Here is a 57,671-nt window from a genome sequence, read left to right as displayed (position 1 = left end):
TGGTCGACTACAGAGAAGCTATCCTCCTCTGTTATGTCGAACGATCCTTTCGCTGAAATTGTCCGACTGCCTGACGGCTTCATATGGGGCCTTATGCAAGGGGGGTTTTTGACTCCCTTGGAAGATTACCTGAAAGATACACGGATTGCGCCGGACGTCGTTGAATCGATGCGCTTTGGCGGCGACCATGTATTCGGATTAGAAAGCTGGTATAACCCGAATGACACGGGGATGTATTACAACAAAAGAATTTTCAAGGAGGCGGGCTTAAAGGATCCGCAGCAGCTAATGGATGAGGACAACTGGAATTGGACGACGATGCTGGATGCCGCGAAGAAGCTGACCGTAGACAATAATGGAGATGGAAAAGCTGACCAATACGGCCTTGCCGGTGCCCATTATGTTTTCTCGGAGCTGCTGATCGCCAGCAACGGCGGCATTATATACGACGAGGCGAACAAAAAAGTAGCTTTTGATTCACCCGAATCTATGGAAGCGCTTAACTTCCTTTATGGCCTGTATAACGAGCATAAAGTTGTGAAGAAAAATGAAGGTAACGACTGGGAGGACCCGGCAAAATATTTTGCCGAAGGCACGATTGCCATGTATCCGGGCGGCTTGTGGGAAATTGAAGGGCGCCTCCAGGACAAGATGAAGGATGAGTGGGGATACGTTTATCTTCCTAAGGGGCCACAGGCAGACACCTATCTTGATCCACTTGGTCAAACGGCAGCTTACGTTATCCCTAAAGGAGTTAAGGATGCAGATGTTATCGTGAAAATCTGGGAAGAGCTTCAGGATTTCGATAACTGGCAGGAAAATCGCAGGCTGTGGCAGGAAAATGTGCTGCCGGATGAAAGCTCTATCGCTAATGCCATGAATGACGCTGGAAAAGTACAGCGTGTGTTCGGCGGACGCTTTGGGGGTCTCGGCATTAAGGACCAGCTCGACTCCGTGACGGGCAAGTTCGTCAAGGGCGAAATTACGCCAGCAACGGGCGTCGCCCAGGTAATCGGGCCTGCGCAAGCAGCTGCTGAAAAAGTGCTGCGAGGCGAGCAAGACAAGAAAGACGACAAAAAGTAATTCCCAAAGGCTTTGCCCATAAAAAAGCGGCCTGCCCGGCTTTCCGATAAAGGAAACCGGGCGATTGCTGTAAAAAATTTCGCCAGTTTACAAAAGGGGGGAATGAGGTGGAAATCGTATTTTCCAGAAAAACGGCCGCTACCATCATGGTTATCGCTATGCTGATTTCGATATTGGCTTTCCCTATAGCTCAGTCCGGCGCAGCCAGCATTCAAGCCGATTCGGCTAAGGAAGCCGAGTCAAGCAGCGACCAGAGCCTATTAACAAACGAAGCAGAAAACAGCTATGCCCATTACTTGCAGCGCTATAAGGAAGAAGAACGGCCACGGGAGGAAATGGTCATACAAGGGGCGGACTACACAAGCGCAAGCGAAATGGAACCCGAAATCGTTCATGAGCTTGGGGGCGTATCAGGCGACTTCGTCAAGACGGGTGAAAGCGGCTCTATAGAGTGGGAGCTTGAGGTGCCGAAATCCGGCTTGTATCATATCGCCATTCGCTATTTTCCGATCGAAGGAAAAAGCTCGGCAATCGAAAGGGAGCTGCTGATCGACGGAGAGCTGCCGTTTGCCAGCGCCAGAAATTTGACCTTTCACCGCATATGGAAAAATGAGAGTGATCAGATTTTGCAGGATAACCGGGAAAATGAGCTGCGGCCGCGCCAGATAGAATCGCCGATGTGGCAGGAGTCGCTGCTTCGAGATACAGAAGGCTACTACGAGGAGCCGTACGTCTTTTATTTTTCGGCTGGCAAGCACTCATTGACGCTGTTATCTTCCAGAGAGCCGATGGCAATCGATTATTTAAAAGTGTATCAATATGATGAGCCTTCGCCTTACGAAGAGGTAGAGCGGGGCTACAAGTCCAAGGGCTATACGGAGACTAGCGGACATTTGATTAAAATGCAAGGCGAAAATGCCGCCTACAAATCGTCTCCGACCTTATATCCGATTTCCGACCGTTCCAGCCCGTCTACCGAGCCTTATGACGTATCGAAGATTAAGATGAATACGATTGGCGGCAACAACTGGCGGGTGCCGGGCCAATGGATCGCATGGGACATCGAAGCGCCAGAGGACGGACTATACCGGATTGCGATCAAGAACAGGCAAGAATTGCTGCGGGGCATTTATTCTACACGCTCGCTATGGATTGACGGGGTCATTCCGTTTCAAGAAATGACGCAAATTCCGTTTTATTATGACTCGGACTGGCAAATGAATGTGCTAGGCAGCGAGGAAAAGCCTTATTTATTTTATATGACTAAAGGGAAGCATGAGCTGAAGCTGGAGGTGAGCTTAGGCGCCATGGCTCCTTTGATTCGCCAAGTAGAAGCAAGCTTGCTTGACATCAATGCCATGTATCGCAAAATTTTGATGATTACCGGCAATGTACCGGATCCTTATAGGGATTATCAATTAGATAAACAAATTCCCGACATGGTCGGCGTGTTTCAGGAGCAAAGCGATATTCTGTATGCCGTATCGAAGGAGCTAGTTCGCCTGACAGGCGAGAAAAGCGACAAGACGGCTACATTGGATAAAACCGCCTATCAATTAGCAGATTTGGCTCAAAAACCGGAAACGGTCCAGAAGCGGCTATCTCAATTCAAAATTAATGTTGGCAGCGTCGGAGCCTGGATTCTGCAAGTGAGAGAGCAGCCGCTCGAAATCGATTACCTCGCTTTGGCTTCAGCTGATGTAGAGCTGCCCGAAGCAGATGCATCAGCTTCAAAAAAAATCGTTCATGAGGTATCTTCCTTCTTTCATTCCTTCTTTGAAGATTACGATACGATCGGAAACATGGCGCAGGATGAGCAATCGATAACGGTATGGATTGGAACCGGCCGCGATCAGGCTCAAGTGCTGAAGGCGATGATTGATGATTCATTTACGCCGCTTACTGGTGTTGGAGTCAACCTTAAGCTGGTCAATCAGGATGTGCTGCTGCGTGCGTCTTTGGCAGGTGAGGGACCTGATGTAGCCATGCAGGTCGGCAACGATGTGCCGGTAAATTTCGGCATGCGGAGTGCAGCGGAGGACTTGTCGCAATTCCCGGGCTATAGGGCGGTCGTGCAGCAATTCAGGGACAGCGCGCTTGTTCCTTACCGATTTGAGGAGCAGGTGTTTGCTCTGCCTGAGCAGCAAATTTTCAATATGCTTTTTTACCGGAAGGATATATTAGAGGAGCTGAAACTTGAGCCGCCGCAAACGTGGGATGATGTGTACGCGATGATTCCGGTTCTGCAAAAGCATCATATGGATTTCGCGCTGCCGATTGCCCAGACGACGGGTGTTCCTGTAATGGAGGCGAATCGTGCGTTTGCCATGCTTTTATACCAGCTGGACGGCTCCTTCTATTTGAACAACGGAGCCAAAAGCGGACTGGATACAGAGGTCGGACTAGATGCATTCAAAAAATGGACCGACTTCTATACGAGCTATAAGCTGCCGCTCATCTTTGATTTTCCGATGCGCTTTCGAACGGGCGAAATGCCGGTCGGCATACAGGATTACACCTTTTACAACTATTTGAGCGTATCCGCCCCAGAAATTAAGGGCTTGTGGGAGTTCGTTCCTGTTCCAGGCACCGTGCAGCAGGATGGTTCCATTCGCCGGGATGTGGCTAGCGGCGGGACAGCCGCCATCATGCTAAAGCAGGCTAAAAACAAGGAAGCAGCTTGGGAGTTTATGAAATGGTGGGTGGGTAAGGATGCCCAGGTTCGCTTCGGCAGAGAGATGGAGGGACTGATGGGCGCTGCAGCACGTTATCCGACTGCCAATATTGAAGCGCTTAAGGAGCTGCCATGGCCGGCGCGCAATTATCGCAGCCTGGAAGAACAATGGCAATGGGTACAGGGCGTGCCGGAGGTGCCGGGAGGCTATTTCACAGGAAGGCATTTGGACAATGCTTTGCGTGAAGTGATTAACAACGGCACGAATACAGCCGACTCCTTATACGATTATGTCCAAGAGATCGACTATGAAATTACCCAAAAAAGAAGCGAGTTTCATTTGGAATGAGGGGACTTAAGGAGGGACTCTTTTGCAGAAAACGAAAATCGCGGCTGAGATTATACTCCAGCCGAAGGGCGGCCTTGCTGGACCGCAGCGGAAATGGGAGCTGTTCGTTAAGGATATGAAGCGAGACAAGCATTTGTTTGTCCTGCTGATTCCTTATATGGTGCTGTTTCTGTTATTTACGGTGCTGCCGGTCATCATTTCCATCTTTTTCAGCTTTACGTATTTTAATATGCTTGAATTTCCGCGCTGGGTCGGATGGGAGAATTATTCCAAGCTGCTTTGGAATGACGATGTATTTCTTATTGGACTTAAAAATACGCTTATATTTGCCGTCATAACCGGTCCGGTCAGCTATATCGCTTGTTTCGTATTCGCGTGGCTTATTAATGAGCTTAATCCGAAAATCAGGGCATTTATGACGCTCGTGTTTTTTGCTCCTTCAATTTCGGGCAACGTCTTTTTTATTTGGCAAATTATTTTTTCAAGCGATTCGTATGGCATTATGAACGGCTTTCTGATGAAGATCGGGTTTATTTACGAGCCGATTCAATGGCTGCAGAATCCTGACTATATGCTCACGATTATTATTATCGTCCAGTTATGGCTCAGCCTCGGGACCAGCTTTCTGGCGTTTATTGCCGGCTTGCAGACGGTTGACCGCACATTGTACGAGGCAGGGGCGGTGGATGGCGTGAAAAATCGCTGGCAGGAGCTTTGGTTTATTACCCTTCCATCCATGAGGCCGCAGCTGATGTTTGGCGCCGTCATCCAGATTACGTCTTCCCTTGCAGTAGCAGACGTAGCGATGGCTTTGGCTGGCTTTCCGAGCGTGCAGTATGGCGCACATACCGTCGTTACCCATTTGGTGGATTACGGCACGATTCGTTTCGAAATGGGCTATGCGTCTGCTATCGCGACTGTACTATTTATGCTGATGCTGGGCACCAATCTAGCCGTTCAAAAGTTGCTGAAGAGGGTGGGGGAATAGGCGAGATGAAGCTGGCCATGCGTCTGAAAAAAAGAGTGAACCGGTCCTGGCAGGTGGATATGATGCTGCTTCTTGTACTGGGCTTGTTTGGCTCCTTTATGGCAGTTCCGTTGATCTATGTCATTAATAATGCCTTTAAGCCGCTTGATGAATTGTTTATATTCCCGCCTACGCTGTTTGTCAGAAATGCAACGCTTGAAAATTTCGCGGATTTGTTTCAAGTCATGAAAAATTCGTGGGTTCCATTTTCCAGATATATTTTCAATACCTTTTTTATTACGGCGGCAGGAACGGCAGGACATATTTTGCTAGCATCGGCGGCGGCTTACCCGCTGGCCAAGCATAAGTTTCGCGGACACAAAGTGCTGTTTACGGTTATTGTCCTTTCGCTGATGTTTTCCCCGCATGTGACGGCGATTCCAAATTATATGATCATGTCCGTGCTGGGGTGGATGGATTCGTACCAAGCTGTAATCGTTCCGGCGTTTGCCTATCCGCTTGGCCTATATTTAATGAAACAATTCATGGAGCAAATACCGGATGCTTTGCTGGAAGCCGCCAAGATCGACGGCGCCAGCGAATACCGGATATTTTGGCAAGTCGTTATGCCGCTCGTCAAGCCTGCCTGGCTGACGCTGTTAATCCTGATGATGCAAATGCTTTGGGGAACGGATGGAGGCAGCTTCATTTATAGCGAACAGCTCAAGACGATGCATTACGCGATGGGGCAAATCATTCAAGGCGGTATTGCCCGCGCAGGGGTTGGCGCCGCAGTTGCCGTGATTATGATGACCGTGCCAATCGTGACGTTTGTTTTTTCACAGAGCAATGTCATTCAGACGATGGCTTCGTCTGGGATGAAGGACTAAAGCGATGGGGGCGTATGGATTGAAAATAAAGCGAGCGATTTTGTTATTGGCTGCTGTGCTGCTCTTCGCCGGCTTAAGTCCGAAGCTGGCCCACGCGTCGCCGTATGAGGGATATACCTATTCCTATTGGGGGGAGACCGTTCATTCGCCAATCGCGTATCTTCCTTCCAAGACGATAACGGGTCAACAATTAGGGATAGGGCCATGGAGTTCTCCAGCTGATATGTTTGCTGCACTTGACGGTCATTTGTACGTTCTGGATTCAGGAAACGGGCGAATTGTCGTGCTTGACAGCGAGTGGAAGGTTGTCCGTCAAATTAAGGGGTTTCAGAATAATGGAAAGCAGGATGGTTTCAATAATCCAGAAGGCCTTTTCGTGACGGAAAGTGGTCATATTTTTGTGGCGGATACCGAAAATAGGCGCGTGGTTGAGCTCGACAGCAGCGGAGCGTTCGTCAGAGAAATTTCCGCTCCGAAGTCGGAGGTCATCAGCAGCAATTTCGAATATTTCCCCCGAAAGGTCATCGTTGATAAAGCCGGCCGCATTTACGTTGTCGCCAGAGGCGTCTTCGAGGGGATTATAGAATTTGGCAGCGAGGGTGGCTTTACTGGATTTATGGGGACGAACCGAGTGCAGTTTGATCCTGTGGATTTGTTCTGGAAGACGGTATCGACAAAAGAGCAGCTGGAAAAGCTGATCCGGTTTGTTCCCATTGAATTTAACAATGTAGATGTGGATCGGGATGGATTCATCTTTACGACTACAGCCGACAAGCAGAGTTTTGCCCCTGTCAAAAGGCTGAACCCATCGGGCATTGACGTCATTCGCATAAACGGGAATATAGGTCCAGTAGGCGATTTGAGCAGAAATCGCTCCGCCTTCATTGACATCGATGTTAGCGGCAATGGCGTTTACCGCACGCTAGATTCGACCCGGGGACGGATTTTTACTTATAACGAAGACGGCAATTTATTGTACGTATTTGGCCAACTGGGCAATCAGCAGGGCACGTTTAAAAATCCGGTTGCGATTGAAAGCTCCGGCAATCGAGTGTTTGTTCTGGACCGCGATCAGGGGAGAATTACCGAGTTTGCAGCGACCAAATTCGGAAGCCTCGTTAACGAGGCCAATGGATTATACAGCATAGGCAAGCACGATGATGCAGCAAAGCTGTGGAAGGAAGTGCTCCGGCTCGATGCAAATTACGAAATGGCCTATATCGGCATTGGCAAGTCGATGCTGCGCCAAGGCGAATATAAGCAAGCGATGACTTTTCTCAAACTGGGCAACGACAGGGAATATTATTCCAAAGCATTAACGAAATATCGCAGGGAATATATGCGTGAGCACTTTGGGATTTATATGACGGTACTGATCCCGCTGATTTTGGTCGTTATCGCCGTTCGCCGAAGCATGAGGCTCAGAAAGGGGGAACTGAAACAGGATGCGGTTTCTCAAGGAGGCTAGGTACTCGCTGCACGTTGCATTCCATCCCTTTGACGGGTTTTGGGACCTGAAATACGAGAACAAAGGAAAGCTCCGGATCGCGCTTGTCATTTTGCTCGCCGTTACGGTTACGATGATTCTGAACCGCCAGTATGCTGGCTATGTTGTCAACTATAATCACCCGCTGGAACTAAACAGCTTTGATGAATTAAAGTACATTGTGCTTCCATTTCTCCTGTGGTGTGTGGCGAACTGGTCGCTCACTACGCTGATGGATGGAGAAGGGAAATTTGAAGAGATTGTCATCGCTACGGGCTATGCGATGCTTCCTTTGATTTTGATCTATTTGCCCAATATGCTGCTCAGCAATGTGATTACACTGCGCGAGGCCTCCTTCTATTATTTGCTGGAATCTGCGGCAGCGTTATGGTTTGTGTGGCTGCTGTTTATTGGAACGATGACGGTTCATCAATATACGGTTACGAAGACGATTATGACGATGCTGTTAACAGTTGTAGTGATGGGCGTCATTATTTTTCTAGGGCTGCTCTTCTTCAGCCTGATCCAGCAAATCGTCAGTTTTGTGTACACGATTTACCAGGAACTTTCATTGCGAGCATAAGAAAGGGGGCCAAGCGGTGAAGCGGAAGCTTGTGATCATCATGACGGCAGCCATTACCGGCTGCTTGCTTATAGCTCAAGGCACCAATTTCGCGGAATATGCGTCCGAGGTCGTAGCTGAGCCTGTGCCAAGCAGCGGACTAAATAGCGGGCTTGCAGCCTCAAGCAGCTATTCCGGCAAGGTACCTGCATGGCCTGAAGGGATGGAAACGGCGGCTGAAAATGAATTTTTAGCCTTGTATGTCAACCCTGAAACGACGGAAATTGCGGTTAGGGACAAGCGAAGCCAAGCGATTTGGTATTCCAATCCGCAAAATCGCGAAGCTGATCCGGTCGCAACCGGCTATAACAAGACGAAGCTGAACGTGCAGGTCGAGATCAGTTATTTTGACAGCGCAGGAAATGCATTGAAATATGATAATTACACCCATAGCGTTCAGAACGGCCAATATGCCATAGAGAAGGCAAATGACGGACTGGACATCGTCTATACGCTAGGGGAGGTTAAAAGCGACATCGATGCCATTCCTAAATATATTAGCGCGGACCGATTTCAAACCGTCATACTGGATAAAATCGAACAGTCGGCGGACAAAAGAGAAGTTGAGAAACGCTTTAAATATGATGAGGAAAACCAGCGTTATGAAAGAAGGGACTCCTCCTTTAAAGGAATCGGATTATCCAAGGTTACCGAAATCTTCAATCAGATCGGCTATGACGAGGAGCAGAAGGCAATCGATAAGGCGGCTTATGGCGAAGCGTCCACTGGCAGCGCCAACGTTCGGATTCCTTTGCATTATCGGCTGGATGGCGAGCATCTGTTGGTGACAGTTGCGGCGGGCGAGATCGAATATCCGGCTAATATGAAAATTCAGACGTTGTCCCTACTTCCGTTTTTTGGCGCAAGCGGGCGCGAGGATGAAGGCTATACGTTCGTTCCAGATGGGTCGGGTTCGCTTATCCGTTTCAACAATGGCAAAACCTACGATGCGCCGTTTCGGACGGCCCTTTACGGTTCCGATGCGTCTATTAGCCAGCTCATCAAAATTCAGAAAGAGGAAGCTGCACGCTTGCCTGTATTCGGCATGAAATATGAGGACCGGGCATTTGTCGCGATAATTGAGAAGGGTGACGCGGTCGCCGCGGTCGAAGCGGACGTAAGCGGCAGGCTGAATGATTACAACACCGTGCTCCCCAGTTTTACGCTGACTAATTTGGAGGAGGTTACCTTGACGAACGGGTGGCGCTCCAGTACGGTCAAAAAGTTTCAAGCGGAGCCCTTTGATGGGGAAATGACGGTTCGTTACGGCTTTCTCGGCACGGGGGAGGCCAGCTATTCGGGCATGGCGGCGCATTACCGTCAATATTTGATCAAGCAAACGGGCCTAACGAGGCTGCCGGATGAAGGGGATATTCCGTTCTATGTCGAGCTGATTGGCGGCATTCCGAAGAAGAAATTTTTCTTGGGCATTCCTTATAACGCCTATGAGCCGCTTACGACCTTCAATCAGGCGGAATCTATTTTGGGCCAAATGCTGGATAGGGGGATCGGCGGCATTAAGCTGCGTTATATGGGGTGGTTTAACGAGGGGTTAAACCATAACCTTCCCAATGCGATTGCCGTTGACAAGAAGCTCGGCGGAAGCAAAGGCTTAAACGAGCTAAAGGCATATGCCGATGCGAACGGTATAGGGTTGTTTCCTGATGCGGCCTTTCTTGAGGCAGCTCCGCAAGCGGATGGATTCAATAAGTCGAGCGAAGCTTCCCGATTTATTACGGGCCGGCTGGCGGAAATTTATTCTTACAGCGCGTCCACCTTCAGTCAAGAGGATGAACGCGAGCCTGGTTATGTAGTGAGTCCGAAATCGCTGCCGAAAATAACAGCTGGATTTATGGATGATTTTGGGAAGCTCCAGCTCTCGGGATTGTCTCTGCGCGATCTTGGCAGCGAGCTGAATTCGGATTTCAATCGTTCCGAGGTCATCAATCGCGAGGAAGCGAAAGAGATTGTAAAGCAACAGCTGAAGCAAATGAGCGGCTCCGTCAAGGAACTGCTGGTGGAGGGTGGAAACGCCTATTCGCTTCCTTACGCGCGGCATATTGTGGATGCGCCGATATCGAGCAGCGGCTTTAATATGACCGATGAAAGCGTGCCGTTTTTTCAAATGGTTTATCACGGCTACGTTCATACCGCTGGAAGCGCTTGGAACATGTCCGATGATCAAGACTCCTCCTACAACTTTCTGAAAGCGCTGGAAACGGGCTCTTCTTTGCATTACACATGGTTTTTTGCTGATTCATCCGCGATCAAAATGACGGAGTTCGACCATTTGTATTCCGCCGATTATCGGGGCTGGATTGACGAAGCGGCCCAGAGGTATGGCGAACTGAATAACGTTCTGCACGATGTGCAAGCCCAAGCGATTATTGATCATCGGGCACTGGCAGATGGGGTGTATCAGACCACTTTCGAAAAAGGGAAAACCATTATCGTCAATTATAACGATGCTCTGGCTGAAGTGGGCGAAATTACAGTTAGGGCAAAGGATTATTGGGTGGGAGGTGAAGCTCCGCGATGAGGTTCAGGAAGCTTTCGCTTGAGCAAAAAAACAGATATTACGGACTGTATTTCATACTTCCCTGGTTTGCAGGCTTTTTATTCCTGTTTATCGTGCCGCTGCTGTCATCGCTTCGCTACAGCTTTAGCAATCTGCAAGTCACGAATGACGGCTTTAGCCTGGACTTTATCGGACTGTCCAATTATCGGGAAGCCTTGTTGTCACATGAATCGTACGTCAGAATATTGACGGAATCAGTTGTGGATATTGCGGTCAACACACCGCTTATTATCATATTCAGCTTATTTTTTGCGGTGCTGCTCAACCAGAGATTTAGAGGACGGGTGCTGGCCCGGGCCATTTTCTTCCTGCCCGTTATTTTGGCATCGGGCATTATCGCCAGCATCGAGAACGGAGATTTGATGCAATCTGTCGTGCGAAGCGCAAATGATACAGCCGGCGGCGGCCTGTCCATCATGAAAAATCTAGAACTTGCCGTCCTGCTCATCGAATCAGGTGTGAGTATGACCTTAGTGGAGTATTTGACCGGTGCCGTCAGCCGAATTTATGAGATTATTAGCCAATCGGGTGTCCAAATCCTTATTTTTCTGGCGGGCCTGCAGTCGATTTCTCCTTCTTTGTATGAGGCAGCTAAGATCGAAGGCTCGACTGGCTACGAAGCATTCTGGAAAATTACATTTCCGATGATCAGCCCGTTAATTTTGACGAATCTGGTTTATACCATAATCGATAGCTTCATCAGTGATGAAACAAGCCGGCTTGTGGTGGATACGGCATTCAAAAGCTATAATTTTGGCCTTAGCGCAGCAATGGCGTGGATGTATTTTGTTGTTATTGCGCTTGTGCTGTGGATTACGACGTCAATTGTTTCACGAAAGGTTTTTTATCAAGATTAGCGGCCTGAAGGAGGAAGGACATGAAGAGGGAAATCGCTGAGGTGGGGCAGCCAACGAAAGATGAGTTACAGCATCGCATGGCGTCTGCTGCCTATTGGCTGGAATTTGCAAAAAAATGGCTGTGGATAACCATCCGATTCGTACTCATTTTCGGCATAGCGTTTGTCATCGTCTACCCGATTTTATTGAAGCTGTCGATTGCCTTCAAAAGCATGGATGATTTGTATGACTCTACAGTCATTTGGGTGCCGCATGCGCTGACGCTCGACAATTTCAAGCTCGTATTCCAAGCCATGAACTATCCGCAAGTGCTGCTCAATACGCTGCTGCTGTCTTCTGGGGTCATGCTGCTGCAAACGGCAACCTGCGTGCTTGCCGGCTATGGCTTTGCTCGAGTGAAGTTCAGAGGAAGCGGCTTTTTGTTCGCAGGCGTTATTTTTACGATTTTGGTGCCGGCCCAAACGATGATGGTTCCGCTTTATTTGCAATTTAAAAATTTCGATCTATTCGGGCTGGTTAAGCTGATTCAGGGCGAGCCCGCCAATCTGATAAACACCTACTGGCCATTTATTATTTCGGCAGCGCTGGGCATGGGTGTGAAGACGGGTTTATATGTATATATTTTTCGCCAGTTTTTCAAAGGAATTCCGCGAGAGATTGAAGAAGCTGCCTATGTGGATGGAGCCGGCTACTTTACAACCTTTAGAAGGGTCATTCTGCCTAATGCGGTCCCTTCCATGGTGACCGTCATGCTGTTCTCCTTCGTCTGGCAGTGGAACGATTCTTTTTTTACGAACATGTATTTGAATGAGCCAAAGGTCATGTCGTCGATGATGGCTTCTTCCGGCTATGCGATTGCTACGTTCCTTAGCGGAGGTGGACAGGCGGAAACCGCTTCCTATGTTCAGGACCCATTCTTTATGTCCATGATGATGAACACGAGTGTCCTGATGGCTATACTACCGCTCATTATTTTGTATTTGTTTGTGCAAAGGCATTTTGTAGAGAGTGTCGAACGATCAGGCTTGGTCGGATAGGAGAGGCGGATGAAAAAGAAATTGACAGTTGCTATCGTTGTGGTGTTCACATCAGCTCTAGGCTTGTATTTCGCTTTTACATCGAATCGTTCCGATAGCGCAAGCAGCCCGAAAAAGGAGGAAGCGCAGGTCCAGCAGCTGACGCCGCCGGATGCTTATGTATCGCTCGATGGAGCGGTCCGCTATCAAACGATTGATAATTTCGGCGCGTCCGACGCATGGTCGATGGACCCTCTGGGCAAGTATTGGACGGAAGAAAATAAAAATCGCGTGGCGGATTTGCTTTTTTCACGAGAGAAAGGAATTGGCCTGTCGGCCTGGCGCTTTAATATCGGTGCAGGCTCGATTGAAACAGACCAGTCGCGTATTCCAGATCCCTGGAGGAGGGCGGAATCGTTCAAGCTTTCAGAGGAAGGGAATTATGATTGGAGCAGGCAGGCGGGTCAGCAATGGTTTCTTCAAGCGGCAAAGGATCGAGGCGTGGATAGCTTCATTGCATTCGTGAACAGCCCGCCAGTCTGGATGACCAAAAATGGTTTTGCCCAACCGGATGAGGAAGTTGGCTCCACCAATCTGAAAGAGGGATATGAGGATGAATTTGCAGCATTTTTAATCGATGTTTTGGAGCATTTTAGCGAGGCAGGCTTGGATTTCGAATATATAAGCCCAATTAATGAGCCGACCTGGGATTGGAATCTGGCCCAGCAAGAAAGCAACCGTTATAACAACGACGATCTTAAGCGTGTCATTCTTGAATTGCATCGGCAGTTGAAAGAGAGCGGCCTTGAGGCGCAAATCAGCGCCCCAGACGGCGTGGAAATTACAGCGCTGCTGGATGATGAATATTACGGGCAGTTTGCAGGGGGCGGGACCTATTCGGGCGGGGCCAACAGTCTAGGAACAGGAAAATACCGGGAATATATTAAGGAGCTGCTCGGCGATCCTAGGCTCAAGGAGGCAATCGGCAATAAAATCGCTTCGCATTCCTATTGGTCCGATTACAGCAAGCCGGGCGACGACCGGCTGGGCAAGCTTAGACAATTGCTGGATGCCAATCTGAAAAAATACGACGAAGAGACTAAATACTGGGTAACCGAATATTGTATTCTTGGCGATTACGGTCCGGGGCGTGACCTTGGGATGGAGCCTGCCTTGCATGTGGCCCGCACGATTCATTTTGATTTGACGGAGGCAAATGCAGCGGCATGGCAGTGGTGGACAGCGGTGTCCAAGGTCGATTACAAGGATGGGCTGATCTATACTGATTTTAGCGAGGCGGGTGATGAGCAAAATATTTTGACCTCCAAAATCATGTGGGCGCTCGGCAATTACAGCAAATTTATACGTCCGGGTGCGCAGCGCATCTCGCTTGCAGGCTTGGATGAAGATGCGCGCAGCGGTTTGCTGGGCTCGGCTTATGTACATGAAGGAGAACAGACGGTTACGGCTGTATTCGTCAATGACAGCGAGGACGATAAGCGCGTTCGGGTTTCATTGGATGGCGTGGATCAGCACCATTCCATTGCATTTATGGAACCTTATGTTACGTCGGCGGGCCAAGATCTTGTCCGTGGGGAAAGCGTACCCGTGCTGGATGATTATTCGTTTGAAGCGGTTATTCCAGCGAGGTCTGTCGTCACCTTGACGGGAGGCGGGGCTGGCGGTACGGTCGAATGATAAGTCAAAACGATAGTTGAAAATAATAAACAGGAAGCAGTAGGCGTTGATGGTCATCCATCAACGCCTTTTTTGGCAATAGGCTTCGCGGAAAGAACGCTGTAGCTGAAAATGAATCGAAAAAGAGTGAGGTAGGCTGCCTCTCCTATTCGATTGTGGACGCACGTCCCTAAAATAGTTCGGTCAGGAGATGTATAAATTCAGCCTCCAGCTTTCATATTAACAACTATAAAATTGAGGAATGACAAAGAGGAGAATTGATGATGCAGCAGCAAACTACATCTAATAACAATGCACTGAAGGCAACGAACAAAAATCACGGGGGACATGAGCTTTTTGATTTGCAGGAGCTATTGAATTGCAGCATTAGCGCAATGGATCAATTTATGATTTTCAGACAATATGCACAGGATCAGGAGCTGCTTAGTCTTATCGACAAGCAATATCAATTTATGCAATCGCAATACAATTTGACGGCTGAATGCTTTAAGACCGGGCAGGAGCCAAGTCAAAAAACATCAACGTATTTGATTAAAGAGGTAACGCCGACCGTATTCGGCATGAAGCAAAGCTCGCCGAAAAAACCGATTCAATCACTAGCCGATGTCAACGATGCCGGAGTATGTGGTTTTATGCAAGGCATCGTTAAAAAGCATGCTTCGCTGTTAACGACGGCGGCTCTTGAAGCAACGAACCCGGTTGTCCGTCGTGTACTCGCTTCCCAAGTGCAAAACTTTATTGAAATGTCCTATGAGCTCTTTCTGTATCAAAATAAAAATGCCTATTATCAGGTACCGCAATTAAACGATGCTGATATGCAGCAAATTTTGAATACATTTTTGCCAATCGCTGAAACACCGCAAATGCCAGAGTCAAATAAAGGAACAGCCCTTCATTGACAGCAGCTTTTAGTTCAAAATAAAAGTTTAATGTTGAATAAAATACCCATATGCAGCTTAAAAGACGTCCGGTTCCCATTTCGGGCGTCTTTCTACTAAGAGGAATTGGAGGGGTAACTGAATATCCCGATTTATGCCTCAAGATTAACTGTAGGTCTGATTGAATTAAAGCTGAAGGAGCATGGTCTTCTTCGTACAACGCAGTTAAATTTAATTGATGCAAATTCTCGTATCGCCTTTGGTTCAATTCAGGTGTCATTTTTCAGTACTAACCATAGTATTCCGGATTGCTTGGGAATCGCCATGCATACACCAGAAGGAACGGTTGTACATACAGGCGATTTCAAATTTGATATGTCACCTGTCAAGCATCAATACCCTGATCTTCATCGAATGGCGGACATTGGTAAAAACGGCGTGCTGCTGTTGTTGTCAGAGAAATTAATGCTTACCCTAATGAAGCCCAAATATTTTGTTCCGGTTCATGGCGAATTTCGCATGCTTTATCAACACCGGCTGCTTGCGAATTCGGTGGGAGTTGACGAGGAGAACATTTTTATCGTCAACAATGGGGAGACTGTGGAGATCGAAAATAAAATATTCTTGTCATTGTCATTACGCTTAGTAAAACGGAAGGGCATATTCTATCCGGGCCAGACATCATTTCCCAGGGATTTGTTTATGTTCGTGACTCCGAAGCGCTCATGCGAGAGATCAATCAGCTCGTGGAATCGACAGTTGAAAAACTGCTGGAGGAGCATGGGAGCCAGTGGAATATGGTGAAGAAAACGTTAAGGGATGCATTAGGGCGTTTCTTATTTGCACAAACCAAAAGAAGGCCAATGATTCTACCGATCCTTATAGAGGTGTGAATAATAATGCTTTTTCTGTCAATCATATAGGGATCTTTTTCGAAAGGAGGGATATGTTTTGGCTAAGCAGCAAGGACATGGAGCACAAAACACAACTACTCGCACCTCGGACAAGCAAGGCAGTAAAGCGGGCAAAGGCGGAAATAAGTCATAGTCTGTAACCTTTTTGGGCAAGAAAGCTTCAATCCCGCATGACCTTGATGAAAAACAGTTTAGTTGCTTCGATTATCCATCAACCATTGCAGCCTTTGGATCAGCGATGATCTAAGGGCTGTTTTGTATTTCATAACACAGATTCGCTAAGGGCAAGTGATTGCTGCCAATCGAAAGCTTTATCTCAGTGATACATCATATAGGAGTATTACCTAAATAATCCGTCATATATAGGAGGATTTAAGGTGATAAAAATTTATTTAGTGCGTCATAAAAATATTTATGTTGTATTATAAAACGGTAATGATGTATGCTATTAGCAAATAAGCGAAGGGGGAATGCGGAAATGCACCGGGGGGTTGGCATTAGCGGAATGGGGAGAATCGGACGGCTGCTCGTTAGGAAAATGTTGTCTGAGCCGAATCCAGCAGTAAGGTTGAGGGCCATTAACAGCGTATATCCCGTGGAGACGATTGCTCATCTATTGAAATACGATTCGGTTCATGGGAGCTGGAAAGCAGATATTCTGGTTCGAGATCAACAGCTCGTGATTAATGGTCATTCCATACAAGTCGTATATGAAAGAGCGCCGGAGAACATTAAGTGGCATCGTTATGGCGTCGAGCTTGCCATTGACGCAACCGGGAAATTCAATGATCGGCAGGGTGCGCTGAAGCATATGGCTTCTGGAGCGAAACGGGTACTGATTACAGCGCCCGGCAAGCAAATGGACTTGACGATTGTGATGGGTGTTAATGACCATCTTTATCGCCCGGAGGAGCATCAGCTGTTATCAGCTGCCTCCTGTACGACAAACTGTGTGGCTCCGGTTCTTCATGTGCTGGATCAAGCGTTCCATATCCAATCTGGCTGGATGACGACGGTGCATTCCTATACTTCTGATCAAAATCATTTGGACAATCCGCATGAGGATTTGCGCAGGGCTCGGTCCTGCACCCAGTCCATTGTCCCTACGACGACAGGGGTCGGCAAGGCGCTTGCAGATGTGCTGCCGCATTTGTCCTCGCGCATTCAGGGCATGTCGCTGCGGGTTCCGACGCAGGATGTATCGCTAATTGACCTCACCATTCAAGCTGAGCGTCGTACAACAGCGGCGGAAGTAAATGAAGTTTTGAAAGCGGCTGCAGAAGGCAGCAAGTCTTCTTATATCGGTTTTGCCGAGGAGCCGCTCGTATCAGCCGACTATATTGGCTGCTCGAAATCGGCAATGGTAGACGGTCTTTCGACGATGGTTATGGACAATCAGATTAAAGTCATTGCATGGTATGACAATGAGTGGGCATATGCATGCCGCGTTATGGATGTAGCCAATCTAATGATGGAAAGGGTGAAGGATTCATGCGAAATCACGGTATAGAAATGGGAGCCATTTATTGCAAGCACTGCATGACGCTGATTGATACACAGCCAACGAAGAAGGTGACTAATTATTATTCGGAATGCAAGGAAGAGGCATGCGTTGGGTCGAGGTACGGTGGTGGACTAGTCAGTTCGGGGCAAATGCAAGGAAGCGGAAATCGGGCAGGCGGATACACAGGGACGGGAGGAAGCGAGTCATGAGCATCATGGAGTCGAGGCTGCGTCAGCAGTTAGGCGTACATTATCAATTAACGACAGAGCAGCTAATGGAGCATGCGATTAAACGCGGTGAAGGGACGAAGCTGGAATCGGGAGCGCTGCGGGTGCTGACGGGGCAATATACAGGCCGTTCGCCGAAGGATAAGTTTATTGTATGCGAGCCGTCTTCGCTGCCGCAGGTTGCTTGGGGCAAAGTGAACCAGCCGCTTTCGCCGGAGCATTTTAACCAGTTGTATGAAAAAGCAAAGCGTTATATGGAGCGGCAGGAGCTGTTCATCTTTGACGGCTATGCTGGTGCGGATGAATCTTACCGCCTGCCGATCCGCGTTATTAATGAATATGCTTGGCATAATCTATTTGCCCGCCAGCTGTTTATTCGTCCAAGCGAGGAGCAGCTTGCCACCCATAAGCCTGCTTTTACGGTCATCGCCCTGCCGGGGCTCAAGGCAGATCCTGCATGTGACGGCACAGCGTCCGAAACGTTCATTTGCATTTCTTTTGAGCAAAAAGTCGTGCTGATTGGCGGAACGGAATATGCAGGCGAGATGAAAAAGTCGATTTTCAGCGTGCTTAACTATTTGCTGCCATTGCAGGGCGTCCTGCCGATGCATTGCTCGGCGAATGTAGGAGAGCAGGGCGACACGGCGCTGTTCTTCGGCTTATCGGGCACGGGCAAGACGACGCTTTCTGCCGATTCCTCGCGCCGCCTCATCGGAGATGACGAGCATGGCTGGTCGGAGGATGGCGTGTTCAACTTCGAAGGCGGCTGCTATGCGAAATGCATTGGCCTGAGCGAAGAGAAGGAGCCGCAAATTTGGCAGGCGATCCGCAGCGGAGCTGTGCTGGAAAATGTAGCGCTAGATGCCCAGACAGGGCAGCCTGATTATAAAAGCAATTATCTGACGGAGAACACTCGCGCTGCTTATCCGCTTGAGCATATTCCGGGAGCGGTGCTCGCGGGGAAAGCAGGCCATCCAAACGTTATTTTGTTCCTGACCGCCGACGCTTGCGGCGTGCTGCCGCCGATCTCCAAGCTGACGAAGGAGCAGGCCATGTATCATTTTCTATCGGGGTATACGTCCAAGCTTGCGGGTACGGAGCGTGGGATAACCGAGCCGGAAGCGACGTTTTCCGCTTGCTTCGGGTCGCCGTTCCTGCCGCTCGCGCCAAGTGTATATGCGGAAATGCTCGGTGAAAAAATCGCCCAGCATGATGCCAAAGTGTATTTGGTTAATACAGGCTGGTCCGGCGGGCCGCATGGCATAGGGCAGCGGATGAACCTGCGCTATACGCGGGCGATGGTAACGGCAGCGATTGATGGCAGCTTAGAGCAGGCTGAATTTATGGCTGATCCAGTGTTTGGCCTGAGCTGCCCACTGGCGGTAGAAGGTGTGCCGAATACAGTGCTCCTGCCCCGCGAAGCATGGCAGGATAAGGCGGCCTATGATCAGCAGGCGGCCAAGCTTGCCGCACAATTTGTGAATAATTTCCGCAAATTCGTAGGCGTAAGCGCGGAAATCTCTGCCGCTGGTCCAGTAGTACAGCCGCACGAGCGCTGATAAAAGATTGTTATAGTGATGAAAAAAGGGACTGCTTTTAGGCTGTTATAGCCTCGAAGCAGTCCCTTCTTATATTTCACCCTAGCATGGCGGCTTGCCGCTTATACTGATCCTCCAATACGAGGCAGGCCATAGCCTCCACAACGGGCACAATTCTCGGACAAATGCAAGGATCATGCCGCCCCTCCGTCCTAATTTCCTGCTCCTCACCGTGGATATTAATCGTTTGCTGCGGGACCGAAATGGAGGAGGTCGGTTTAACGCTTATGCGAAAAATAATATCCTGTCCCGTGCTGATGCCCCCTATGATGCCGCCCGAATGATTGCTGAGAAACCCGTCGCCGCTCATCCCGTCATTATGCTCGCTGCCCAGCATGGAAGCGGCAGCGAAGCCAGTGCCAAATTCAATGCCTTTCACGGCACCAATCGATAGCATCGCTTTCGCAAGCTCCGCGTCCAATTTGTCAAATACCGGCTCTCCCAGACCAGGCACTACGCCGCGAATCCGGCATTCTACAATGCCGCCGCAGCTGTCGCCAATCGCTGCGAGCTGTTCAACTTTACGGATCATTTTCGCTCCGGCAGCAGCGTCACATGCACGAACCGCATTTTGTTCAATGACGGCTTCATCGAAGGTTTCGCATTCAATGCCTCCGATAGCCTGCGTATAGGCAAGCACCTGCACGCCCCTTTGCTCCAGCAGCTTGCGGGCAATAGCGCCGCCGGCTACTCTGCCCGCCGTTTCTCTGCCGGAAGCCCGTCCACTGCCGCGATGGTCGCGAATGCCATACTTTTGCAAATAGGTGAAATCGGCATGGCCTGGGCGAAAAGAATGCTGGATATCACTGTATGCATCTGGTCTCATATCCTGGTTATGCAAAATAACGAAGAGCGGCGTTCCCGTCGTTTTTCCCTCGAACATGCCCGATAAAATATGAACGATATCATATTCCTTACGCGGGGAAGTGACTGACGATTGCCCGGGCTTGCGTCGATCCATCTGCTGTTGAATATAGGCTTCATCGATTTCGACGCCCGGCGTTACACCGTCGACAATGACGCCAACCGCCTCGCCATGGGATTCGCCGAAGGTTGTGATTTTAAAAGCTTCTCCGAATGTATTTCCTGCCATTATGGATCATCCTTTTTTGTTTTCTTGTATAAACCCGATTATAATGAAGAAAATGAAATAAGTGAAATTGGATTTTATTAAAAATGATATAGAGGTGGTCTATACCATATGTTTAATCTGGAATGGTATCGGATTTTTCTGCATACAGCACGCTGCAAAAATTTAACAAGAGCGGCGCAGGAGCTGCATATTACGCAGCCATCGGTCAGCTATGCGATTAAGCAGATGGAGGAGGCTTTGCAGCTCAAGCTTTTTCATCGGCTGTCGAAGGGCGTCGAGCTTACTGAAGAAGGGCGGGCGCTGCAAGGCTATGTCGAGCAATCCTTTTCCATGCTGGATTCTGCCCAAAAGCATTTGCAAAATATGAAGCTGCTCAGCGAGGGAGAAATTCGCATCGGGGCGAGCGATTCGCTGATTAAGCATCTTTTGCTGCCGCAATTAAATGCCTTTCATCGCGATTATCCGGGTATCCGAATCCGTCTTTCGCATGGGAAGACGCCCGATATTACGCAGCGCTTAAGGGAAGGCGAGATCGATTGTGCGATTATCCATCTGCCTATAAACGATTCACAGCTGAATATCCAGACGCTTGCGGTGCTGGAGGATTGCTTTGTAGTCGGAGAAGCTTATGCGGAGCTAGCCCGCGGCTCAGCAGCGAATGGTGCCTTAACGATGCAGCAGCTGGCTGAGCTGCCGCTCCTGTTATTATCTCCGGGCAGCAGCACGAGGGAGTTTGTTGAACAATGGTTCGCGGGCAAGGGACAGGCGGTAAAGCCGGATATCGAGCTTGGAAGTATTGATCTGCTCGCCCAGTTCGCAAGGCTCGGTTACGGGGCCGCATTCATTAGCCGTTCTTTTGTGCAGGAGGAATTAAATAATGGCATGCTGTATGAAGTATTTGTAGAAGATCCGCTTCCACCCCGCAGCATCGGGCTTGCCGTACGGCAGGACAGGAAGCTGTCGGTTGCGGCTGAGCGCTTCGTCGAAATGTGCATGCCGGCTGTCGATGAGGGACATTAAATTAGTTTTGGTGAAATTAGACTTGCCAAGCGTGCCTGGTACATCACTTTGGTAAATCCGAATATGTTCCATCAGCATCCGTACATCGTTCATGGCGTCTGCCGGCGTGAACCATGTACCATAAAGAAAAAGCGTTCTCTGCACAACCTAGTGTGGTAGCGGATGATGGGATGATCACCCTATCCATAGAGGACAGAAATGGTGGACATATGAGCATAGCGAGCAGGCAGCTGCCCCGTAAACTGACTATTACGATGTGGGATTTCTCTTGGTATACGATGACGACGCCGGGGGAGCCATACAGCGATTTAGCTGCAAGATATAAAGAGGCGGTGGAGCGGGGATATAACACGATTCGCATTTGTGCGATGCCACTCATGCTGTTTACGGATTCGGGCGTTCGCCCCGGACCGCTGCGCTTCGGCAATTTGGGCGAGGTGGGCCAGCGGACACGCTGGTACAATTGCAGAGGCGGAGCAGAGCTGGACGGGCATGCGCAGCTGCTGGAGCTGTTCAAGCAGGCAAAGGCTCACAACTGCTATATTATTCTTTCCTCGTGGGAATACCAGCAAAGTCCAAGCTTTCTGGCGGAGCCTTATTTGCGCGATTTGCTGGCGGATATTCCGCCGGACCAGCGCTTTATGGCGCTGGCGAAGTCAATGGATCAGCTTATTAAATATGTAAAGGCAGCGGGCTATGGCGAGCAAATCGCTTATGCCGAGCTGCATAATGAGGTTGAATTTGGACAGCTTACCGATATTGCAACGGAGCAGGGCGTTGCCAGCTCCAATACACCTGGCCTTGTGCAAATTATGCAGCCCTATATTGAAGAAGCGGTCGCGTTTCTCCGCGAGCAGCATCCCGAGCTGTTAATGACGGCAAGCTATACGCTGAATGAGGCTTACCCGAAAGCTTATGTGGCGCGAAATATGCAGGTGGCTCATTTTCATCTGTATATTAAAGGCGTGCTGCAGGAGCTGATGGACCGGACGGGCATCGACAATGAAGCGGTGCCGTTTCCAAATGAGCTGGTGCAATCGCTGCTGCGGGAAGATGCGCCGCCGTTCGATAGCTGGCAGCTTCCGGCAGGCCAGGAATGGCGGATGCAGGGCAATCCCGTCGGCATGAAGCTGCTTTATCTCCATGATTGGGCCGACCCGGATCAATGGGATTTATATTTGTATGACCATTATGGCAGCCATAAGCTGGCGATGCTCCAGAAGGCGGATTTTCGTTTTGAGGAGCTGCATGAATGGGCGGGGCAAACGGAGCTTCCTATCGTCATTGGCGAAGGTTATGTGGGCTACACGCCGCTGCATGCGGGCTTTGAGGAAGGGCCAGTCGGTAAATTTATTGCCGAATACGCCATTCGCAAAGGGATGAAGCTGGGCTTCTGGGGCATGGTGCTCTGCTCCAACTGCGCGCCACATCATCCGTTCTGGAACGATATTGCGTGGCAGCAAAAGTGGAACCGGTTTATTTTGGAATCGGAATAAATGAATGCGGCAAATATAGCTCAAGAAAAAATCAAATAGAGCGGGATGAAAGCTTCTTTTTCAAGCATGCCGAGGCATGCGGGGAACGAGGCTTTTTCTCTCTCCTATCACGCGCCGATTTGCTATAATCGGTATAGATGATCTTATTTACCATTCTACTAGGCGAGAGGAAGATACATATATGCAAATGCTGAAGGGGCAAAAAGCAGACGTCACCAAAGGGAGAAGCCTCGGCAAGCTGGCTGTTCAGTTTGGCTGGAAAGCTGGCAAAAGCGAGCTCGGCATCGATGCTGCGGCGTTTCTGCTGTCAGAGCGCGGCCGCTGCGAGCGGGATGAGGATTTTATTTTTTATGGCAATCCATTAGCGGCTAGCGGCGCTGCCGAGCATAAATCAAACGGCCAACAGCTTGGCAAGGAAGCAGGCGATCAGGAAGTGATCGAGCTTGTACTTGGACGTTTGCCGGAGCAAATAGCGAAAGCTGCTTTTACGGTGACGATATATGATGGCGAGCAGCTCGGGCATGCTTTTCAGGATGTAACGGGGCTTTATGTGCGGCTTGTTAACCTAGACACGAAGGAGGAGCTGCTGCGCTACGAGTACGGTGCGGATTTGGTGAAGGAGACGGCGGTCGTAGCGGGGGAGCTGTATCGTCACAATGGCGAGTGGAAGTTTAGCGCGATTGGCAGCGGCTTTAACGGCGGACTTGCCGCATTATGCTTGAATTATGGGCTTGAGCTGGAAGGAAATGCGGCGGCGGGCGAAAATGAGTCATCCCAAGTTCTAGCTCATGACCAAGCTCGGGCAGAGGCAGCTGCAGCGGCGACATTGGAAGCACCTGTACAAACAGCCTCCCTTAGCAAAATCGATTTCCGCAAAAAGCTCGTGCAATACACTCTGGAGAAAAAGCAGCTGACGAATGTCGTGGCCAGAGTAGGCATCGTGCTGGATATTTCCGGCTCTATGCTGACGCTGTATAAAAACGGCACCGTTCAGGAAGTCGTGGAGCGGATTTTGGCAGTTGCCTGCAAGTTCGATGACAACGGCACGCTCGACGTGTGGGTGTATGATAATGAATACAGCCGTTTGCCGTCGGTAACGGAGCGCGATTTTGGACAATATGTCTATAAGCATATTTTAAACAATGACCGCATTCATAAGTTTGGGCGCAATAATGAACCTCCGGTGATGGAGGATGTGATTCGCAAATATACGGTGGAGGAAAATGATCCTACACCTGTGTTCATCATTTTTATTAACGATGGCGGGGTAGTGAAGTCGATTAAGCATACGATTACCCACTCGGCGGTGCAGCCGATTTTCTGGCAGTTTGTCGGCATTGGAAACTCCAATTTTGAAGTATTGAAGCGGCTGGATACGATGGAGGGGCGAATCGTAGATAATGCGAGCTTTTTCCATTTGGACGATATTGCGGCAGTGTCGGATGAGGAGTTGTATGATCAACTGCTGAATGAGTTTCCGATGTGGATAAAAGCGGCGAAGGAACAACGCATTATTCGGTCATAACCATAAGGTAATCCTGCTCTGAACCGAGACGAAGCGACTCAAGTGGCCATTGCTGCTGGCTGGAGCGCCCAGGTTCAGAGCTTTTTACATGCGGGGAGTTCAAAATAACCGATTTCTACATGAAAATATATCCATTTTATATAGTGCTTGGCTTATATTTTATGTGCTAAAATGAAAGCGTATACATTTGGAAGGGAGTGGTTGCTCATCCATATTTATATGTTAAGTGTTTGTGTTATATCATTCCAATTGAGGAGGGTATTCATTTGATCAAACATTCAATGCGCAAGCTGGGCACGCTGGCCCTAGCGATCACAGTTGTAGCCGGCACCGCAATAATCGGAAACCCGCTGCAGGCGCAAGCTGCACCAAGTGAAGCGTACACGTGGAAAAATGTAGTGACTGGCGGGGGCGGAGGCTTCGTCCCAGGATTTGTTTTTAATAAAAAGGAGCCCGGGCTGCTCTATGCACGTACGGATATAGGCGGTGCGTATCGTTACAACGCGTCGACAGGCAGCTGGAAAGCGCTGCTGGACCACGTGGGCTGGGATGAGTGGAATAAGACTGGCGTGGACGCGCTGGCAACCGACCCGGTCGATCCGAATCGCCTATATATTGCGGCTGGCACCTATACGAATAATTGGGACCCACATAACGGCTATATTATGCGCTCCACGGATAAAGGAGACACCTGGCAGGAAACGCAGCTGCCTTTCAAGATTGGCGGCAATATGCCGGGGCGCTCTATGGGCGAGCGGCTGATGATTGACCCGAATAAAAACAATATTCTTTATTTTGGCGCACGCAGCGGCAATGGCCTGTGGAAAAGTACAGACTATGGTGTGACGTGGAGCAAGGTAACGGCGTTTCCGAATCCAGGCAATTTTGTCGAGGATCCCACTTATGAATACACGGCGGATATTATGGGGCTCGCCTGGATCACCTTTGACGAATCGACGGGCTCGCCTGGAACGGCGACGCAAACGATTTATGTCGGTGTAGCGGATACAACTAGCAGTATCTATCGTAGTACGAATGGCGGAGCTACCTGGTCTGCCGTTGCAGGACAGCCGACAGGCTATTTGCCGCATCATGGCGAGCTGGATTCGAATGGGCAGCTGTATGTTACATATAGCAACGGTACCGGTCCATATAACGGCTCGAAGGGCGATGTATGGAGGCTGAATACAGCAACTGGCGTGTGGGCGAACATTAGCCCTGTACCATCAAGCAGTGCGGACAATTATTTCGGCTATGGGGGACTTGCCGTGGATGACCAGAACCCAGGTACGCTGATCGTTGCAACGCTCAATTCCTGGTGGCCGGATGCAAACCTTTATCGCAGTACGGATAGCGGCGCAACGTGGAAGCCGATTTGGCAGTATAGCGGTTACCCGAACCGCGACTTCTCGTACACACAGGATATTTCGGCTGCTCCATGGCTCGATTGGGGCGTAAGTTCTGCACCACCGGAAGTATCGCCTAAGCTCGGCTGGATGATTGGCGATATCGAAATCGATCCTTTCAACTCTGACCGCATGCTTTACGGCACAGGCGCAACGGTGTACGGCACGACGAACTTGACGGCTTGGGATAGCGGCGGCAAAGTGGCTTTGTCTGTTATGGCCAAGGGCATTGAGGAAACGAATGTAAATACGCTGCTTAGCCCACCGACTGGTGCTCATCTTCTTAGCGGGGTATTTGATGTATCAGGCTTCCGCCACGATGATTTAACCGTATCGCCTGCCAAAATGTTCATAAATCCAAGCAGCACGACGGACATGGATTTTGCCGAGCTGAATGCCGGATTCATTGCGCGAGTTGGAAAGGCAGACAAGGCGAAATATCCTAATGAAAAATCGATTGCTCTGTCCTACGATGGCGGAACGAACTGGTATAGCCCGAATGCAGAGCCCTCTGCAACAACGGGCGGCGGCTTCATAGCGGTTGCGGCTGACAACAGCTCGCTCGTATGGAGCACATCCGATGTCGGTGTTTATTATTCCAAAACGACCGGCAACTCATGGACAGCGAGCACAGGCATTCCAGCTGGCGCAAAAGTTGTTTCAGACCGCGTCAACAAAAACAAGTTTTATGCGGCTGCGGCAGGCAAGTTCTATGTAAGCACCGACGGTGGCGTGACGTTCACGATGTCCGCAGCAGCAGGGCTTCCAGCAGAAGGAAATATAAAATTTAAAGCGCTTCCAGGCGTGGAAGGCGATATTTGGCTCGCTGGCGGCAACGAGGCGAGCGGTGTATACGGGTTGTGGCATTCGACGAACTCGGGCGCATCGTTTACGAAGCTTAGCAACGTCGAGGAAGCAGATGTCGTTGGCTTCGGAATGGCAGCGCCAGGCCAGACGTATCCTGCGCTATATGTATCGGCGCAAATCGATCAAGTCAGAGGATTTTTCCGCTCCGATAATGGCGGGGCAAATTGGGTGAGAATTAATGATGACCAGCATCAATATGCGTTTACAGGCGAAACGATCACGGGCGATCCGCGCATCTTCGGACGCGTATATATCGGCACGAATGGCCGCGGAATCATCTATGGCGATACGGTGAATGGCCCAACTCCTACACCGACGCCAACAGCGACACCGACGCCAACGGCGACACCAACTCCAACAGCGACACCAACGCCAACGGCGACACCAACGCCAACAGCGACACCGACGCCAACAGCGACGCCGTCTCCGGCAGGCAGCTTTAAAGTGCAGCTGTTTAATGGAGGAACATCGGCAACAGCGAACACGCTTAATCCGAAAATCAAACTGGTCAATACAGGCACAAGCTCACTGAATCTTGCTGATGTGACGCTTCGTTATTATTACACGATTGACGGAGAGCAAGCCCAAAGCTTCTGGTGCGACTGGTCGACCGTTGGCAGCGCCAACGTCCATGCTTCCTTCGTCAAGCTGCCGACGGCTGTAACGGGAACAGACTACTACGTTGAAATTAGCTTTGCCAGCGCAGCGGGGTCTGTCGCGGCAGGTCAAAGCATCGAGCTGCAAACGCGGATTTCGAAAAACAATTGGAGCAACTACACCCAGACCGGCGATTATTCATTCAATTCCAGTGCGACAAGCTACGTAGATTGGGACAAAGCTACCGGCTATGCAGCGGGCAGCCTGCAATGGGGCGTAGAGCCATCTTAATTTGAAGAAGAGCAAAAGCTCATGCGCCGGATCGTAAGGTGCATGAGCTTTTTGTACGGGTGCTGCCGCTATTTTTGGTCACCAAAGTGATAGAAAAGAGGTAACCATTCGACTAGTTTCGAGGCGGTACCCTGCTCAATAGTAGAAGGATAGCAATTCCATTTCAGATGACAAAAATCCAAAAGGAGACTATAACGTATGAAGCAGCAGCTTAAACGATTCATGATTTTTTCACTGGCGCTAGCCATGGTGTGCGGGTGGACAACGGCCGATACGAAGGCCAACGCCGCAGATAGCGATGCATTCGTTACGACAGCAGGAAGCAAGTTTCAGCTCGATGGCGAAGACTTTTATTTTGCAGGAACGAATAATTATTATTTCCACTATAAGTCGCAAAAAATGGTCGATGATGTGTTTGCCGATATGGTGGCGATGAATCTCAAGGTAATCCGGATTTGGGGCTTCCATAATGGACAGCCGCAGGACAATGCCGTCCTACAGCCAACTCCCGGCGTGTATGATGAATCGGGCTTTACCAAGCTCGATTATGCAATCTATAAGGCAGGACAGTCGGGCGTTAAGCTGGTTATTCCATTTGTGAACAACTGGGATGATTTTGGCGGCATGAATCAATACGTTGCGTGGTTTAATGCCGGCTCGCATGATGCTTTTTATACGAATGCTTCTATTAAACAAGCTTATAAAAACTATGTAAACTATATGCTCAACCGGGTGAACACGTACACAGGCATTAAATATAAAGATGATCCAGCCATAATGGCATGGGAGCTGGCGAATGAGCCGCGTGCCCAATCCGACACAACCGGCAACAAGCTTGTTAATTGGGCGGATGAGATGAGCACCTACGTCAAATCGCTTGATGCGAATCATTTGGTCGCTGTAGGCGATGAAGGCTTTTATAACATTCCGGGGCATTCGGGCTGGATGTATGGCGGCGGGGAGGGCGTTGATTGGGAAAGGCTGATTGCGCTGCCGAATATTGATTACGGCACGTTTCACCTATATCCGGATCATTGGAACCGTACAGCGCAGTGGGGCACGCAGTGGATTATTGACCATATCGAGGACGGCAATGCGGCGCAGAAGCCAGTCGTGCTGGAGGAATTCGGCTATCAAAATCAAGCGACCCGCAATCAGGTTTATGCCGCATGGCTTGGTGCCGTTGAGCAATATGGCGGTGCGGGCAGCCAGTTTTGGATTTTAACCGGCATTCAGGATAATGATACGCTGTATCCCGATTATGATGGCTTCCGGGTCGTATATCCAAGCGCGACGGCTACGCTGCTGACTAATCACGCCAATGTGATGAATGCCAAGTCGAGCGGCGGCGGAACCGGGCCGATACCGACAGTGCCGGCGGCGCCGCAAGGCGTAACGGCAACATCGGGAAATGGCCAGGCGGCGCTTTCCTGGCAGGCGGTCAGCGGAGCGACAAGCTACAACATTAAGCGCGCAGCTTCAAGCGCGGGCCCCTTCGCCACAGTAGGCACGACAAGCAGCAACAGCTATGTAGATACGGGGCTGGTCAATGGAACGACTTACTACTACGCGGTTAGCGCGGTGAACAGCGTGGGTGAATCAGCGAATTCCTTGCAGCCCAGCGCAACGCCAACCCTTCCGAGTACGGGAACGGGCGAGCTTAAGGTTCAATACAAGAATGGCGATTCTGCCGCTTTGGACAATCAATTAAAGCCGCAAATCCGCATTGTTAATTCGGGGACAACGGCTGTGCCGCTTCATGAGCTCACCATTCGCTATTGGTATTCGGCAGATGGCGCGCAGCCGCAAACCTTTGATTGTGACTATGCGACAGTTGGCTGCTCCAATCTTAGCAGCAGCATTGCTGCGTCAGGCAAGACGAGCGCAAATGCCGACACTTATTTGGAAATAAGCTTCGGCACAGGTGCTGGAAATATCACTGCTGGCGGCCATACGGGGGAAATGCAGACGCGTATTCATAAGAACGATTGGACCAACTATATCGAGACCAATGACTACTCGTACAATGCGGCGAATACGGCCTTTGCTGATGCCAGCCGAGTCACCTTGTATCGCAGCGGAGTACTTGTATGGGGAGAGGAGCCGTCGTAAAAGCAACTTAGCTGACTACTCTCATCTAGGCACTTTAAGCAGGTGAGAGTAGCGGACTACGTTGTGTAGTTCGGTAAAGTATTTAGCCTGAGATTACACTTTATTGTTTTTGGGTATTGCAATAGCAAATGTATGTTAACAAAAGGTTTTCAAATTCCCTTCATATGTGAACTTATTTTCAAAAATAATAGTAGAAGGATACTCATCGAAGAGTATTTTTGAATAAACTATTTCCTTCTAATGAATTTATTATATAGGAATAAAATAATTAAAATAACAACTATCCAAAAGACAACTATCCACGCAACTCCTGATATCATCTTTAAAAACCCTTCTAAACCCATTTTTACACCTCCATATATAATATATTCTATAATATGAGAATTTAGAGCGACCTTGGTATATTTATATTTAACCATTAGTCGTTTCGTTGGTCAAACATTTCAGGTTAATTATCTAAAATGATTTGAAAAGAAAGTGTAAAATATGATGTGTAAATAGAAAAAATGAAAACTTCTTCTAGTGGAGTTGCTACGCACATCAATCCGAAAACCGAGGACTTCCTTATGTAGCATCTACTGGTTAAATCATATACACAAAATCCTTGGCGCTACCTTTGAAAATCATTTTAAATTGAAGAATCTGAATCAGTAAATTATTATTAAATTAACAAAAATTCTTTTGTCAATAAATCAAAACTAAATTTTTTATGTTAAATATTATTTTTTGTTTATTAATTCAAATATGATACGGTTTATTATTATATAATTTTTGGAAATAAATTATTGTGAGTATTTTATTTGGTTTGAATTATTTGATTGATATTCTTGTGTATTTATTAAAATCCAATAATTCATTCCGAATTTTAATTGAATTAGCTGGTCGGGCGTAGCATTAAGCAAAATAAGTTTGTTCTTACCATGATAGACTATGCACAGCCGGAGAAGAGAATAAAAGTTTGAAGAAGCTTGTTGCAAAACAAGCAGGTAGTTTGCCGTATGTGCAAATTCATGGAGGTGCTTCGTCTCCAGTACAAAATCAGCATCAAGTTATTTTAAGTGAAAAACGAACAAACAAACAGCAACCCCAGTCGTAGGATCAATGCTGAGTGTTTATGAATCAGTGTAGAGAAGCGAAAATTCTTTTGAGGTACGATTGTTCACAGGCTGATCTGTTCGATTTTCAGTCTTCAATTGATTCAGGATTACAACCGTGTTCGCTCATGTGTAGGTAATCATAAGTAGGATTTTCAGTAAGCATTAAGGTAATATAGCCGAAATATGTTCAGAAAAGGTTCAGAATAGAAGTTATAATAGAAGATAGAAACGATAACGATAGCTTGCATGAATAAGCAGTGCCTGGTGAGTGCGACTCAGCAGGCTTTTACATCGTATAGACGATACATAAGAGACATCGTAACGCTGCGGGGAGAGACTATGAATGCTTAATCGAAAGAACATGGGCATGTTCCTGATGATAATAGGAATTTTGGGCACAATTTTCGCGCTTATTTTCCATAATGTTGCAGATAAACAGGATGTGCGTGCTGTAAATGGCGTGTTGGACTTGAGTAACTGGAGTTTTGTAGAAAAGGGGGCAGTGAAGCTGGATGGCGAGTGGGAGTTTTATCCTGGCCAGCTGCTGACTCCAAAAGATTTTGTCATAGCTAGCCAGATGCCGCAGGAGCAGGCTCCACCGAGCAAGCTGGTGAACGTGCCAGGTAAATGGAATGATTATTTGTCTGGAGAAGGAAGTAGGGCGGGCATTGGCTACGGCACTTATCGCTTGAAAATTCAGCTTCCCAGCCATTTGCGAGAAATATATGGGGTTTATACCTCAAACATTCGCATGGCCAATCGCATTTATTTAAACAATCAAATGATTGGCGCCAGTGGTGCCCCAGCTGCAAATGAGTACGATGGCGTTCAGAACAATGTGCCTTATATTGGTCTTGGCACCGTTGCGGGCGATTCGGTCGAGCTCATTGTGCAGGTGGCAAACTACAGCTATGCTACAGGCGGCATTATTTATTCCATTACCTTCGGAGAGCAGCACACCATTATCAAAAACCGTGAGATGGATATTTTGCTAGGGGTGCTGACGATTGCCGGATTTTTGATTCCAGGCTTATTTTGCTTGCTGTTATATGCGCTTAGAAAACAGGAGAAGGGGCTGATGTTTCTCGGGCTTTTTTGCCTCTCGTCCATGATTTTTATGATGACCCAAGGGGAACGGCTCATTTCCCAGCTGCTTCCTGATCTGCCGTATTCCTTCGTGCTGAAGCTGCAGCCAATCTCATCGGTGTTTGTGTATTATTTTTTATTATGCATCGTGAATGAAATGCTGCCAGGCATCGTTCATCCCAAAGTGATGCGGTTCTTGAAATGGTTTGCGGGCATCACCATTTTGCTGGAGCTCATTGCGACGCCATTATTTATATCGAAGCTGGAAGTATTAATTATGGCTCAAGGCTTGTTGATGATCGTTTATTATATTTATGTCATTATCCGCGGGGTAGGACGCAAAGCGTATACGGATCCCTACTGGTTTTTAAGTCTTCAGAGCATCGTCATGATGATGCTTGCTTCCATGATGCGGGCCTACGGATTTTTGGAAAGCACCATGCTCATTTCCTTCGAAATGCTGCTGTTTGTGTTCGCCCACGCGGGCTTGTTCGCGAAACGCTTTACGAAATCAATTCGCGAGGTGGAGCAGCTGTCAGAGAAGCTGCTGACGCTTGATGGGCTCAAGGATGAATTTATGACGATGACCTCGCACGAGCTGAGGACGCCGCTGCACGGCATTATTAATATGGCAGCCTCGATGCTGGAAGGCGCTGCCGGGCCGCTGAACAATACGAAGCAGGCGGAGCATTTATCGATGATTGTCTCGACCGGCAAGCAGCTGTCCGCCCTTATTCAAGATATTTTGGAATTCGCGGAGCTGCGGGGCGGTGTGATGAAGCTGGCGAAGCGAAAAATTTATTTTCAGCCTGTGCTTCATGCGGTCGTAGAGGTTGTGGAGCATCTGCTCATCGACAAGCAGGTGCAGATTCAGCAGCGGCTGCCCGCCAATTTGCCTTTGCTGGATGCGGATGAGGATCGGCTGCGGCAAATTTTGTACAACTTGCTGGGCAATGCAGCGAAGGCGACCATTCAAGGGAAAATTACAATTAGTGCGGTGACGCAGGCAAATAAGGTGAGGGTGGACATTTCGGATACGGGAATGGGCATGTCGCCTGAGCAGCTGGAAACGATTTTTCTTTCTGAACGTAAAGCAAAGGCTGCACTGGCGGGTTTTCAAGGCTCGGGCTTCGGACTGCGCATTACGAAGCAGCTTGTGGAGCTGGGTGGGGGAACCATCAGCGTCCATTCTATTGTAGGAAAAGGGACTACGTTCAGCTTTACAATACCCATTGCACAAGGCCAGCAAACAGACGAGGCTGATATCCCCTATCAGGAGCAGGCCGCCGCAATCGAGCTTACGGCTATGCTGAATATACCGCCGCCCGCTGCTGAATTCCGCGTACTCGTCGTTGACGATGATCCGATTAATTTGCAGGTGCTCATTAATTTGCTTTCCATCGAACGCTGCGAGGTAACGGCGGTAAGAAGCGGGGATGAAGCGCTTGAGGAGGCGCTTGCTGCTCCGGCCAAATATGATTTGGTCATTACGGACTGGATGATGCCGAAAATGTCGGGCATTGAGCTTTGCCGCAAAATCCGTGAGCGCTTCCTGCTGTCTGAGCTGCCGGTGCTGCTGCTCACGGCCAGAACGAAGCCAGAGGACATTAAGCTCGGCTTTGAGGCAGGGGTCAACGATTATATTGGCAAGCCCGTTGATGCAGGCGAGCTGCGTGCCCGGGTTCAAACGCTGCTGGCACTCCGCAAGTCGGTTAAGCTGGCCGTACAGGCGGAAATGGCATTTTTACAGGCGCAAATCAAGCCCCATTTTTTATATAATGCCTTGAATACGATTATAGCGATTTGTCCGGTAGATCCGTATAAAGCAATGGAGCTGCTGATTGAGTTAAGCCAGTTTTTGCGCAGCAGCTTTGATTTCCATAATCGCGATAAAATGACGACGATCGAACGTGAGCTGGAGCTGGTTAAGTCTTATTTGACGCTGGAAAAGGCGCGTTTTGATGAAAGGCTTAAAATTGAATACGAAATTAGCTGCGATGAGCTTGCGCTTATACCTCCGCTGACTATTCAGCCGATTGTGGAAAATGCGGTTAATCACGGCGTCATGAAAAAAGAAGAAGGCGGCACCATTAAGCTGAAAATTTCTGAAGTGGATAACTGTATTATGGTTCTTGTAGAGGACGATGGTGTAGGCTTTTCCCCTGAACGATTATCGCAGGTGCTTTCGGACAAAGGGACGGGACGCGTAGGCTTGAGCAACATTCATCAAAGGCTGGTTAATTTGTACGGCAGCGGTTTGGTCATTGATGGACAGCGGCAGCACGGAGCGGAGGTAAGCTTCCGCTATCCAAAAGAGCTTCGAGCAGGCACGTATAGCGAAGTATGAAAGGGAGTCGATGGCGATGAGAGTCATTTTAATTGATGATGAAAAGCCGGCGCTCGCTCACATTGAATGGTTGTTCGAGCGGGACGGACGCTTACAGGTGGCAGCAAAATTCACCTCGGCCAGAGATGGCATACAGGATGTGCGGAACACGCCCGCCCAGATCGTCTTTTTGGATATTAATATGCCGGGGCTGAATGGGCTTGAGGCGGCGGAGCATATCCGCAGCATTAACCCGGATATCCGTATCGTATACATAACGGCCTATTCGGAATATGCGATTGAAGCGTTTGAGCACAATGCGCTCGATTATTTGCTGAAGCCCGTACATCCTGAGCGGTTTAAGAAGACGATTACCCGCATTATGGAGGATTACAGTCGGGGCAAGCCGGAGAATCAGCCGCTGCCTGGCAGGCAGGTGCTCTGCTTCAAGCGGCTGGCGTTTCATGACGATGGAAAAACGAATACGAGCCTCCGGCTGCGGACGCTGAAAGCGCAGGAGCTGTTTGCTTTTTTACTGCATTATAAAGATCAATGGGTCGCCAAGCAGCAGCTTCTGGACACGCTATGGCCCGATTCGGATTATGAGAAAGCGATGATGCTGCTCCATACGTCCGTCTATCAAATTCGCAAGCTGATGAAAGATTGGAAAGTAGAGGCGCACGTTGAGTTTGCGCTTGACAGCTATCGTCTGACGAGCAATGGATTAAAGCTGGATGTCGAGCAGTTTGAGCTGGGAGTTGCCGCGATTCGCGTAATTGATACGGAACAGCAGCGTATTGCGGCGGAGCAGACGCTCAGCCTTTATGCTGGGGACTATTTTGAAGAGCATGATTTTCTATGGGCTCGGCAGCGCAGGGATGAGCTTAGAGCGAAATATGTGCGGTTTGTTCGCAGTCTTATCCACTATGAGATGAACGCTGGACATGAGCAGGATGCGCTTAAGAGACTGCTGCTGCTGCATGAGCAGGAGCCTTACTCGGATGAGCTGTGCCGGCAGGTTTTAAAGCTGTTTGGCCAGTTGGGCGAACAGGAGGCACTTGTCCTCTATTATGACGATTTTGCACGATTGCTTCTCGAAGACTTAAATTGTGAGCCGGAGCCAGAGACGAAGCATGTGATAAAGCAGCTTAAAGGCGCTATATAAATCAAATTTAATTAAAATAAAATGGCGGTTCAGCTGGCTTTGCCTTTCTTTTTGCGAATGGCTGAGCGGCTGGGCCGCTTTTTTGAAATTTATACTAGGATGTACTAGGATGTGCATGCAAACGTGGAGCCCTTCCTGCTGATCCATGCTTAGTACCTATTCTAAGCCAATCTAGGCTAATCTCCTCTGACCATTCAAGGCTTAAGGAGCTACAGTATGCGAGTGTTGCTGAGTACAGTTGCTGAGAACACAGTTGCAGAGAGCACTGTGGCTGATACTACAGTTGTTGAGAATATTGTTGCTTAGACCACGCAGCCTTGGAAGCTCGTTCCTTTTTTGGCGGACTGAGGTTCCGCTATTCTGGATTTTGATCCCATTTCGGGCCTTATGCGGACAGGAGATTCGCTATTGCCTTCATAATCCTCTCAAAATGACGATGGGCAGCGCATTAGCGGCTCCTGAGTCCGCAGCCGGTGCCAATACCAGTGATTCGGTTGAATTAGCGGCTACTGCGTCCACCAAGCTGTGTCCACCAAGTCTACCTTTGTGTCTTCGTACAAGGAGCAAGCCCCAGAAAAGAGCAGCAAGAAGTTGCCGTTTGGTAAGCAGGTTCACATTTTCCATATCCCTGTAGTAGAGGGAAGATGTTTGAACGCTGACTTCTATCGGAATCCAGCTCGCTTGCGTATGCATACACACCGTAGAATGAGTTTGAAACGGGTACAATACAGATAAAAACGCCGATACGTTTGGATAAAATGTCTAGTTTTTAATCAAACAGCTCTGTTTTTTGGCGTGGTTTATTTCGGAAAATTCCCTATAATTGGAGAAGTATTCACCATACAGGCAGGGGTACCGAGTGTGTTTTAAAATATAAGCATGTATAAGTATCACCCTTATAATGGGCTTATATTTCACCCTCGAATCGGTAGCTTTGCCGCCAGAGGATGGCATCTGCCGTTTACACTTGGCAGATTTGCCTATTTTGGAAAGCGCTTTATTTCTGAGGGGGAGATGATGGACCCTCAGGAGAAAGACGGAGTACAAACCTAATTTCAGGGAGGTAATAACGGTAATGCGAATGCGCAAGAAGGGGAAAGGAACCGCAGCAATGTCGAAGTTCCTGTCATGTCTTTTAGCACTCACTCTCTTAGTCCCAGCCTTTTCTATGCCTGCAGCAGCAGCTGATTCGGTGCTTGTATCCGATGATTTCAGCAGCTATGCGCTTGGCGATCTAACAATTGGAAGCGGTAACACTTGGACAAAGGAAGGCGCTTCTCCAGCTTTTGTAGTCAAGCAGGATTCTGTTACAGGTTCTACTTATGGAGCGATTACGAATGAATCGACCGGCTCCTCTTATATTGGCCAACGTTTTGCTGGTGAAAGCGGCGGCTTAATCGTTGAGTTTGATGTCAACCTGCCAACGGGTAAAGGCGGCTCGCTATGGGTCATGGATGGCAAGGTGAATGCAACCAATGCTGCCGCTGCCCGCTACCAGCTGGATGCTGGCGTCATCAAGCAGCATAATGCAGCTGTAGATAAGCAGCTTGCTTATGATGTGACGCATTGGTACCGGTTCAAAATGGTATTTAACGTGCCAAGCAAGCAGTATAATGTAAGCGTTACCGATTTGACGACGAACGCGACGGTAAACTGGCCGTCCGCTTTTTACAGCAACCGGGAACGGATCAGCAGCTTTGGCTTCTATGTCAATCCGAATGGCGGCCAAATCAATGTGGCGAATGTGCGTGTAACCGCGCTTGACGTGAAGCTGGCTGGCTTAGTACTAGGCTCAAGCGACTTTGCTCCTGTGCTTAATCCACCGTTTGATCCAGGTGTGTACGATTATTCGGTAGAGGTGCCGTATTCGGCTGCATCGGTGGATGTAACACCAACAGCAAGCAACGCTGGATTGGTCGGATTAAAATTGGATGCGGGTGCGATTGCCAGCGGACAGAAAAGTACCATTCCTTTGACGGGCGACGAGACGGAATTTGGCGTATCGGTAACCTCGTCCGCCTATACGGATATTAGCCGTACGTACAAGGTGAAAGTCAATAAGCTGGAAAAGTCGCCTAATGTGACGTATGTCGTCAGTGAAGCGCATGATGAAACGGTCAAAATCGGCTGGGAGCAGCCTCAGGACCCAGCTTTTAAGGAAACTCGCGTTTATTTGAAAAATGAAGACGCTTCCTTGACACTAGTTGATACGGTGCCTGCGGGCAAATACATTTCGACTATAGCAGGGCTGTCGAATGGAACGACCTATTCATTCGTGGTCAAAGGCGCTTATGAATATGCGGGAGAAGCGGTTAGCGAGTCAAGCGGCATAGCAATTAGCGAAACGCCGATTAAGCTGGCTCCTCGCCAAATGGAAGCACTGGATCGCGGCCTCGTTGCGGTGAAGGAAACCGATCATGTGTACGTAGGCTGGCGCCTGCTGGGCACCGATGCGGAGGATATCGCATTCAACCTGTACCGCGACGGCGTGAAGCTGAACAGCACGCCAATTACAGGCAGCACTAACTATGCGGATGTGAACGGCAGCAGCAGTTCAACGTATAATGTGCGGGCCATTACCGGCGGAGTGGAGCAGCCGCAATCGGAAACGGTTGAGGTGTGGGATACAAACTACTTGAACATCCCGCTTGAGAAGCCGGAAGGCGGGGTAACCCCAGATGGCGTAGCTTATACGTATTCGGCGAATGACGCTTCCGTTGGCGATTTGGACGGAGACGGGCAATACGAAATTATAATGAGCTGGATGCCAAGCAATGCGAAGGATAACTCGCAGGCTGGCTACACGGGCAATGTGTATGTTGATGCTTACAAGCTCGACGGCACACGCCTGTGGCGAATGGATTTAGGCAAAAATATGCGGGCAGGCGCCCACTATCTCGACATTATGGTCTACGATTTGGATGGTGACGGCAAAGCCGAGGTGACGTTCCGCACGGCGGATGGCACGATTGACGGAAGCGGTGTCGTCATTGGCGATGCCAATGCGGATCACCGCAACGCCAGCGGATATATTTTGACCGGACCGGAGTTCCATACGGTGTTTGAAGGTGCGACAGGCAAAGCGCTGGCAACGGATGCTTATGAGCCGGAGCGGGGCAATGTTGCGGATTGGGGCGATGCCTACGGCAATCGCGTTGACCGTTTCCTTGCGGCGATTGCTTATCTCGACGGCGAGCGTCCGAGCATCGTGATGCAGCGTGGCTATTACACGCGGATGGTGCTTGTCGCCTATAACTATCGGGATGGCGAGCTGACGAAGGTGTGGACGTTCGATTCCAAAACGCCAGGCAATGAAGATTATTACGGCCAAGGCAATCACCAGCTTAGCGTTGCTGATGTGGATAATGACGGCCGGGATGAAATTATTACAGGCGCGGCAGCTATTGATGACAACGGAGACGGGCTGTGGAGCTCTAAGCTCGGCCATGGCGATGCGATGCATCTGAGCAATCTTAACCCGGATCGTCTGGGACTGGAATTGTTTGCGGTGCAAGAGGATACCGCCGTTAAATATTCCTACGATATGAAGGATGCACGAACAGGCCGTGTTTTATGGGGACAGCTGCAGCTCGGCATTGATGCTGGACGCGGTTTGTCGGCAGATATCGATCCAAGGCATAAAGGCGCGGAATCATGGGCAATCGACGGTGCGTGGAACAGCACGACAGGCGGGCTGTTTAACGCCAAGGGAGAGAAGCTGTCCGCGAGCATTCCAACGTCCAACTTTGCCATTTGGTGGGATGGCGACCTCAGCCGCGAGCTGCTTGATCATAATTGGCTAGGTGATCCGCGCGTTGGCGTTCCAAAAATCGACAAGTGGGATTATGAAAATGAAGCACTCGTCAATTTGGAAACCTTCACAGGTACTTATTCGATTAATGATACGAAAGGCAATCCGAACCTGCAGGCTGATCTATTCGGAGACTGGCGCGAAGAGGTGGTGCTGCGGACGGAAGACAGCAGCGCGCTGCGCATTTATACAACGACAGCTGTCACCGAGCATCGGATTCATACGCTAATGCATGATCCTGTCTACAGACTTGGCATCGCATGGCAAAATACGGGCTACAACCAGCCGCCACATACGAGCTTCTATCTAGGGACAGATATGGAAATGCCTGAACGGCCGAACATTCGTACAAATGCCATTGCAGCGACGAGCCTTAGCATTTCCGCTCCTTCGCAAGAGGTGACGGCGGGGCAGCAGCTGCAGCTGAGCCCGGTATTTTTGCCAGCGGCGGCAACAAACAAAGCCGTAACGTGGGCCGTTGCAGGTGAAGCTGGCTCGCCAACAACGCTTGCAACGATAAATGCAAATGGCTTGCTGTCAGCAGTGGCGGCAGGCAAAGTAAAAATTACAGCGACAGCAAATGACGGTTCGGGCGTGAGCGGCGAGCTCGTCGCGACGATTTCCGCTGCTGGAGCCGTGAACCCCGGAACGGGCTCGGGATCAAGCGGAACGGATGCAACGACTCCCCCGACGTCAACTCCGGCTCCTGCCAATGTGGTGCTTAAGCCGGTCGTTACAGTAGACGCTGGCGGCAAAGCATCGGCAGAAGTGACTGCGGCTGAGCTCTCGAAAGCGCTGGACGATGCTGCTGGCAAAAAGCTTGCGATCACCGCTGTGCCAACGGGTGCGGCAAGCTCCGTTCAAGTAACGCTTCCAGCGCAGGCGCTGAAAGCGGCATCTGGCAAACAGGTAAGCCAAGTGGAATTGAATTTGGGTCTGGCGAGCATAACGCTTGATACGGCGTGGCTTTCGAGGCAAATGGAAGCAGGAGCTGGAAAGCTTGAAATATCCGCTGCTGAGGCCGATATAAGCAAGCTTTCCGCCGAGGCGAAAGCACAACTAGGGGATGCAAAAGTTTATGATTTGACATTGACGATTGATGGCAAAGCGATTACTTCTTTTGCAGGCGGTGTTAAAGTTGCATTGGACTACAATCTGCAAGCAGGAGAGAGTCCGAATAAAGTGGTCGTCTATTACATTGACGATAATGGTGAAACGCAAATTGTGAAAAATGGAAAATATGACGTGGCAGCAGGGCACGTCACCTTTAAACCAGAGCATTTCAGCAAATATGCAGCAGCTCACGTCAATATTCAATTTAATGATATTGAGCGTGTAGCATGGGCGAAGGACAGCATTGAATCGCTCGCTGCCAGAGGCATTATTAATGGCATGGGCAATCAAGCCTTTAAGCCGGATCAGCAAGTCACGCGGGCTCAGTTTCTGAAAATGCTGCTGCAAACGTACGATTTGGAGCAGGCGGATGCAGCAAGCACGTTTAGCGATGTGCAGCCAGGCAGCTGGTATTACAGCTCAGTGGCGAGCGCGCAGGAGCTAGGCATTGTTGAAGGCAAAGCAAATGGCACTTTTGGCTTTAATGATGAAATTACGCGTGAGGATATGGCCGTTATGGCCCATCGCGTTATTCAGAAGCTTGAGCTGAAGCTGAATGCACAAGGACAGCCAAGTGATTTCAAAGACAGCTCGGCGATTTCCAGCTATGCGAAGCAGGCAGTAGATGCGATGCAAAGTGCAGGCATCATTAAAGGAACAGGCAATGGCAGCTTCGAGCCGAAGAACCATGCAACGCGGGCACAAGCGGCGGTTGTCATTAACCAGCTGCTTGGGGCGAATAATTAAGCAGACTGCAAACAGGGAAGAACAGGAAACCGGAAATGGACTGTAGAATAGTAGAGGAGGCTGCGTAGTGATGCGCAGCCTTTTTTCTTTATTTTCAAACTAGCTTAAATCGGTTGAAGGGGGATGGAGAGATGAACGTAGGCTGCGGAACCCAGCTGTTGCTGGTAGTGGTAATTTGCGCTGCGCTGCTGATTTTGCAGTCTATATGAAGGCGGTGCTCGGTTATTGATGCTAAGCAGGAATAGTAGGATAATCGCAAGCAGGCGCTCCATCTAGCTTTACGGCCGGACAAGCGCCTGTTTTGTGTTTTTTGGACTAGTTGTTTTTGGTGTTGTTGTTGGTGTTGTTGGTGTTGTTGGTGTTGGTCCTGGTGTTCGTTGTGCTGGCAAAAAGGCTAACGTTCGAGCTGCTCCGCCGTCATAGGCAGCTGCCAGTCAATGGCCTCGCTGCCGATGCTGTGAAGGAAGGCGTTGGCGCGGGAAAAGGGCTTGCTCCCGAAAAATCCGCGCTCCGCTGAATAAGGGCTTGGATGGGGAGAAGCAATCAGGTGATGCCGAGAGCGGTCTATACGGGATGCCTTATCTTGAGCATGCTTGCCCCACAGTATAAATACGATGGGCTGCTCCCGTTCGTTCAGCGCTTCAATGATCCGGTCGGTAAACCGCTCCCAGCCGATGCCTTGATGCGAGCCCGCGCTGCCCGCTCTTACGGTAAGCACGGCATTGAGCAGCAGCACGCCCTGCTTGGCCCAAGAAGCGAGATAGCCGTGGGAGGGAGGCATGCAGCCAAGATCACTGGCGAGCTCCTGATATATATTTTGCAGCGATGGAGGAATGCGCACGCCCGGCTGGACAGAGAAGCTGAGGCCATGCGCCTGGTTAGCGCCATGATAGGGGTCCTGTCCCAAAATGACGACCCGCGTATTTTCAAACGATGTATAATGAAGGGCATTATAAATATGATGCATATTGGGATAGACGGTAGTCGTACGGTATTGCTGGGCGAGATGAGAGCGCATTTCCCGGTAATAGGGCTCCGCAAGCTCGGCGTTCAACAGCTCCGCCCAATCATTATGAAAAATAGTCGCCAAGGTAAAATCCTCCTTATTTGCGTATGATTCTTATTCTAGCATAAATGAAAAGATGCATAAAAATAGCCAGGCTTTAAGGAACCACGGCACGCAGTTGAGGCTGCGCCCCTGCTGAAGATACCCCTGTGGCTGAAGCTGCACAGCTGGGGCCGCGTCCTTCTCCTTTTTTGACGGACTGAGCTTCCGCTATTTTGGCTTTTGCTTCGATTTCGGGCCGTCCGCGGACATGAAATCCGTTATTGTTCTCCTCATCCCATCAAAACAGCTTTTGGCAGCACAATAGCTGCACCTGAGTCCGCCACTAGTGCTATAACCCGTGATTTTGATGAAATAACGGCTGCTGTGTCCACGAAATCTATCTTTGCGCGGTGAGCACCGCTCTGAAACGAAGAGTATGAAGCTGCTTTCAGTACGTATGTACACAATTAGGAGCAGGCTCGTTTACATTTGCATACACATCCTAGCAGGATATCTGGGAAAGGGGCATTACCTTTTTGATGATTTAGATTACTATAGTTAATTCTTTGTTGCGTAAAAATCGTCTACAATAGGTTTTGTAAGCACTTACAAAAAAGAATGGTTACAGGAGGTCAAGCATGATTAAAAACAAGATTGGTATTGTAACGCTCCTTTCCCTGTCGCTTATCTTTGGGGGATGCTCGGCACAAGGTAGCAATAACCAGCCGGGGGCTGAAGCAAGCACAGATAGCAGCAGCGGTAGCGGCAGCACCAAAAAGGTCGAATTGAGAATGACCTGGTGGGGCTCGCAAACCCGTCATGATCTGACCATTAAAGCGCTTGAGCTGTTCCAGCAAAAACATCCTGACATTGTGATTAAGCCGGAATATTCCGGGTGGGACGGTTATTTCGATAAGCTGTCCACACAGGTGGCTGGAGCAAACGCGCCTGACCTCATTCAAATGGATTACGCCTTCCTGACTGACTACGCAAACCGTGATGCACTGCTTGATTTGGATACGTATACGCAAAGCGGCGACCTGAAAATTGACAAGCATGATCCGAGCATGATCAAAGCGGGTACCGTGAATGACAAGCTTTATGCGATCACGCTTGGGGTGAATGCACCTGGCGTTGTATACAGCTCGAAGGTGTTCCAAGAGCTGAATATTGCAGACCCGGACACAAGCTGGACGTGGGAGGACTTCGCCAAAATCGCCAAACAAATTAGAGAGGCGAAGGGAGATGCTTTTGTCGGCTCGGCTGACAACTCGGGAACGTTCAACATTTTTGAAATTATGGTTCGCCAAAACGGCCGCAGCTTGTTCAAGGATGGGCAGCTAGGCGCGACGAAAGAGGATTTCACAAAATGGTTCACGCTGTGGCAGGATATGCGCGGCAGCGGCAGCATTACTTCACCAGAAGCAACGGCTGCGATGACGAATGCGCTCGAAACACGCCCGCTCGCTTTGGGTACAGGAGCGATGGACTTTATATGGTCCAACCAAATTATTGCCTTCCAGAAAGCGCTGAAGGATTCAACCGACCAGCTTAAAATTCAAGTGCTGCCGCATTCGGCAGGTGAAGCAAAAAGCGGGGAATACCTCAAGCCAGGCCAATTTCTCTCCGGCTATTCCAAGACGGATCATCCGAAAGAGGTCGCCATGGTTATCGATTTCCTCGTCAATGATCCAGAAGCGACAGCGATTCTTGGCTCGGAGCGCGGGGTGCCGGTAAATTCAGAAATTCGGGCGCAAATGGCAACTACGCTGTCTGATACCGACAAAATGATTTTTAACTTCGTAGACACGGTATCCAAAGACAAAAGCGACATTGATCCGCCGTATCCGCAAGGCTACTCGGAAGTGGACAAAAGCTTCAAAACGCTCAGCGAGCAAATGGCGTTCGCTCAAGGCGAGCTCGGCAGCAACATCGACGAGTTTATGACTAGTGCCAATGCGGCGCTCAGCAAAAGCAAATAATAGAAAAAATGAATAAGAGCCAGCGGTGCTGCCTGCAAAAAGCGGCAGCTCCGCTGGAATTAAGGGAAGAGGGGAATCCGCGATGACAGCACCATCTATGATGAAGCCGCCAAAAAGCAGCAAACGGGCGAAACGATCGGCAGCCAGCCAGCATAATCGCGCCGCCTTGCTTTTTCTAGCGCCATGGCTCATCGGCCTGATTTGCCTGACGCTCGGCCCGGTGCTGGCGTCGCTGTATTTTTCACTAACGGATTACAGCATTCTGGCAAGCCCCAATTGGGTGGGACTCAGCAATTATACGGAAATGCTCACATCGGATAAGCTGTTTGGAACGTCGCTTAAGGTTACTTTCACATATGTATTCGCATCGGTGCCGCTCAAGCTGATTTTCGCTCTTGGCGTTGCGCTGCTGCTTAACAAAGGAATCAAGGGTCTGGGTATTTATCGGACCATCTATTATATTCCCTCCTTGCTCGGGGGCAGCATTGCGATATCAATGTTATGGCGGAAAATGCTCGGCGGCGATGGCCTGCTCAATCAGGTGCTGCTGAAGGTAGGCATTCACGCGCCAGATTGGGTCGCGAATCCTAAATATGCACTGTATTCGATCGTATTGCTCTCGGTATGGCAGTTTGGCTCCTCCATGATTATTTTCCTATCGGGGCTTAAGCAAATTCCGTCCGATTATTACGAAGCCTCATCCGTGGATGGAGCAGGGAAAATTCGGCAGTTTTTTAACATTACGCTGCCGATTTTGACGCCGGTCATTTTCTTTAATCTCGTCATGCAAATAATTACGTCGTTCCAATCGTTTACACAGGCTTTCGTCATCAGCAATGGCACCGGCGGCCCACTGAATTCAACGCTCATGTATTCGCTCTATTTGTACAAAAAAGGCTTTGCTTTCTTCCAAATGGGCTACGCTTCGGCGATGGCTTGGGTGCTGCTGCTCATTATCGGCTGCTTCACCTTTATCATATTCCGCTCCAGCAGAGGCTGGGTGCATTACGAGGACGGGGGGAAATAGACGATGGTGGATACGCTGCGTAGAACAGCTTGGCTCAGGCATTTGGCGATTTTGCTCATCGCCTTCGTCATGCTGTATCCGGTGCTGTGGCTGGTCGGAAGCTCCTTCAAGCCGAACAATGTTATTTTCTCTGAAATTGGCATTTGGCCGCAGGAATGGGTTTGGGGCAATTATTTTGCAGGCTGGAACGGGATTCAAGGCAATCCGTTCTCGCATTTTCTTGGAAATTCGATGATTGTGTCCATCGGCGCGGTAATCGGCAATGTGCTGTCCTGCTCCATGGCGGCTTATGCCTTCGCCCGTCTCAGCTTCCGCTTCAAGGCGCTCGCCTTCGGACTGATGCTGCTGACGATTATGCTGCCGCATCATGTGACGCTCATTCCGCAATATATATTGTTCAATCAGCTGGGATGGGTCAACAGCTTTCTGCCGCTGATCGCGCCAAAATGGCTGGCGACCGATGGGTTCTTTATTTTTCTAACGGTGCAGTTTATTCGCGGCTTACCCAAGGAGCTCGATGAAGCGGCGACGATTGACGGCTGCGGACTCATTCAAATTTACTGGCGCATCATTCTGCCGCTCGCGGTACCAGCGCTCATTACGACGACGATTTTCACCTTCCTTTGGACATGGGATGACTTTTTCAGCCAATTGATTTATTTGAGCGATGTATCGAAGTTCACGGTTCCGCTCGGTCTGCGGCTGTTCCTCGATTCCAGCTCGCAATCTGACTGGGGTCCGATGTTCGCGATGTCGGTGCTGTCGCTGCTGCCTTGCTTTATTATTTTCATCATCTGTCAAAAATACTTTGTAGAAGGTATTGCGACCTCCGGCATTAAAGGGTAAGCTTCACTTACTCCAAACGGTCAGGGTGATGACATACGATGCGTACGATCGATTTTTCTTTACGGCAATCCATATTGCGGAGAAGCAAGCTGTCCACTTTGATGGTCGCTTGCTTCGTGCTGTTAAACCTATTGTTTTTGCTGGCGATTATTTGGCTGTCCTACCGCTCCTTCTCGAATGTGACCTTTAGCGAAATTAGCAAGGCGCGGCTGGCGCTGCTGAATGAAAGCACGAATCGCGGCTTTGATTTTATGACGAATATGACGAATACAGCTTATTCCGTCGTCAGCAATAAAGAGGTGAAGGACAAGCTGGAGGCGGGAGCCAAATCGAAATATGACATGCTCATTAAACGGCGGGAAATTTCCGATTTGCTGCATCATACACTCGTCGTCAATTCCGGCATCAGCTCGATTGAAATTTACAGTGATAATTTTAACGATGTGCCCTATAATTCTACGGATCTTGTGTTTCCGGTGAGCAAGCTTGCCGATCAAAAATGGTTTTCCGCTTTGGAGAAGGCGGACGCCATTTGGATTCCGGAAGAAGAAAACGCTTCCTCGAAGTCGTTGATCGGGTATGCCCAGCATATGTTCGACAGCAAGGGGCGGACGATGGGCTATCTGGTCATCAGCATGTCGCAGCAGGATGTATTGCGCAATTTTGCCGACGTGCCGATGGTGCTGGAGGGGCAGGTGCTCGTCGTGGATACGGCGGGCAACATTATTGTGAAGGTGAACGACTCGCAGGTGGAGGGCGAGGAGGTCATTCTCGATGCCGAATGGCTGGGTGACCGTTCGAAAACGCTCAGTGATGGATATGAGCTGCTCCGCAGAGACGATCAATCGTATTTGGTCGTGTTCTCCAAGCCTAGCTCGGTGCAGTGGCGGCTGGTACAGACGATTCCGACCAGAACGCTGCTGGCGACTACCTATGAGGCGGGCTGGTATGTGCTAGGCATCGGAATATTAAGCTTATTGCTGTCCGCTATATTGACCTATTGGTTTGTGAAAAGCATCATCAAGCCGCTGCGCCGATTGATGGCGGAGATGAAGCGGCTGGAGCGCGGCGACTTCCAGGCGAAAGCGACAAGCGCCTTCACCGAGGAATATGCGCAGCTTTCCTACAGCTTCAACCATATGGTGTCGCGCCTGAAAGAGTCGATGGACGATGTGAAGACGGAGAGCAAGGCGAAGCGCGATGCTCAGACGAGCTTGCTGGAGGCGCAGATTAAGCCGCATTTTCTGTATAATACGCTCGATATGATCCACTGGCGGGCACTCGATTATAAAGCCGAGGATATCAGCTTTATGATTACGCAGCTCGGCAAGCTGCTGCGCATTGGCCTCAGCGGAGGCAAGCTGTTCATCCGCGTGCGTGATGAGCTGGAGCATGCCCGCTGCTATCTCAGCATTCAGAAGGAGCGTATGACGTTCCCGATCGCTTATACCGAGCGGGTGTTAGATCCGCAAATACGCGGCTATTATATACCGAAAATTATTTTGCAGCCGCTTATTGAAAACGCAGTCATTCATGGCTGTCCTGCGGACAATACGTCGGAGCTGGCACTCTCTCTGGATATTCGCGAGCAGCAGATGCCGGGGCAAGCGCCTTATTTGGAAATGAGCCTGACTGACAATGGACGAGGCTTGCCCGATGATTGGCATATGGACAAGGCGACAGGCATCGGCATTCGCAATGTGCATACGCGCTTGCAGCTTTACTGCGGACCTTTATATGGCCTGCAGCTCGCAAATAGTGAGCAGGGAGGCGTGAAGGTGACAGTGAAGCTGCCGATTATTGAAACAGAAGACCAATTAAAACGGTTGCTGGACGGTGAAAAAGGATGAAATCAGTGCTTCTTGTAGACGATGAGCCGCATATTATTGCGGCGCTGACGCGGCATGTGGGCTGGGAGAAGCTGGGGCTGCGCATTGCTGGAACGGCTGCGAATGGCTTGCAGGCGCTGGCGAGCTTCCGCGAGCTTAAACCGGATCTCGTCATTACGGATGTGAATATGCCGCAGATGAACGGGCTTGCGCTTGTCGAAGCGCTGCGGCAGGAGGATGCTAGCTTGCCGATCGTTATTTTGAGCGGCTTCGATGAGTTTGAAAATGCGCGGCAGGCGATGCGCTGGGGCGTGCATCATTTTTTGCTAAAGCCGGCTGCTGTGGCGGAAATCGAAGGCGTGCTCGCTGAAATTATGGGCGAGCTGGATTTGCAGGCGGAGAAGCTGCGGCTGGAGGAGCATTACAAGCTGGAGCTTGACCGGCTGCTGCCGTATTTGCGCGAGCGCTTGTTCACCGAGCTGCTGACGACGCGCTATCAGCCGCATGAGCTGCATGAGGAGCGGCTTGCTTATTTGAACATTCCTTCGCCAAAGCAGGTGGCGGCGGTGAGCTTGCAGCTGACGCGCCCCGCGCTGCTCACGAAGCTGAAGGAGCGAGACTGGCAGCTGCTCAAATTTGGTGCGAACAACATCATTCGTGAAATGCTGGAAGGCAAACTGGCTGGCACTCAAATCTACGGCTACGCGATTGATTACTCCGATCGGCTGTTCGTGCTGGTCCTGCTGTCGGAGCAGGCGCAGGAGGACGAGCTGTATCAGGCAGGCGAGGAGCTCGCCTACAGCTTGACGGAGAAAATAACGGCGCTGCTCAAGCTGGAGGCTACCGCAGGCATTGGTTCGGTGCGAAGCAGCCTGCATGAGCTGATCGATTCGTATTTGGAAAGCCGCGTGGCGCTGGAGGCGGCGGAATTTCAAGGTACAAGCCAGGTGTATCCTTATGCAGAATGGGCACAGCTGGATACGACGTATGACCAATATGCGCCGCTGCTTAAGCAGTGGAATGAGGCGCTGACGGACAAGGATTTGGAGCGGGCAGCCCACCAGTGGGAAGCGATTCATAATCAGCTGCAAAAGGAAGCGAGCGGTTCGCTCACGGATATTCAGACGATATGTGTCGGTTTGTTCAGCTCGCTGACTTTTTTCTGGAATGAGGCGTTCGCCCAGCATCAGCCACCGCGCACGCTGTCGCAATTTTTACAGGGCATCCAGCAGCATTTGACACTTGGCGCCCTAGCGCGCTGGATGAATGAGCTGGTAGAGGAATGGCTGCAAAGCGCGGCGCAGGAAATTTCCGGCCGAAAAAGCAATCGGCTTGTCGATAGCGTGAAGCAGTATGTTGCGGCGAATTTCAGCCAGGAAATCAGCTTTGCGGCCATTGCCAAGGAGCTGTTCGTGCACCCGAAATATTTAAGCCAGCTGTTTAAGCGGGTAACAGGGCAAAACTTTGTGCATTATTTGAATGATTACCGTATTCATAAAGCCATCGACTATTTGCAGTCGGGCCATCATATGGTGTACGAGGTCAGCGAAATGGTCGGCTTCAATAATCCAACCTATTTCAGCCAAGTGTTCAAAATGAGCACGGGCAAAAGCCCTTCGGATTATTTTCGGATGTGAGGGGATAGGGTGTGTTACCTAAAGAAATTGTATACAGCCACACAACAGGATATTTGGATAATGATGTGGAATTAACGTGGGAGCAGAAATTGAATTTAAAGGGAGCTAGTTATGTTACCACAAGTAGTTGAACAAATTATGAGTAAGTTATGTACTTGTTTAAGAATGAACCGTTCAAATATTGTATCTGTTTACATATATGGTTCGGTAGCATTAGGAGACTATATTGAAGGTTCCAGCGACATCGATTTTATTGCAATTGTTCGAACACCACCTAATATGTCCGATATCCAGGCAATCTCCGCAGCTCACAAAGAGGTTGAAAATAAGTTTCCACACGCTGATATCATGGGAGCTTACTTACTCAAAAATGATTTGGGAAAACCACAAAGTGAAATTAGTTCTTTTTTAACCTATTATAATAAACAAGTTCATTTAAATGGATATGGTGCTGATATTAATCCAATTACGTGGTGGATGTTAAAAAATCATGGCATTAAAATATACGGATCGGAACAACCCTTAAATTATGAGATAGAAATTAAACCCTTGGTCGAATATGTAATGGAAAACTTAAATACCTACTGGGTTAGCTGGATAGAGCGATTAGAGAAGCAATTGGCTTTAGTCAGTCAATCAGACCAAGAGAATGTCGCTAAGCAGCTTGATCAAGCAGTGGAATGGTGTACACTGGGTATGTTACGGCAACTATACACAATAAAAGAGCAAAGTATAATGAGTAAAGTTGAAGCTGGATATTATGGAATCACAGTTATTCCTCAACAATGGCATGGGTTAATCTATGAAGCAATTAATATAAAGCGGCTTCGTCCTGACCGTTGTTATGATTCAAATGAAAAGCGATTAGCTGACTTAGTGGCATTGCTTCGTTATATTCACCTAGAAGCTAATCGATTTTTTGATGATTCGCTTGATTTGTTGAACGAATGAATAGCGGTACAATGTATAAAGAGAAACTTGGCGGACACAGTAGCCGCTATTTCAACCGAATTATGGGTTAAGGGAGATGTGGCGGACTCAGAAGCCGCTAATACGCTGCCAAATGCGATTTTGACGGGATGAGGAGGACCATAACGGCTTTCCTGTCCGCTCACGGCCTGAAATCGGGTTAAAAGCTGGAATAGCGGAATCTCAGTCCTCGAAAAATGGAGTGAACATCCCGAGCTCTGGCTTCCCGGCCGCAGTGGTCTGTCTCGACAACAAACACATGATGATAGAGAGTGGGCTTCTACTCATAACGATAAAAAGCCCTCTACAATGAATGAAAGTAATCCGTAATATTCCCCAAGAGTGCATGCCCCTTTTTATATGCTGTTCCAAGCACTTTTCCCCCCCGAAAAAAAAGCTCATGATATTTCTTCTTTTCCCTGTTAATGCTAAACTAAGGTCTGATTAGCGGCAAGCTGGTGTTGCAAAGGCCGCTCCACAACTTATGACATAGCAAAGGCGGTCTACTCATGCGCAATATTTGGCATATTTATAAAACAGATTGGCTCCATATTTTACGAGTGCCTACCGGCATTTTTCTTATTTTAGCGATAATATTGCTCCCTGGCTTGTACGATTGGGTCAATATTAAATCGGTGTGGGACCCTTACAGCAACACGCAAGGTATAAAAATAGCAGTCACGAGCCTCGATGCGGGAGCGGCTGTTCAAGGCAAGACCGTTAATATCGGCGAGGAGCTAGTGGCAAGCCTGCAAAAAAACGAGAAGCTAGGCTGGACGTTTGTAGGTGAGGAGGAAGCGATGGCTGGTGTTGAAAAAGGCACCTATTATGCAAGCCTGCTTATACCAGCCGACTTCTCTGCCAAAATAACCGGCATTATCGAAGGCAAAATCGAGCGGCCGGAAGTCATTTATACGGTCAATGAAAAGGTGAATGCCATTGCGCCGAAAATAACCGGCTCCGGTGTTTCCGCAATCACGAAGCAAATTAACGAAGGCTTCACAGAAGCTGTCAGCGAAGCAGTGCTGACGAAATTGAAAGAGGCCGGCGTAGAAATTGAAGCAGAGCTGCCGACCATTCGCAAAGTCGAGAACGGTATTTTTAGTCTGGAAAGCCATTTGCCTGAAATCGAAGCGGCTGGACAGAAGGTACTGGATATCGAAAGCAAGCTGCCGGAAATTAACGAGAAGGCGCAAAAAATAATCGAGCTTCAGCAGAAGCTGCCGGAAATCAATGAAGCCGCGCAATATGTGCTAAAGCTGCAGCAATATTGGCCGAAAATCAGCGATGCTGCTTCCGAGGTTCTTATCATTCAGGAGAAGCTGCCTGAAATTCAGAAGGCGGCGCAGCGCATTCAGGAGGTCGATGCCAATTTCGACCGCGTGAGCGAGGTGGTCGACACGGCGCTGGATAAAACGAATACAGCGCTTGGCATTGTGACGACGGCTGAGGAGCAGCTGCCGAAGCTTGAGGCGCTGGGGGGAGACGCGATCGCTTTCGCGGACGGGCTGAACGATTTTTTAGCGTCGAGCCAGGAGGCCTTTCAGACGATTAGCCCGACTTTGAAGCGAAATTTGCTGCTGGTCAAGCAAATCGCTGATGCTGCCGAACTGCTGACAGCAAGGCTGCAGGAAGCGGATCTTAGCAAGCTGCCGACTGCAGCGGAAGTGCAGGCGCTCTCGAATCGGCTCCGTACAGCGGCAGGCGTAATCGGCAGCATGACGAATGTGCTGCAGACGATTAACAGCCATTTGCCGGATGGGCAGCTAAGCGGGCCCATTCAGCGGCTGAGCGGTCTCGTCGAAAAGCTGAATACGCAAATTCAGCTTTTCGGCATCATTAAGGATGCGATGGACCGGGGAACCGCGCCGCCAGAGGAGATTGTAGCGCGTCTGCATGCGGTAACCGAGCAGGTGAGCAGCGATCTTGGCTACGTTCTGGAGCATTACGACAGCGATATTGCGCCTGCGATTACCGAAGGCTTGAGCAAATTGCAGCAGCTTGGAGCGGCATCGTCCGATGTGCTGCAAACGGCCAAGAGCAAGCTGCCGGATATCGCCGAGCTGCTCAAGGCCGCGCGTGAAGGGCTGACGTTTGGGCAGCAGGAGCTGACCCGCATTCAGGCTGAGCTGCCGGAAATCCGCACGAAGGTGCATGAAATAGCGACGACTTTGCAAAGCAAGACGGACGCCTTCGTGAACGCGATTAACACGGCAGCGCCGTTTATCCGCAATGACTTGCCAGCCATCGGCAAAAAAATCGACGCAGCCGCAGCTTTTGTCCAGAACGATTTGCCTGAGGCGGAAAAAGAGCTGGCAAAGCTGGCCGATTTCGTCAAATACCAGCTCCCGGAGCTTACGGACAGCGTGAAGCGCGTTGCCGGACTTGTTCGCGACGACTTGCCGCAGCTGGAGGAAGCGATTCGTAAAGCGGCAGATAAACTGCGCGAAGTGAAGGCTGATAACAGCTTTGCCGAACTTGCGAAGCTGCTGCGCGGTGATATTGAGAAGGAAAGCGAGTTTTTGGCGAGCCCCGTGCTTATTAAGGAAAATCAGCTGTATGCGATTCCTAACTATGGCTCGGCGATGTCGCCATTTTACGGGGTGCTGTCGCTTTGGGTTGGAGCCACGCTTCTCATCTCGTTGCTGCGCTCGGAGGCAGATAATCCGAATGGAGGCTATCGCGGCTACCAGTTGTATTTGGGTCGCCTCGGCACCTTTTTAACGATTGGACTATTGCAGGCATTATGCGTAACGCTGGGAGACTTTTTTATTTTAGGCGCATACGTCGCAGATAAGCTGTGGTTTGTTTTATTCGCGATGCTCGTCAGCATCGTATTTGTCACCATTACGTACACGCTGCTGTCTGTGTTCGGCAATGCGGGCAAGGGAATTGCGATAATTTTCATGGTGTTTCAATTTTCCAGCTCAGGCGGGACCTTTCCGATCAGCATGACGTCGCCTTTTTTCCAGGCGCTGAATCCGTTTATGCCATTTACATATGCGATTAGCTTGCTGCGCGAAGCGGTTGGCGGCATTTTATGGGAAACGGTGCTGAAGGATATGCTGTTCCTGCTCGGCTTTATTGCCATTAGCCTTTTCATTGCCCTTGTGCTCAAACGCCCGCTTAGCGGCATCATTAAGCGCTCGTCCGACAATGCGAAGAAGACCAAAATTATAGCATAGAGATTAAGGGGAAACGTATGAAAACGTATGAACAGTTCGTGGGAGAAATCATTGCGGCGGCGCAGGCTGCGGGGCTGCATATTTATCAAAATAAAAACCGGCTGGAAACAAGGTCGCTGGATCGCGAGTTTTCGTTTTTTTGTACGCCAAGGGCTCACCAGCAGCCGTATCAGACGAGTGCCTATATGTATTTTGAATGGAGCAGCGTGCTGACGGCGGAATCGCTGCGTGAGCGGGAGGAGGAGCCGCTGTCTCCGGTGCTCAGCATATCTCGTAACGCTGATGAGGCCGCTGAGGATGAGCCTTGTACACAGCTGCATATTCAGTACGAGTTCGAGGTAGCGGAAAATTTTCAAACGATGACGGATGAAATCAATCAGCAGCTGCTGACGATTTTTCGCAAGTCTATGGGCCACACCAACGTTCCGGTTATAAAATGGGAGCTGATTATTCAAGCCAGCGGCGAAAATCATATTTCTAAAATATCAGCGCAGCAGCACTGGAGCATTCCCCTGCTGTCGGATTCGGGTATTGGCCCGATTATGACTGAGGTTAATGATGTTTTGATCGCGATAAGCGAGCTGCCCTTTATCAAAAAGGATACGCAGTAGCGTGGGGTGAATTTTTAATAAAGCGGGCGGCAAAGGTCACAGGCTTCATGTCTTTGCCTGCCCTAAAGCTCTCCATGGCCTTGAACCATCCAACCCTTTAGGGAGTGCTATTTTTCAAAAATGTATCTCGGGTCAAGTTCAAAAAGGCTTCAATCGCTGGCGAAATCCACTTTTCTTCATGCCAAAACATTTGGATTGCAAACGATGTGGCGGTCAAATCCCAAGGTAATGGAACCAGTTCACCACGATTCACTTCTGCGATCACGGCCATTTCAGGCAATATGGCGATGCCCATTCCTATTTTTGCACATTGTTTAATGGCCTCAGCGCTGTTGAACTCCAATTCGGTAATTCCACCCATGCCCTTCTGTGAAAGACTTCGCTCAAAAAAAGTACGATAGGAGCAGCTCTTCTCCGTCAACAAAAAGGTTTCGCCATGAAAATCTTCAATGGCTAGTGCTGTATATGCAGCCAAAGGGTGATCAGGTGCTGCCAGTAAATAAAAGGGCTCGTCCAGCATTTTCTCTCCGCAAAACCCAGCCGATTCCTTGTTCTCATCCAGCATAAAAATAATGTCTGCGTCCCCTTCCCGCAAGCTCTGTTTGAGGTTCGGATTAGCCAGCGGTCTGAATATCAACCGAATTCCTGGATAACTTAAGCGAAATCGGCGAAGTATAGCCGGCAGCCAGTATGTACACAACGTTTCATCGGCACTTATGACCACCGTACCCGTCACCTCGCCCGATTGCTTAAGGGCATGCTGCGCTTCTTCAAGTGTACTCAATATGTTATCTACATAACGCAAAAAATTTCTCCCCGCATCGGTCAGAGTCACTCTTTTATTCAATCGATCGACGAGCTTGACACCTAGTTCATCCTCCAAGGACTTAATCTGCATCGTAACCGTTGAAGGAACATAGTTTTGCACTTCTGCAGTCCGACTAAAGTTGAGCGTGGAAGCAAGCATATGAAAGGTTTTCAGTTGGCGCAATTCCATAGTTTCACCCCTTGATTCAAAAAAAATGAACGTTCTATTCGAAAACGTTTCTTTGACTTAACAATAGCATCGTCGTAGAGTGATGACAAGAAAGACAGTCGATCTTGGCTAAGAAAAGGAGATTTTTATATGAGAGATTATGAAGTGTATGAACTGGGGGATATTCTGCTGCAATCCGGTGACACTTTGCCAAATGCCATTCTTGCCTACAAAACCTACGGCACGCTAAATGCGGAAAAAAATAATGTAATTGTATACCCCACCTGGTTTGCAGGTCTACATACCGATAATGAATGGCTTATTGGACTTGGTAAGGCACTCGATCCAGAAAAGTATTTTATCATCGTCCCGAATATGCTGGGTAATGGACTATCCTCCTCGCCAAGCAATACGCCACCGCCTTACCATCAAGCTAATTTTCCGCTGATTTCGATTTATGATAATGTGCGACTGCAGCATCAGCTGGTTACTCAACATTTTGGCATTACAAAAATTGCTCTCGTTGTAGGCTGGTCACTAGGAGCTGTGCAGACGTTTCAGTGGGGAGCAAGCTATCCCGATATGGTGGAACGAATCGCTCCATTCGGAGGTACTGCCATGACCCGGCCGCATGCAAAGGTTGTATTTGAAGGAATGATTGCTGGACTTCAGGCTGATTCTGCTTGGAACAATGGCTTTTATACGCCGGAACCCACAAAGGGATTGGCAGCTATGGGTCGAATCTATGCAGCCTGGGGCTTCTCTCAGGCTTATTATCTAGAACAGCTCTATCAGCAAGAGGGCTATCACACACTGGAGGAATATCTTGTAGATTACTGGGATCAAGTGTTTTTGGCCTTTGACGCTAATGACTTGATCACCATGTTACGTACCGGAATCACTGGTGACATTAGTGCTAATCCGACGTATGACGGCGATTTTAAACTTGCATTAAGCGAAATTACAGCACGGGCACTGGTTATGCCGGGAAGTACGGATCTTTTTTTCCCTCCCCAGGATAACAAATATGAGGCACAGCATATGCCGAATGCGCTCTTCCTACCGATTGAATCGAAGTGGGGGCATTGTGCAGGCATTGGACAACATGAACCAGATTCCGAATTTATAGATAAAAATCTAAAACGTTTTTTGATGCAATAAAACCTTAAAAATACGCAGTTAACGGAAATACAAATTTCGATCATAAATAGATAGCTGGATGAGGAGCGGATTGAATTGAAAAATAAACGGATGATCTATGTTCTGGCCCTTGCTATTTTTCTAATAGGAACCATTGAATATATCATTACAGGAGTCATTGAAATGATGGCTATGGACTTGGGAGTGTCTACTTCCGAGGCTGGGTTATTGGTGACGGTATTTGCTCTCTCAGCGGCCATTGTCGCTCCGATTCTGATTGCATTAACGATAAATGTAGATCGCAGGAAGCTGTTGATGGCTGCCCTCAGTGTGTTTATTGCCAGCAACGGACTAATGGTTATAAACCTTTCTTATGACGCAATGCTAGGGGTGCGAATGATTCAAGGAGCTAGCGGAGGAATCACTACCGTAGTAGCCATGGCTGTAGCGACACGACTCGTTGAACAGGAAAGAAGGGGGAATGCCATCGGTATCATTTTAATGGGGCTCAGCAGTTCGCTAGTGCTGGGTGTCCCAATCGGCACATTTTTTAGTGAGATGTTTGGATGGAGAGTTTTATTTATTTTGATCGGTTTATTAAGCGTTCTCCCATTGATCATCATCTATAAAAAGGTTCCGGTAATCAAAGAAGAGGAAAAGATTACGCTTTGGATGCAGCTTTCCATTTTAAGAAATTTAAAAGTTCTGACGGCCTTGGTTATTACTTTATTTTATATCGGGGGCTATGCTACACTGTTCACTTATATTGCGCCTTTCTTGCAAGCCACATCCTCACTCTCCATAACCGAAATAAGCGGTGTTCTATTCCTAGCGGGAATTTGCAGCTTCGTCGGATCAAAAGTGGGCGGACAATTGGCAGATGCAAAGGGAACGAAATTTACCATTTATATCGGACTCTTGTTACAAGGAGCAGCTCTTCTTTTATTTGCTCTAGCTGGTGTCAATCTCGTTGTATTAATCTTGGTTTTGATGATTTTCATGTTAGCCACCTGGAGTATTTCCCCTGCCCAGCAGCTTTATCTGGTTACTCTAGCGCCTCGAAATCCGGACATTGCTCTAAGCGTAAATACGTCGTTCATCCAATTTGGTTTTGCACTGGGATCTGGATTAGGCGGGCTTGTCATCAGCCGTACATCCGTTCTATATTTAAATTGGCTGGGTCTTGCCGCTGTATGCATAGCTATACTTCTTGCGATCTTGTTATTTAAAAAAAGGAACGCTGGGGTTAGAAGCCCTATGGTTACGAAATAAAAAAGGCAGTGGACTGAATAAAATGTACCCTATAAGATGGACACTTAAAAAAAGGT

Annotated in this window: 35 protein-coding genes and 3 pseudogenes (1 of these 38 running past the window's edge); 35 read left to right on the top strand and 3 right to left on the bottom strand. The window is 49.2% G+C overall.

Annotated features, from left to right (window positions below; genetic code table 11):
* The 15 genes and pseudogenes from ACSR9A_RS00595 to pckA all read left to right on the top strand — a co-directional run.
* A protein-coding gene (locus ACSR9A_RS00595) for an extracellular solute-binding protein (RefSeq protein ID WP_473755103.1) crosses the window boundary here: on the top strand, window positions 1–1,083 show its 3' portion. It extends 321 nt beyond the left edge of the window; the window shows 1,083 of its 1,404 coding nt (coding positions 322–1,404); its start codon lies beyond the left edge, outside the window; it ends in the stop codon at window positions 1,081–1,083.
* A gap of 146 nt (window positions 1,084–1,229) precedes the next feature.
* Entirely contained in the window at window positions 1,230–4,106 is a 2,877-nt protein-coding gene (locus tag ACSR9A_RS00590; protein ID WP_473755102.1) for an extracellular solute-binding protein, read from the top strand.
* A gap of 115 nt (window positions 4,107–4,221) precedes the next feature.
* The gene (locus tag ACSR9A_RS00585; protein WP_473755101.1) at window positions 4,222–5,094 is read left to right on the top strand and encodes a carbohydrate ABC transporter permease; all 873 of its coding nucleotides are present in this window, start codon (window positions 4,222–4,224) and stop codon (window positions 5,092–5,094) included.
* Between the two features lie 5 nt (window positions 5,095–5,099).
* Window positions 5,100–5,963: a carbohydrate ABC transporter permease gene (locus tag ACSR9A_RS00580; RefSeq protein WP_473755078.1), complete on the top strand. Its 864-nt coding sequence runs from the start codon at window positions 5,100–5,102 to the stop codon at window positions 5,961–5,963.
* Between the two features lie 19 nt (window positions 5,964–5,982).
* Entirely contained in the window at window positions 5,983–7,431 is a 1,449-nt protein-coding gene (locus ACSR9A_RS00575; protein ID WP_473755077.1) for a gluconolactonase, read from the top strand.
* Window positions 7,409–8,032 (top strand): Yip1 family protein, encoded by a 624-nt coding sequence (locus ACSR9A_RS00570; RefSeq protein WP_473755076.1) that lies wholly within the window; start codon window positions 7,409–7,411, stop codon window positions 8,030–8,032. Before ACSR9A_RS00575 ends, ACSR9A_RS00570 begins: the two co-directional genes overlap by 23 nt.
* Window positions 8,033–8,048: 16 nt before the next feature.
* Window positions 8,049–10,610 (top strand): DUF5696 domain-containing protein, encoded by a 2,562-nt coding sequence (locus ACSR9A_RS00565; protein WP_473755075.1) that lies wholly within the window; start codon window positions 8,049–8,051, stop codon window positions 10,608–10,610.
* Complete coding sequence (locus ACSR9A_RS00560) at window positions 10,607–11,506, top strand: carbohydrate ABC transporter permease (RefSeq protein WP_473755074.1); 900 nt, start codon at window positions 10,607–10,609, stop codon at window positions 11,504–11,506. Before ACSR9A_RS00565 ends, ACSR9A_RS00560 begins: the two co-directional genes overlap by 4 nt.
* 20 nt (window positions 11,507–11,526) lie before the next feature.
* Window positions 11,527–12,543 (top strand): carbohydrate ABC transporter permease, encoded by a 1,017-nt coding sequence (locus ACSR9A_RS00555; RefSeq protein ID WP_473755073.1) that lies wholly within the window; start codon window positions 11,527–11,529, stop codon window positions 12,541–12,543.
* 9 nt (window positions 12,544–12,552) lie between these two features.
* On the top strand, window positions 12,553–14,220 hold the full coding sequence (locus tag ACSR9A_RS00550) for a glycoside hydrolase (protein ID WP_473755072.1): 1,668 nt from the start codon (window positions 12,553–12,555) through the stop codon (window positions 14,218–14,220).
* Between the two features lie 260 nt (window positions 14,221–14,480).
* Window positions 14,481–15,119: a spore coat protein gene (locus ACSR9A_RS00545; protein ID WP_473755071.1), complete on the top strand. Its 639-nt coding sequence runs from the start codon at window positions 14,481–14,483 to the stop codon at window positions 15,117–15,119.
* A gap of 117 nt (window positions 15,120–15,236) precedes the next feature.
* A pseudogene (locus tag ACSR9A_RS00540) lies at window positions 15,237–15,991 on the top strand (MBL fold metallo-hydrolase RNA specificity domain-containing protein); the annotation flags it as partial.
* Between the two features lie 499 nt (window positions 15,992–16,490).
* Window positions 16,491–17,522 (top strand): type I glyceraldehyde-3-phosphate dehydrogenase, encoded by a 1,032-nt coding sequence (gap, locus tag ACSR9A_RS00535; protein ID WP_341281873.1) that lies wholly within the window; start codon window positions 16,491–16,493, stop codon window positions 17,520–17,522.
* Entirely contained in the window at window positions 17,504–17,725 is a 222-nt protein-coding gene (locus ACSR9A_RS00530; RefSeq protein WP_473755070.1) for a hypothetical protein, read from the top strand. Before gap ends, ACSR9A_RS00530 begins: the two co-directional genes overlap by 19 nt.
* 5 nt (window positions 17,726–17,730) lie before the next feature.
* Window positions 17,731–19,302 carry a phosphoenolpyruvate carboxykinase (ATP) gene (gene pckA / locus ACSR9A_RS00525; protein WP_473755100.1) on the top strand — a complete coding sequence of 524 codons (1,572 nt, stop codon included), beginning with the start codon at window positions 17,731–17,733 and terminating at the stop codon, window positions 19,300–19,302.
* A 76-nt stretch (window positions 19,303–19,378) separates the two neighbouring features.
* Here the strand turns inward: pckA and aroC are convergent, their stop codons facing one another.
* Complete coding sequence (gene aroC, locus ACSR9A_RS00520) at window positions 19,379–20,434, bottom strand: chorismate synthase (protein WP_473755069.1); 1,056 nt, start codon at window positions 20,432–20,434, stop codon at window positions 19,379–19,381.
* Between the two features lie 108 nt (window positions 20,435–20,542).
* On the opposite strand from aroC, the gene ACSR9A_RS00515 reads away from it, so the two are divergent.
* The 10 genes and pseudogenes from ACSR9A_RS00515 (at window position 20,543) to ACSR9A_RS00470 (ending at window position 41,093) form a co-directional block, all read left to right on the top strand.
* Entirely contained in the window at window positions 20,543–21,454 is a 912-nt protein-coding gene (locus ACSR9A_RS00515; RefSeq protein WP_473755068.1) for a LysR family transcriptional regulator, read from the top strand.
* A gap of 209 nt (window positions 21,455–21,663) precedes the next feature.
* Window positions 21,664–22,950 carry a cellulase-like family protein gene (locus ACSR9A_RS00510; RefSeq protein WP_473755099.1) on the top strand — a complete coding sequence of 429 codons (1,287 nt, stop codon included), beginning with the start codon at window positions 21,664–21,666 and terminating at the stop codon, window positions 22,948–22,950.
* Between the two features lie 76 nt (window positions 22,951–23,026).
* Window positions 23,027–23,665, top strand: a pseudogene (locus ACSR9A_RS00505) (TerD family protein); the annotation flags it as partial.
* A 147-nt stretch (window positions 23,666–23,812) separates the two neighbouring features.
* A complete protein-coding gene (locus ACSR9A_RS00500) occupies window positions 23,813–24,475 on the top strand; it encodes a vWA domain-containing protein (protein WP_473755098.1) in 663 nt (220 codons plus the stop codon).
* 269 nt (window positions 24,476–24,744) lie between these two features.
* On the top strand, window positions 24,745–27,636 hold the full coding sequence (locus ACSR9A_RS00495) for a cellulose binding domain-containing protein (protein WP_473755097.1): 2,892 nt from the start codon (window positions 24,745–24,747) through the stop codon (window positions 27,634–27,636).
* 246 nt (window positions 27,637–27,882) lie between these two features.
* Window positions 27,883–28,977 (top strand): annotated as a pseudogene (locus tag ACSR9A_RS00490) (glycoside hydrolase 5 family protein); the annotation flags it as partial.
* Window positions 28,963–29,748, top strand: a complete 786-nt coding sequence (locus tag ACSR9A_RS00485) for a cellulose binding domain-containing protein (protein WP_473755096.1) — start codon at window positions 28,963–28,965, stop codon at window positions 29,746–29,748. The pseudogene ACSR9A_RS00490 and the gene ACSR9A_RS00485, both read left to right, overlap by 15 nt.
* A gap of 1,440 nt (window positions 29,749–31,188) precedes the next feature.
* Window positions 31,189–34,278: a hybrid sensor histidine kinase/response regulator gene (locus ACSR9A_RS00480; protein ID WP_473755067.1), complete on the top strand. Its 3,090-nt coding sequence runs from the start codon at window positions 31,189–31,191 to the stop codon at window positions 34,276–34,278.
* A gap of 16 nt (window positions 34,279–34,294) precedes the next feature.
* Entirely contained in the window at window positions 34,295–35,422 is a 1,128-nt protein-coding gene (locus ACSR9A_RS00475) for a response regulator (protein ID WP_473755066.1), read from the top strand.
* A 1,075-nt stretch (window positions 35,423–36,497) separates the two neighbouring features.
* Complete coding sequence (locus ACSR9A_RS00470; RefSeq protein WP_473755065.1) at window positions 36,498–41,093, top strand: rhamnogalacturonan lyase family protein; 4,596 nt, start codon at window positions 36,498–36,500, stop codon at window positions 41,091–41,093.
* 394 nt (window positions 41,094–41,487) lie between these two features.
* Here the strand turns inward: ACSR9A_RS00470 and ACSR9A_RS00465 are convergent, their stop codons facing one another.
* Window positions 41,488–42,183, bottom strand: a complete 696-nt coding sequence (locus tag ACSR9A_RS00465; RefSeq protein WP_473755064.1) for a uracil-DNA glycosylase — start codon at window positions 42,181–42,183, stop codon at window positions 41,488–41,490.
* Window positions 42,184–42,779: 596 nt separating this feature from the next.
* Here ACSR9A_RS00465 and ACSR9A_RS00460 point away from each other — a divergent pair.
* From ACSR9A_RS00460 to ACSR9A_RS00425, 8 genes are all read left to right on the top strand, one after another.
* A complete protein-coding gene (locus ACSR9A_RS00460; RefSeq protein WP_473755063.1) occupies window positions 42,780–44,123 on the top strand; it encodes an ABC transporter substrate-binding protein in 1,344 nt (447 codons plus the stop codon).
* 82 nt (window positions 44,124–44,205) lie between these two features.
* Complete coding sequence (locus ACSR9A_RS00455; RefSeq protein ID WP_473755062.1) at window positions 44,206–45,150, top strand: carbohydrate ABC transporter permease; 945 nt, start codon at window positions 44,206–44,208, stop codon at window positions 45,148–45,150.
* 3 nt (window positions 45,151–45,153) lie between these two features.
* On the top strand, window positions 45,154–45,996 hold the full coding sequence (locus ACSR9A_RS00450; RefSeq protein ID WP_473755061.1) for a carbohydrate ABC transporter permease: 843 nt from the start codon (window positions 45,154–45,156) through the stop codon (window positions 45,994–45,996).
* Window positions 45,997–46,034: 38 nt separating this feature from the next.
* Complete coding sequence (locus ACSR9A_RS00445; protein WP_473755060.1) at window positions 46,035–47,846, top strand: cache domain-containing sensor histidine kinase; 1,812 nt, start codon at window positions 46,035–46,037, stop codon at window positions 47,844–47,846.
* Entirely contained in the window at window positions 47,843–49,462 is a 1,620-nt protein-coding gene (locus ACSR9A_RS00440) for a response regulator (protein WP_473755059.1), read from the top strand. The genes ACSR9A_RS00445 and ACSR9A_RS00440 overlap by 4 nt, the downstream gene beginning before the upstream one ends.
* Window positions 49,463–49,573: 111 nt before the next feature.
* Window positions 49,574–50,413 (top strand): nucleotidyltransferase domain-containing protein, encoded by an 840-nt coding sequence (locus ACSR9A_RS00435; RefSeq protein ID WP_473755058.1) that lies wholly within the window; start codon window positions 49,574–49,576, stop codon window positions 50,411–50,413.
* Window positions 50,414–50,940: 527 nt separating this feature from the next.
* On the top strand, window positions 50,941–53,616 hold the full coding sequence (locus ACSR9A_RS00430; RefSeq protein WP_473755057.1) for a YhgE/Pip domain-containing protein: 2,676 nt from the start codon (window positions 50,941–50,943) through the stop codon (window positions 53,614–53,616).
* Between the two features lie 17 nt (window positions 53,617–53,633).
* Window positions 53,634–54,227: a hypothetical protein gene (locus tag ACSR9A_RS00425; RefSeq protein ID WP_473755056.1), complete on the top strand. Its 594-nt coding sequence runs from the start codon at window positions 53,634–53,636 to the stop codon at window positions 54,225–54,227.
* A 97-nt stretch (window positions 54,228–54,324) separates the two neighbouring features.
* Here ACSR9A_RS00425 and ACSR9A_RS00420 read toward each other — a convergent pair whose 3' ends face one another.
* Window positions 54,325–55,224, bottom strand: coding sequence for a LysR family transcriptional regulator (locus ACSR9A_RS00420; RefSeq protein ID WP_473755055.1), 900 nt, complete (start codon window positions 55,222–55,224; stop codon window positions 54,325–54,327).
* A 129-nt stretch (window positions 55,225–55,353) separates the two neighbouring features.
* Here ACSR9A_RS00420 and ACSR9A_RS00415 point away from each other — a divergent pair, with 129 nt between their 5' ends.
* Together ACSR9A_RS00415 and ACSR9A_RS00410 are read left to right on the top strand one after the other, a co-directional pair.
* Window positions 55,354–56,364 carry an alpha/beta fold hydrolase gene (locus ACSR9A_RS00415; protein ID WP_473755054.1) on the top strand — a complete coding sequence of 337 codons (1,011 nt, stop codon included), beginning with the start codon at window positions 55,354–55,356 and terminating at the stop codon, window positions 56,362–56,364.
* Window positions 56,365–56,439: 75 nt separating this feature from the next.
* Complete coding sequence (locus tag ACSR9A_RS00410; RefSeq protein WP_473755053.1) at window positions 56,440–57,615, top strand: MFS transporter; 1,176 nt, start codon at window positions 56,440–56,442, stop codon at window positions 57,613–57,615.
* Window positions 57,616–57,671: the final 56 nt, after the last annotated feature.

The organism is Paenibacillus sp. R-74696, from assembly GCF_055814915.1.
Note: the sequence above shows the minus strand (reverse complement) of the source record. Positions and strands in the feature narration are given on the sequence as shown.

Bases quoted from the DNA above. Each gene is read 5' to 3' on its own strand.
- ACSR9A_RS00515 (WP_473755068.1), top strand. From the start codon at position 20,543: ATGTTTAATCTGGAATGGTATCGGATTTTTCTGCATACAGCACGCTGC.
- ACSR9A_RS00555 (WP_473755073.1), top strand. From the start codon at position 11,527: ATGAAGAGGGAAATCGCTGAGGTGGGGCAGCCAACGAAAGATGAGTTA.
- ACSR9A_RS00445 (WP_473755060.1), top strand. From the start codon at position 46,035: ATGCGTACGATCGATTTTTCTTTACGGCAATCCATATTGCGGAGAAGC.
- ACSR9A_RS00430 (WP_473755057.1), top strand. From the start codon at position 50,941: ATGCGCAATATTTGGCATATTTATAAAACAGATTGGCTCCATATTTTA.
- ACSR9A_RS00435 (WP_473755058.1), top strand. From the start codon at position 49,574: ATGTTACCACAAGTAGTTGAACAAATTATGAGTAAGTTATGTACTTGT.
- aroC (WP_473755069.1), bottom strand. From the start codon at position 20,434: ATGGCAGGAAATACATTCGGAGAAGCTTTTAAAATCACAACCTTCGGC.
- ACSR9A_RS00585 (WP_473755101.1), top strand. From the start codon at position 4,222: ATGAAGCGAGACAAGCATTTGTTTGTCCTGCTGATTCCTTATATGGTG.
- gap (WP_341281873.1), top strand. From the start codon at position 16,491: ATGCACCGGGGGGTTGGCATTAGCGGAATGGGGAGAATCGGACGGCTG.
- ACSR9A_RS00440 (WP_473755059.1), top strand. From the start codon at position 47,843: ATGAAATCAGTGCTTCTTGTAGACGATGAGCCGCATATTATTGCGGCG.
- ACSR9A_RS00545 (WP_473755071.1), top strand. From the start codon at position 14,481: ATGATGCAGCAGCAAACTACATCTAATAACAATGCACTGAAGGCAACG.
- ACSR9A_RS00480 (WP_473755067.1), top strand. From the start codon at position 31,189: ATGCTTAATCGAAAGAACATGGGCATGTTCCTGATGATAATAGGAATT.
- ACSR9A_RS00460 (WP_473755063.1), top strand. From the start codon at position 42,780: ATGATTAAAAACAAGATTGGTATTGTAACGCTCCTTTCCCTGTCGCTT.
- ACSR9A_RS00450 (WP_473755061.1), top strand. From the start codon at position 45,154: ATGGTGGATACGCTGCGTAGAACAGCTTGGCTCAGGCATTTGGCGATT.
- ACSR9A_RS00580 (WP_473755078.1), top strand. From the start codon at position 5,100: ATGAAGCTGGCCATGCGTCTGAAAAAAAGAGTGAACCGGTCCTGGCAG.
- ACSR9A_RS00415 (WP_473755054.1), top strand. From the start codon at position 55,354: ATGAGAGATTATGAAGTGTATGAACTGGGGGATATTCTGCTGCAATCC.
- ACSR9A_RS00470 (WP_473755065.1), top strand. From the start codon at position 36,498: ATGCGAATGCGCAAGAAGGGGAAAGGAACCGCAGCAATGTCGAAGTTC.
- ACSR9A_RS00570 (WP_473755076.1), top strand. From the start codon at position 7,409: ATGCGGTTTCTCAAGGAGGCTAGGTACTCGCTGCACGTTGCATTCCAT.
- pckA (WP_473755100.1), top strand. From the start codon at position 17,731: ATGGAGTCGAGGCTGCGTCAGCAGTTAGGCGTACATTATCAATTAACG.
- ACSR9A_RS00550 (WP_473755072.1), top strand. From the start codon at position 12,553: ATGAAAAAGAAATTGACAGTTGCTATCGTTGTGGTGTTCACATCAGCT.
- ACSR9A_RS00485 (WP_473755096.1), top strand. From the start codon at position 28,963: ATGAATGCCAAGTCGAGCGGCGGCGGAACCGGGCCGATACCGACAGTG.
- ACSR9A_RS00590 (WP_473755102.1), top strand. From the start codon at position 1,230: ATGGTTATCGCTATGCTGATTTCGATATTGGCTTTCCCTATAGCTCAG.
- ACSR9A_RS00560 (WP_473755074.1), top strand. From the start codon at position 10,607: ATGAGGTTCAGGAAGCTTTCGCTTGAGCAAAAAAACAGATATTACGGA.
- ACSR9A_RS00425 (WP_473755056.1), top strand. From the start codon at position 53,634: ATGAAAACGTATGAACAGTTCGTGGGAGAAATCATTGCGGCGGCGCAG.
- ACSR9A_RS00510 (WP_473755099.1), top strand. From the start codon at position 21,664: ATGAGCATAGCGAGCAGGCAGCTGCCCCGTAAACTGACTATTACGATG.
- ACSR9A_RS00455 (WP_473755062.1), top strand. From the start codon at position 44,206: ATGACAGCACCATCTATGATGAAGCCGCCAAAAAGCAGCAAACGGGCG.
- ACSR9A_RS00420 (WP_473755055.1), bottom strand. From the start codon at position 55,224: ATGGAATTGCGCCAACTGAAAACCTTTCATATGCTTGCTTCCACGCTC.
- ACSR9A_RS00530 (WP_473755070.1), top strand. From the start codon at position 17,504: ATGCGAAATCACGGTATAGAAATGGGAGCCATTTATTGCAAGCACTGC.
- ACSR9A_RS00475 (WP_473755066.1), top strand. From the start codon at position 34,295: ATGAGAGTCATTTTAATTGATGATGAAAAGCCGGCGCTCGCTCACATT.